Consider the following 57671-nt stretch of genomic DNA (forward strand, 5'->3'; position numbering starts at 1 on the left):
TCATCAATATTTACGTACCAACCTAAAACAGTTTCAAACCATTTTGCAGTTTTATCCATGTTCTGTGTGTAATAGACAGGACCGTTTTCTTTAACGGAATACCCTCTTTGTTTCAAATCTTGCATAGTTTGTTTTCCTCCTAAAATAGATTGAACAGATATTTTGGCGAATAAATTGATATTCTCGATATGACTGCGCGCTATCATAGGAGAAACCCCATGGAAACGGGTAAAAGCACGTGAAAAACTTTCTGGTGACTCATATCCATATTTCAAAGCAATGTCAATTATCTTTGCCTTGGATGATGATACCTCGATTCCTGCCAGTGCTAATCTTCGATTGCGAATATAATCACCAAGTGAAATACCACACACGATAGAAAAAACACGTTGAAATTGAAAACTTGACATATATGCCTGACTTGCAATGACTTCTGCTTTTAAAGCATCAAGGATATTATCCTCGATAAAGTCAATTGCTCTTTGAATGCAACTTACCGTATCCACTTACTCACCCCCTCTGTCTGTTTTATAGTATAAAGAAATTTTCCATAGACTTCATGATATTTTTTGCTTGTTTCGGCTAATATAAATACTCTTCACTTCGCAATATTTTACCAGCGTAACGTACTTTAAGAATATTGTGCAAGAAACTTACTGTAGATTATGCTTATTAGCGGAGGTTAATCCAATATATTTGTTGTTCTTTACCTTCATGGAAATTTTCGCCTGTTAATATACCACCGCAACTCATCGCAGTCTGACTTGAAGCAATATTATCTTTATCACAGATAATCATTACTTTTGGAATTTTCATATCTTGTGCAATTTCTAAAACAAGTAATAATTGTTGCTTACCATAACCTTTTTTTCGCTCAGTTGGACGAATGCCATAGCCTATTTGTCCTCCATGTTTTTCTAATTCATCAGTTAAAAAGTGACGGAGTTGAATAGTACCTATAATTCTATTATCAGATTTTCTTACAGAAAAGAATGTGCTGGAATGAACATTATTGCGAAGTTTATCTTTCTCAATTGAAAGAACAATTTCAAGCCATTCATCCAAATCATTATAACGGGCTAGGCCACAACTGCCATTGATATTAGTTTCCTCAAAGTCTAAATACTCTTGTTTGTATTCCAGAATTTTTTCTTCTAAAACCTTTGATGGGTTTACTAAAATTAATTCACTCAATTTAATACCTCCTAATATAAATAATCTGTAGCACCGCCTTAAAATACCAATCCGACGTAACTCTTAGGAATATTATAAAGTTCTATTTTAATCTCTGAAAGGTGCCATTAGTACATTGCGAATCAGTAGGTTACTTAATCACCTACCAAAATTAAATAAATAATCATTGCAGTGGTCGGGTATGTAAGCCTTACACTACCTTGTTGCTCTTAAAAATTTTCCTATAAATTAAAGTTCCAAATCCAATTGATAAGGCAATAAACGTTCCTATGGATGCAACTACATTACCAACAAATAATGAAGAAAGTGAATCTATTAGTGAATTGTCATTAACAAGATAGGTCCAAGTAGAAGAAGGTGGCTTTATCCGCTCTTTTAAGCTAATGAGTCCCTGCTCTGATATATCTAACGTTTCAAAATCTTGTAAGATTCTCTTTTGTATCTCTTGCTGTAGAACTTGAAATACGCTGGCTGCTTCAATTTGAAATTCTTGCAACGGGTTTTTACGACTTAGTATGCTTAACTTTACTCCATCTTGAAGATATGCTACATGAGCAAGATAATCAGCCCAAACTTCATTAATATTATATAGTGCAACTTGTTTTTCAAGTTCATTTACAGTGTCCTCACTAAAGAAGTTAACTAATTTTGTAAATAACTGTGGATGCTCTAGGCTTAATATATTAAAAGGTAAACTATCATATACTACTTCCATCCTCCTTTGGTGAACAACAATTCGCTGATTTTCTATGAAAGAGGAATACTGCCATAATGCTCTCCGTAAATCTGAATCCTGGCCCTGTATAACTCTCTGCACATGTTCTATTTTACTTGCTATTCTGGGACTCGTCAAAGGTTCCTCTTGCATCTTTGGTCTAATTGACGCGGGTATTAATTTATCGATACCATATCTTTTAATGAGGTCATCTTCAAGGCTTATAAAAAATTTTGACATGCCAACATCACCCTGACGACCAGTTCTTCCTTTAAGTTGCTTATCAATGCGTTTACTCTCGTGCCTATTAGTACCTATAACGTATAATCCTCCAAGGGAAACAATCCTATCTCTATTAGCTCCATCTTGGCCCCCGAGTTTTATATCAGCACCTCTACCAGCCATATTAGTTGAAACGGTAACTGCATAAAGAGTACCTGCTTGTTCAATAACATGGGCTTCAAGTTCATCATTTTTTGCGTTTAAAATTTTATATTTAACGCCTACCTTATTTAATTCCTCAGCCAAATATTCTGACTCTGCTACACTACAGGTGCCGACTAAAATAGGCTGTCCTGTGTCATGTACTCTTTTGATTTCTGAGCTCACAGCCTTGTATTTGGCTTTTTTGTGTGTGAATATTACGTCTGGATAATCTATTCGCTTGCAAGGAATATGTGGTGGAATTACTAGCACATCCATATCATAAAGCTCGGTAATTTCATTCAAGGAGTCCATTGCTGTACCAGTCATCCCAGCAATTTTTTTATAAAGCAAAATGAAATTCTGCAAAGTTATCTGATTCACAATACGTCCTTTTGATTGGATGCTAATACACTCCTTAGCTTCAAGGGCTGCTTGAATTCCGTCAGGCCAACGTCTATTTTCAGCGGTGCGTCCGGTAAACTTATCTACCATTTCAATTTTACCATCTCTAACAATGTAGTCTATGTCTTTCGTAAGTAAGGCAATTACATGAAGAATATTATGTACCTCACTAAGTAATTTAAAGTTTTCTTTTGCATATAAATTTTCACAGCAAAGCATATTTTCTACTCGTATTAGTCCTGTTTGTGTCAAAAACACATTACTTTTAACTTCATCCTTGTCATAGTCTACTTCAGGTTCCAGTCCTCTTATAACTTCCATTGTTTTTAAAAGTGTATCATCTTCGGGGTCGCCTCCTGTCGCAATAACTAATGGTATCCTGGCTTCATCAATTATTATGGAATCTGCCTCGTCTACTATGGCAAAATTAAATGGACGTAGCATAATTTCACTTTTTTTATAAGAAAGTGAATCCATTAAATAATCAAATCCAGCTACCTTCGCAGTTACATATGTAATATCGCAATCATAAGCCCTTTGCTTTTCATGCCTTTCCATAGTTTCCTGTACAAAACTCACAGTTAATCCAAGCATTTCATATACAGGACCCATCCAAGTTGCATCCCTACGAGCTAAATAATCATTAAAAGTAAGTATATGGCACCCACGACCTGTAATTGCATTTAAAAATGCAGGGAACACAGCGGCTAAAGTTTTGCCTTCCCCGGTCTGCATCTCTATTAATCTTCCCTTATGCATAGCTATTCCAGCAATCAGTTGTTCATCGTATGGAGTGAGCCCTAGTACTCTTTTAACCGCCTGTTTCGCAAGTGCAAAGGCTTCTATAATTATATCATCCATAGATTTCTCTTCTAAAATCTTACTCCTGAGCTCATGTGATTTATCTAGAATACCTTTATTATCCAATGAATCAAATTTAAGACGATTTATTTGTTCTACTATTTTTTTGTATCTACAGTATTCTGACTTATTTACTAAATCATGAAATTTTTTTCTAATACTAATAGACATATTAATCACCACTCTTTCAGTATAAATAATTTAATTAATTATCTTCTTTATTTTCTAATTTGTTTAGAATAACATCTATCTTTTCGCCATCTCTTTATTTCTATTAACAAAACTTATAAAGCCTTGTATTGCTTTATATACCACTACTATGGGGATTCAATCTTCCCCATCTTTCTGAAATTAGCTTTTAAATTAAGGTCATTAACTGTAATTTCCACAAATGTATCTATAATCCTTCTAAACTCTGATTATTTATAAAAAATGGACGTATTTCCCCCCTCCCCTAAATAAACACTTTATGCTATTCTGTTATTTATCCTGGTGGAGAATAGTTTTGGCGATTTAACTTGTCTTTTGTCAGCATTTTGCCCTTACCACAACAAGTACAAATATTTATATCTATTCCTGTCAGCTTAAGAAGAAGCTCTGATGCATTTAATTTAACCTCTGAGTCTTGTTTTTTACTTTGCACTGCACCAGTTAGGACAGTGCCTATTCCTGCAAGAATTATAAGAAACCCTCGTATGACCACATTCATCTATATGACCTCCAAGCTCCGCTGTTCTCCAAGCTTCAATAGAAATCATAGTTTTTTGAATATGTAGCGGCAACTTATGATTTCTCCTATATTCACCACCATATTGATTAAATATATCTTGAATCTCAATCAGCTTGTTTATCTTTTTCATCTAAAAGTATATCAAATGGACTCTTTATATTAAATGTTCCATTAATATGAAAAAGTAAGAAATTAATGAAAAAGAAATTTTAGTGATATAATAAAAGCATATTTTATGGGCGTAGATGTAAAACATTATAAATAGTAGATTAATAGTATATTATTAGGGGGGAGTTCATGTATAGTAAGTTTTTTGATTGTGATCGACAAGAAATAATGCGAGATTATTTTTTGAACACCCTCAGTAATCTTGGACAAATAGAAAAATACAACATTACCAATGCAATTTTTAACGATGCAAGAGGTCAACTTGCAGACGCTCTATTAAGGTTATTGTATACAGCGGAGCCAGATAGTGAAGGACTTGTTACGTTAAATAGGGTATACACCCATGAGGAATTAGCAAATAACATAGGCTGTTCAAGAATAACAATTACGAGATGTTTAAATGAATTCTTGAAAGATGGAGTTATCTGTTATGATGCTAAAAAAATTATAATTAATAAACCAGAAGTGTTAAAGACACATATTGATCTTGTTGTGGAAGAGTGAAGGCAGAAGCAGATGTAGAATTAAATATAATATATTTAAGCTGATGGAGGGGATACAGTGTTAAAAAATATAATTTTAGACTTTATGAAAGATAAAAATTTAAAATATTCTATTCTTATTAAGGATTTAAATTCTGATAAAAGCTGTTGCATAAATGAAGAGGAGGTAGTACCTTCAGCCTCCATAATAAAATTATTTATTATGGCAAAGACTTTTCAACTTGTGAGCAATGGAGAACTGAATTTAAGTGATAGAATTTCTATTAATAAGGAGGAGAGGGTACCGTACAGTATCATATATGTTCTTGATGATAGAAATACTTATACCATTAGGGATCTTATTACATTAATGATAATACAAAGTGACAATACTGCAACCAATCAACTCATACATATGCTAGGAATAGAAAATATAAATAAATTCATTGGTGAACTAGGATTTAAGAACACCATTTTAAAAAGAAAAATGATGGATTTTGATGCTAGGGTATTAGGAATGGACAATTATACTACGGCACATGATGTGGCCAAACTTTTAGAACTTATGGACAAGGGACAGCTAATTAGTAAAACTTACAGTGACATGATGATTAAGATAACGCAAATGCAACTGGACAATTCTATGATGAGAATTAACCTTGATGAGGAGCTTATTGTAGCACACAAAACCGGAGATCTACCTAATATAAAACACGATGTAGGAATAGTATACGCGAGGCATAAGCATTATATTTTTAATATGCTGACATGGGATGCCACTTGTGATAATTATGCAAGAGATATAATAGGAAAAGTTTCTAAAATTTCTTATGAATATTTAATTTTGGGAAGTGAACAAAATGAAGATTGTAACAGGAATTGTTTGTAATGACTATTAAACATATTAGGGAGGTAAGAGGCCTAGTTAATGTATCTGATATGGATAATAGCTTTATATTTGATTTGAAGTATGCAACAAAGGATAATTTTACTAAAACAGTAATATATCCAGTAAATGTATGTGTTCTCCAGAAAGAAACAGCCATAAAATTAATAAATGCCAAAGAGGAATTTAAAAAGCTAGGATATAGAATAAAGATATGGGACGCCTACAGACCAATGTATGTGCAAAAAATATTTTGGGGCATTGTTGGCGATGAAAGATTTGTTGCAAATCCTAATAAGAAGGGGTCAAGACATAGTTGTGGTACTGCAGTAGATATAACACTTGTTGATGAATATGACAGAGAACTTAAAATGCCTTCGGATTTTGATGATTTTTCTGAAAAATCTTGCAGAAACTATAAAGGTATGAATGAAGAAGAAAGAAAAAATATTAATTTTCTAACAGATGTTATGAAGCGTCATGGTTTTATTACAATAGATACTGAATGGTGGCATTTTGATGACAGTAACTACAGTAAATATGAAATTATTGATGTAAAGCTTGAATACTTTATCCTATAGTAAGCATCTAAAATGATTTGCAGATTCTATTTTTTTTCTTATAGTTTTATATTTAGAATTTAACAAAAATTGAATGATTATTTAAGGAAATTATCAATTTTGAAAAAGCAACATTGATTTAAATTTAAATATTGCTTATAATGTTATAAAGAGTATTATTTGTAATTAAAGACAAATATAATTTATAATTACAAAATTATAATTCTAAAGATTCAAATTTGTATCCTATTTAAAACAAATAAAGGGGGAACAAAATGAAAAAAGCTATTTCCTTAGTGCTTACTGCTATGTTAAGTATTTCAATCCTTTCAGGATGCACAAAAGCAGATCCAACCACAAGCGATTCAAAGGTTAAGCAAGAGTATTCTACTGTATACTCTGGGGAACTTACTACGCTAAATTATTTAGTTACGGCTAGCGAAAATGAGTTTGCAGCAGCAGCAAATTTAGTAGATTGTTTAGTAGATTATGATAAATATGGTGTAGTTAAACCTTCTTTAGCAAAAGACTGGAGTGTCTCTAGTGATGGATTAGTTTGGACATTTAATTTGCGTGAAGGGGTTAAATGGGTAACTAATGATGGAAAAGAATATGCGCAGGTAGAGGCTCAAGATTTTGTAGATGCTATGAAATATGTACTTGATAAAAAGAATAACTCAGAAACATCCAATATAGCTTACAGTGTTCTAAAAAATGGAGAAAAATTTTATAAAGGTGAAATAACTGATTTTTCGCAGGTAGGTATTAAGGCGAAGAGTAAATATCAATTAGAGTATACATTAGGGGCAGTTACTCCTTATTTTTTATCAATGCTTACTTATGTTTGTTTCATGCCCGTTAATGGCAAGTTCTTAAGTGAAACTGGAGCTAAGTTTGGTACAGATAATAAGAATTTACTATATAATGGTGCTTATCTTTTGCAAACATTTGAACCACAAAATTCTAGAGTGCTTATTGCAAATGATAATTACTGGGATAAGGCAAATGTATTTATTAAAAAGTTAACTTATAGCTATAACAAAGAAGCAGCTACACTATCCCCAGAATTATTTACAAGAGGACAAATTACTGACGCTACAATTCCTACAGCATCCATTGATGAATGGATGAAGGATACTACTAAGAAAGAAACGGTACGACCTCTTGCAACTACTTTTTATTCCTATTTTTATGCTCTCAATTTTGATCCCAAATTTGATGCTAAATATGAGCCTGGAAATTGGAAATTGGCTGTTAATAATTTAAACTTCCGTAAGTCACTATTTAGTGCCTTAGATAAAAAGGCAGCCATGATGACTGCAGAGCCTTATGAACCAGAAAGAAGATTAAGTAATACCATTACACCAAAAAATTTCATTGATATAAAAGGTGTAGATTATACACAGATAGGTTCACTGGCGAAGACATCCTCCCAAAGTAACTTTGATAGTGCTAAGGCAAAGGACTTTAAAACTAAAGCAATGGAAGAACTAAAGGGAAAAGTTACTTTCCCAGTAAAGATAGTTATGCCTTATAGCACTGCTTCTTCTGACTGGACTAATCGAGCACAGGTAATAGAACAGCAAATGGAAAACCTACTTGGAAAAGATTACATTGATATAATTATATTACCATATCCACCTACAGGGTTCTTAAATGCTACAAGACGTGCTGGTAATTATTCCTTTATGGAATGTAACTGGGGACCAGATTATGCGGATCCACAAACTTATACAGATCCATTCTCAACAGAAGGTAACTATAACAAGATAAATTTAGCTACTGAGTATAAAGAGGCTAATGGCAAGGGTAAATATGAGAACATGGTAAATGCTGCCAAGGCAGAAGTGCAGGATACTGAGAAACGTTATAAGTTATTTGCAGAGGCAGAACAGTTTTTAATTGATGAAGCTTTTGTTATACCTTATAGTTTAGGCGGTGGAGGTTTTATAGCTTCGAAATTAGAACCATTTACAGCTCCGTATTCACCATTTGGAGTTTCTGCAAATAAATTTAAAGGTCAAAAAATCATGGATAAAGCAATGAATACAGAGACATATAAAAAGGGTTTTGAAGCTTGGCAAGTAGAACGTGCTGCAGCACTTAAGGTAGCTTCAACTGTAAAATAATAAAAAATATTAGCAAGGATGGTTATTTTAACATTCTTGCTAATTGCTTATTTCTAACGATATGTTAAAAGGATAAATTGGAGGTGCTAGCAGTTGTTAAAGTATTCATTAAAAAGATTAGGAAAATCTATAATTACACTTTTTATTGTAATCTCAATTGTGTTTTTATTCATGCGTTTGATGCCGGAAGAGGGATATTTTGGACAAGGCTATGAAAAATTGGACTTAATACAAAGAGAAACTATCTTGACCAATTTAGGCTTAAATGATCCATGGTATGTCCAACTTGGACATTTTTATAAGGATTTGCTTAAAGGGGATTTAGGCACTTCCATTACATATAGGCCAAAGGTTGCAGTTTCTGAAATTATTAGTTCTAAAATATTATACTCCTTATATTTTGGGCTGGGTGCTTTGGCAATTGCTCTTGTAGCAGGAATCAGCTCTGGGATATTAATGGCTAGGAATAAAAATAAATTTTGGGACAAGTTAGGTAATGGATATATTGTAATTATAAATGCAGTTCCAGCTGCGGTTTATTATATATTTTTGCAGCTATATGTGACGGATATATTTAAATTGCCCATACTATTTGATAAAAGTAACCCCTTAAGCTTTATACTTCCGGTTTTATCTATGTCTCTTGGACCCACCGCTAGTTATGCAATGTGGATGAGACGTTATATGGTAGATGAATTAAATAAGGATTACATAAAACTTGCAAGAGCTAAGGGGCTTAGCAATAGAGTTATAATGACAAAACATGTTTTGAGAAACGCCTTTGTTCCTATGGCTCAGTATCTACCAGCATCTATTTTATATACTCTAGTAGGCTCCATATACATTGAATCTCTATATTCAATACCTGGTACTGGTGGGTTACTCGTTGATACTATTCAAAGACAGGATAATCCTATAGTGCAAGCATTAGTTTTAATATACGCTTCAGTGGGTATTATTAGTCTTTTTCTAGGGGACATGCTTATGGCGGGCTTTGATCCACGTATCAATCTAGAAAAGCAAGGAGGTACTAGATGAGTAATACAAAATTTGATAAAACTTTAGATAACATTGATCCTTCCTTGTTTGATTTTGCTAGCTATGATGCCAGCGAGGCGGAAAGAACTGGCTATTCTGATTATTCCTATTGGCAATCTACTTTTCATGTATTTCTAAAAAATAAGGTAGCAGCAGCCTTGCTAATTTTAATAACAGGTTTAGTTGCCTATACAGTGCTACAGCCATATTTGCCGGGTCAGAAATCGCCAACTACGATTTATAACAACGTGGAGACAGGTATTCAACTCAGAAATCATGCTCCTGATAAAGAGTTTTTGTTTGGTACTAATTCTATAGGACAGGACCTTTGGTCTCGAATATGGAGTGGAACAAGAACTTCACTGCAAATAGGAATGCTAGTTGGGGTATGGCAAGGAATTATTGGAATTACTGTTGGATGCTTATGGGGTTATGTGCGGAAATTAGATGGAATTATAACAGAGATTTATAATGTATTGGATAATATACCTAATACAATTATTATGGTATTACTAGCCTATATTCTGCGTCCTAGTATTTTCACTTTGGTGGTTGCTATGTGTATTACAAATTGGTTAAGTATGGCTAGATTTGTACGCAATCAAATAATTATAATTCGCGATAGAGAATATAATTTAGCTTCAAGGTGTCTCGGAACTCCTATAAGTAGAATTATTACTAAAAACTTACTTCCCTATCTAGTCTCAGTAATTATGCTTCAATTAGCTTTGGCTATTCCAATGGCCATAGGATCTGAAGTGTTTCTAACCTATATAGGCCTGGGCCTGCCTTTAAACACCCCATCACTTGGCAATCTTATTAACGAAGGCAGAATAATAATGATGGTTCCATCTTTAAGATATCAGTTGATTTTTCCAGCAGTAGTACTTTCAGTTATCACGATATCCTTCTATGTAATTGGTAATACTTTTGCAGATGCTTCTGATCCTAGAAATCACGTTTAGGGACATAATTCATGGAAAATACCATATTCACTATTAAGATATGAGGAGGTTCAAAATGGAGGTCATGTTAAATCATGTTGATGATAATATAGTAGGAAACTATCCTTTAGGAGCAAGTTATAAAGATAAAAAAATAGTTTTATCAGTTGTAGAGCTGGTTATTAAATTCAATTTAAGGGGGCGTATTCTCACTGCCATTAGAGAGGCCTCTTTAGACTTATATGAAGGTGAAAGCTTGGCTATTGTTGGTGAGTCTGGTTCTGGAAAATCAGTTTTTGCAAAGTCATTTATAGGCCTTTTAGATGCCAATGGATGGGTTGATTCCGGTAGTATTATTTATGAGGGCACAGATATAGGCAAATATAAAAAAGAAAAGCCCTGGCTCAAAATTCGTGGAAAAGAGATTGCAATGGTATTCCAAGATCCTATGACTGCACTTAATCCGCTTAAAACTATTGGAAAACAAATTGTAGAAGCTGTAGAACTTCATCAAGGACTGAAAGGTCAAATTGCTAAAAAAGTTGTTCTAGAAATATTAAAGGATGTGGGTATATCTAGCCCAGAGGTTAGGTATGATCAATATCCACATGAGTTCTCAGGCGGAATGAGACAAAGGGTAGTTATTGCTATTGCTGTAGCTTGCAGCCCTAAGATACTTATCTGCGATGAGCCAACTACTGCACTAGATGTAACAATTCAAGCTCAGATACTTCAACTGTTAAAAAATTTACAAAATAAATATAAATTATCGATTATTTATATAACACATGATTTAGGTGTGGTGGCGAAAGTTGCAGATAGAATAGCTGTTATGTATGCTGGCGATATAGTAGAAATTGGCACCTCAGAAGAAATTTTTTATAATGCAAAACATCCATATACTTGGGCATTACTGTCCTCACTTCCACAGCTTGGAATAAAGGGTGAGCCATTATATTCAATTTTGGGTACACCACCAAATTTATTTAATGAAATAAAAGGAGATGCCTTCGCACCACGTAATCCTAAAGCGTTAAAAATAGATTTTGTTTTGAGGCCACCTTATTTTTCAATAAGTCCTACTCATAAAGCTAAAACTTGGCTGCTAGATCCTAGGTCTCCAAAGGTAGAACCACCTGAAGCGCTTAAAGAGCTATTACAGCAATGGGGGGAGTGAAAAATATGAGTGATAAATCAAAGGAAATTTTATTAGAAGTAAAAAATATCCGCGTTGTGTTTGGAAAAAACAAAAATAAAGCTTTTACTGCTGTTGATGATGTTAGTTTTAATATATATAAAGGTGAAACTTTTGGTTTGGTAGGAGAATCCGGTTCTGGTAAAACTACTATTGGTAGAGCAATAGCCAGGATTAGTGAAACAGCCGCGGGTGAAATATTTTTTAAAGGAAGAAAAATCAATGGGAAAATTAGTAAGGAGTTAGATAAAGAGGTAACTAGAAAAATTCAAATGATATTCCAGGACCCAATGGCATCATTGAATGAAAGAGCCAAGGTAGATTATATAGTATCAGAAGGTTTATATAACTTAAAAAATTTTAAAAATGAAGCAGAGAGAAAATCTAAAGTTGAAAGTGCTTTACTAGATGTGGGACTGCTTCCTGAATTTTCAAGCAGGTTTCCTCATGAATTTTCTGGAGGACAACGTCAGCGTATAGGAATTTCTAGAGCTTTAATTATGGAGCCAGAGCTTATTATTGCAGATGAGCCTATTTCTGCTCTCGATGTATCTATTCGTGCTCAGGTTTTAAATCTATTATCTCAGTTGCAAAAGGAAAAAGGATTAACCTATTTGCTTATTTCTCATGATTTATCAGTAGTACGTTTCACTACAGATAGAGTAGCTATAATTCACAAAGGTAAAATCGTGGAACTGGCAGAAACAGAAAAGTTATTTAAAAATCCAGTTCACCCTTATACTCGTGCATTACTCTCTGCAATTCCAATACCTGACCCTCGCATAGAGCGAAAAAGAGTTATAGAAGTTTACGATCCAAGTTTTGATGAAATTAATAATTATACGACTACTTGGGTTGAGGTGGAAGCTGAACATTTTGTACTTGTTAGTGAACCTAGGAGAGAAGGGATTTGTAATGAATAAACCAAAAGCATTAAAAATGGGAGATACAATAGTTTATGAGTGGGTAGTTTTGTTTCTGTTTGCCATTAGTTGTGCAAAAGACAAATGTCTTAAAAAAGACTAAATTAATTGAAAAATATTTTTAAATAACAGAATATTGAGACATAAGTCCTTTATGAAAACGTTACAAATTGATACTATGATAGTGAGGTCAATCTTAAATGAGTGTGTATAAAATAATTGAAATTATTGAAGCTGAACATGAAATATATGAAATATTAAAATATTGTCCCTACGAGATATTAAAACAATTTTCTATTAAAGAATATAAAAAAGGAAAATTTATTTTAAAGCAAGATGAAATTTATGATAGCTTTTATATAATAGTTGAAGGATTTGTTGATATATATGTAATGTCAGAGAACGGTAAAAAATATTCACTAACTACTTATAAAAAAGGAAATTATATAGGAGAACATGAGATATTTGATCAAAAGCCCTTTAGTTGTTCTGCTGAAGCGATATCTGATATAAAGCTTTTGGAGCTAAATAGAAGTCATTTTTTAAAGTGGTTTAGTATTGATAGAAATTTAAATGAATATATTACAAAAACCTTATGTAGCCAATTTTATAGCCTTTCAAAGAAAGCAGGGAAAGATGCCTTATATACTTTAAAACAAAGAATATGCAAATATCTAATTGATAATTTAATTAAGAGCAACAATAAAGAGATGTTAAAAATAAATATTGAAAAAGAAAAGCTAAGTGAACAAATGGCTGTAACCCAACGAAGTGTAAATAGAGTGCTAAAGAATTTAAAAGAACAAGATATTATTGATATACATAATAACTATATTATAATAAAGGATTTAAATTTATTAAAATCTGAAGCTGATATAGTTGACTAATAAAATATGAAAATGAGAGGTGAAATATGTTAAATGACATTCAACCACATATAAGATGTTGCAGTAAGGAGGCTGCAAAATATGCAATATTGCCTGGTGACCCAGAAAGGGTGGATAGAGTTAAATTTTTTTTGGAAAATTCAGTAGATATAGCATTTAACAGAGAATTTAAAAGTTGTACTGGTTTTTATAAGGGTGTTAAAGTTATGGTAATTTCTACAGGTATTGGTGGGGCATCCACAGGTATTGTAGTGGAAGAATTAAAAAATATAGGGGTACAAACCTTAATAAGGATTGGGAGCTGTGGTGCACTTCAACCAAACATTAAGCTTGGAGATCTTATTATAGCAAATGGTGCTGTTAGAGATGACGGTACTTCAAAAGCCTATGTGGAAGAATCATACCCTGCTGTACCAGATACAGATGTTCTGATAAGTTTAATTGAAAGTGCAAAAGAGCTATGCTTTAAATATTACTGTGGTAAAATTCGAAGCCATGATAGCTTTTATACAGATGCAGAACAAAAAATAGATGAATATTGGAGTGAAAAAGGCATACTTGGAGCAGATATGGAGAGTTCGGCTTTGTTTGTAATAGGCGGTCTTAGAAACTTAAAAACTGCATCCATACTTAATGTAGTAGTTGAAAATGACGGTAATTTAGCTGGTATCAATAGTTATGTTAATGGGGAAAGCGTTACTGCTTTAGGTGAAAAGAATGAAATCCTTACTGTTCTTGAAGCTATAGTGAAATTAGAAAAAACAAAATAAGTTTTTGGGGGGATTAATTATGAAAAAAAGTAGTATATGGAGTTTTAAATTATCCACAGCAGCAATAGTACTTATTCCAGCAGCAGTTGGTATTAATTATATTGGCAAGTTATTTGCAGGAGCTCTAAAGTTACCTCTTTGGCTTGATGCCATAGGTACAGTACTTGCTAGTATGCTTGCAGGTCCTATTGTAGGTGCTATCGTAGGGGCAACTAATAACATTATATATGGACTAACAATGGATCCGATATCATTTATTTATGCATTAACAAGTATTGCGATTGGGCTTACTGTTGGTATTATGGCATACCGTGGATGGATTAAAAGTATTGGCAAGGCTATAGTAGTTGGCCTGGTTGCTGCGTGCGTTTCTGCAATAGTATCTACACCAATAAACATAATATTTTGGGGCGGTCAAACTGGGAATATTTGGGGAGATGCTGCCTTCGCATCTTTAATTGCGAATCATTTTCCAGTATGGATTGCTTCATTTTTAGATGAATTGCTAGTGGATGTACCTGATAAGATAGCAACTGTAGTAGTGGCTTATGGTGTATTTAAAGTATTACCAAAGAAACTTACCATATTATATAGTAATGATAATGAACTAGAGCAATTATAAAATTATAAGAACTAATATAATTAGGAATTGACAACAAATAATGTTTATGACGATTGGTGTTAATTCCTAATTTAATTTTACTCCTACTATAAGGATGGTGATAAATCTTGAAAGCATTAAGTTTATATCAAGAAAAAGATACTGTAGTACATAAAGTAGACCCTATAAGTAAGATATTATATATAATTATATCTATAGCAATTCCTATAATTTTACCATATAAAACAATAGGACTATTATGCATGGGTGCTAGTATTATTTTGCTATTAATAGCTAAGGTATTTAAAAAAGTAATACCACTTATAAGTTTTAGTATGATAATCCTGCTTTCAATTATTATTATACAAGGGCTGTTTAAAGCTGGAAACAAGACACCTGCTTTTCATATAGGAAATGCTATTTTCTATAAGGAAGGTCTTTTATTTGCTTTAGAAATATGCATTAGGGTAATAAATATTTTATGTGCTTTTGCAATTTTAGTATTAACTACTAAACCTTCTGATTTAATTGAGTGCTTAGTGAGAAGAGGATTATCTCCTAAAATAGGTTATGTTTTATCTTCGGTGCTTCAAATAATACCTCAAATGACTGCAACTATGGAAACTATTACAGATGCTCAAAGGTCTCGTGGCATGGAAACCGAGGGAAAATTAAGTGTTAGAATAAAAGCATTTCTGCCATTAATAGGCCCTGTAGTTATGAATTCATTAATTAATACTAGAGAGAGAGCTATGGCACTAGAAGTTCGAGCATTTAATTCTAAAGCAAGCAAAACTTTTTTAAACGAAGAACAAAATGGTAGTTATAACAAAATAATAAAAATAGGTTTAATATTTATATTTTTATTAGCTGTAGTTTGGAGGGTTTTGATATGAAGAAAATAATTGTGGAAAACTTGAAATACAGATACCCATTAACAAATGAACTGGCCTTAAAGGGAATATCCTTCGAAGTGGATAAAGGTGAATTTATAGGTATAGTGGGTAAGAACTTATCTGGTAAATCAACATTATGTCAAGCACTAGTAGGTCTTGTACCTCATTTCTATAAAGGTGCTTATGGTGGCAGCGTTATTGTAGATGGACTTGAGGTTTCACAAAGCGAAATAAGTGAATTATCCCAAAAGGTTGGAATAGTATTTCAAAATCCATTTACTCAAGTTACAGGTTCTAAACTAACAGTTTATGAAGAAATAGCCTTTGGACTTGAAAATATGGGCATTTCAAGAGAAGAAATGAGAGAAAGAATAGATCATTCTCTTAAACTTTTAGATATATATAAATTTAAGGATAGAAATCCATTTGATTTATCAGGAGGCCAAATGCAGAGAATGGCTATAGCAAGTATTATAGCTATGAAACCAGAAATTATTGTACTAGATGAGCCAACTTCACAACTTGATCCGCAGGGCTCAGAAGAAGTATTTAAAGCCATTCAAAATTTAAGCAAAGAGGGAATGACTGTAATAATGGTAGAACATAAGATGGAGAAAATAGCTAAATATTCTGATAGGGTTATGCTGCTTAATCATGGAGAAATAGTAGATTTTGATATACCAGAAAAAATATTTTCAAGAGGAGACTTAGGAGATTACGGAGTAACTGCCCCTGCCTTTACTAAAATATGTAAGGGCCTTGGAATAAAGAATAAAATAACAGGGCTGTACCCAATTACCATAGATGAAGCTTATGATTTGGTGGTGAGCTATAATGAATAAAATAGAAGTGATAAACTTACATTTTTCTTATGAAAAAAGTGAAGAAATATTAAAAGGAATAAATCTAAACTTTGATAGTAGGTCTACTGCTATCATTGGACAAAATGGAGCAGGAAAAACTACATTTGTAAAGTTATTAAAGGGCTTGCTTAAACCTGACTCTGGTGATGTAGTGATTAATGGTATAAATACTAAGAAGTCTACTGTAGCAGAACTTGCAAAATACATAGGATTAGTGTTTCAAAATCCTAATGATCAGATATTTAAAAATAAAGTTATGGACGAAGTTATATTTGGACCATTAAATATAGGTCAAACTCCTGAAAAAGCTAAAGAAAATTCTATAAAGGCTCTTAAAACAGTTGGATTATATGAAAAAAAAGGTGAAAATCCCTATGATCTTAGTTTATCTGAAAGAAAATTAATAAGTATAGCGTCTATTGTGGCTATGGATACAGAGATAATAATTTTTGATGAACCAACTATTGCACAAGATTATTATGGAAAAGAAAAGATTAAAAGTATAATCAGAGATTTAAGTGCTAGAGGCACGCTGGTACTTACCATAACACATGATATGGACTTTGTCTCCGAAACATTCGAAAGAACATTAGTCTTTGCTAAAGGAAATGTTTTGTTAGATGGAACTACAAGAGAGGTATACTCCCATAAAGAAGAGCTTGAACATGCTTACCTGGAAGCACCAAATGCGACTCAATTGTGTCAAATGTTAGGGGTGAAAGAAACTTTTTTAACTGTTGAAGAATTCATAGATTATAAGAAAAACAATAAAGATAAACTTTAAGCCAGTTGATTTTATTCAGGTAGTGAGGCTTTTTATGGCATTGAGTTATTTTAAGATAGTTGAAAAAACCAGTATGATTGTACTGGTTTTTTATTTTCATAACTACTCTTAATTTATTATTTTAACATTTTAAAACCTTCCATTTATATTATTTTTACTTTCGCACGGAATCTACGATGTTCTTTATTAAACAAGTTAATAACGAAAGCTTGTTATAATAATAACAATAATATAGTCCTAAATTATAAAATTAAGTATAATCAAATTTATGAAACTGTACGAAAAACAGACATAATGGCTAAAGTGTATGTTTTTTAAGAAAGATTTAATTTAGATAAGTAATAATTTGTCGTTTTAAGACAAGCCAATAAACTTTTCCCTAATTATTATGAAATATAATATTTTATGATTGCTAAAATATTGTAAATATACTTATACATTTCTAAAAAATGTTGTAAATACAGAAACAAAGATTATGAATAATCCACTTAAGAATAAAAAAGTTGCTTTTCCTTTTTTATTCTTAATATATGAGGAATATCCATCTAATATACTCATGATACCTAATAATACAAATGCAATTGACATTGCAATTCCACTATTAATGATATTAAATATGCCTAAAAATGACAATATAATAACAATTGCTGAAATTAATGTCTTACTAACTTTTAAATTTTTCAACTTATTACCTCCCAATAAAATAATCTTCTAAACTAAAAACAATTGTTTACTAAATTATAGTTTGTTTATATACTAATTATAGCATTAATTTCAAGCATATGGAATTAAGCCTCATTATCTATATGACCACCGTAAAGCCTTTCAAGGTCTTTATAACCAACTCTTACCTTACATACCATTTCAAGAATAATATTATTGTTTCTATCTATTGCAGTGGTTACGCTGATTTCCCTTGAATGATTAAGCCACAAAGGTTTCATCCATTTCTACAACGCCATCAACATCTTCCGTACCCATAAATGTTCCGATACAGTCAAGTATTTTATGCCTCATATAAAATGAGGTTTTAACGCATACTTATATGATTTCAGCACTTTTTCTTATACTATCACCGGAGAACGCATATGTTGACATATGATTTTGAACATGTTATATTAGGTAACAACTAATAATGTTAGGCGTTGCCTAAAAGTGATGGATGCTATATGAAAAATAATTTTTATTTTGCAGTAGTAAACAATACAATTAATAAGACAAACGAAACTTATGAAGGAGACAGGAGGAATTAAAAATGATATAGGAAGTGGAACTTGCGGAATTGACATAGGTACGCAAACAGTTGCTTTTATTTCTGATTATGATGTTAAGCTATACGAATTGGCTCCACATGTACAAAATATTGAAAATGAAAAACGTAGAATTCTAAGATTTATACTAAATCAACAATATAATAAAAAGAAGTTATCTCAAAGGTGGAATTATTTTGAGTATAATGGACAACAACTTAAAGTCCAGAGGGATATATATTCGGCATAATTAATTAAAAATGTAAATGATGACTTATGTAGTATACATCTTGATAATTGTAGTAAGGGTTTTAATAAGTTTTTAGAACTTCATAATAAAGAAATTGAAAGATTGCAAGGATTAGATAATTTGAGTAGTATAGGGATTTAGATTTAAAAAAAACGTCTTGAAACGGGCACTATACTACCTTTAATGTGGTTAATGAACTGCTTGGTAGTGAAATTCTTAGGGAAAATAATTAGTGTTAATATCATTTGTGATATCAAAGAAAGTTATTTAGTACCTAAGAACCCCATGCCTTTAGGCTTGGGAGTTTCAGATATTCAACACCTGGTTCTGATTTTATGGAAAAGAAAATTAGAATGTCACAAGAAAAATGGAAACAGCAACTATTAGCCGATGAATCGGATGAAAAGAAAGGAAAATGATTATGGCTTTGGAATGGAGATTAAGAAATGTTATGGCTGACAAAGAGATATGGTCAGGTTCAGAATTAGCTCGATTAATGAAAGAAAAATCAGGGTATAGCTTATCAGCACCATCAATCAGCGCTTTACTGAATGGTAACCCTAAGCAAGTAAAAGCTAATACTATGGATGCGTTATGTACTGCATTAGACTGTTCTCCTGCGGATTTATGGAAACATACTCCTACTTATACTCAAAATGTAGATAGTAATATGCAGCCAAAGTTAGCGTAAGCATCTAATGATAACAGACTTGAACCCATTTAATGGTAAGATAAAATGATTGATATGAGAAAATGTATAATTTGTGGTAGTTTGATGAAATAAAATTCAAAAGCAACTTTTAGTTGACAAAAATGTTATGTTTAAGTGGTAGCAATATGGTTGTATTATCAGTAGAATTATTTAGGGGTGATTAAAAATGAGTTTTCCGGAACAATTGCAGATTCTTAGAAAAGGAAAAGGATTATCGCAAGAGAAATTAGCTGAAATGCTTGGTATATCAAGGCAGGCAGTTGCAAAGTGGGAAGTTGGACATTCATACCCTGACATTGCAAGACTAATTGCATTAAGTGATTTCTTTAAAGTAAGTATTGATAAATTAGTTAATGATTATGAAGAAAATTGTCGTTTATGTATAGAAGAGAAAAAAGTTGATTCTATACATAAAAAAACAGTAGAATTTTTACGTAATGCCAAAAGAGCCACATATGCAGGTGAGGGTGTTGAAATTGAATCTTCAAGACCTAATTCCCATGATTTTGAGTATACAGAAGGAAATTTAAAGTATATTGATACCTATTTAGGAAGAGAGCAATTTGGAGGAGAAGAAGCTTTATGGGAAGATGACATTCCATTTTGGTCAATGAATTATACAGGCAGAATTATCGGGGAAGGTTTCTCAGTAAAATTTTTAAAAGAAGCATTAAGTTTAGTATCAGAAGAAAATCCATATCGTGGACCTATGGTATATCAAGATGGACAATATAAATATCATTGCATTGTTAATGGAGAATTTAAGTGGTTTCAAGGATATGAGGAAATTTATTTTGATGATAGGGCGGTATATGAGTGTTTTTTTCATGGTGGAATTATTAAATAATAGATTAATTGGATGTTATTTTTAGTTAAATTAATCTTAATATAGGAGAATGTATAATGAGTTTATATAGAAATGATAAATGCTGGTGTGGAAGTGGAATAAAATATAAGAATTGCCATTTGAACTTTGATAAAAAGTTAGAAACCTTGAAGAATCAAGGCTACATAGTTCCAACAAGAAATCTTATTAAAAACAAAGATCAAATTGAAGGAATCAGAAAAAGTGCTAAAATTAATAATGGCCTTTTAGATTTAATTAGTGAAAATATTAAAGAAGGAATGAATACAGAAGAAATTAATAAACTAGCTCATGAATATACAATATATCATGGTGGAATTCCGGCCACTCTTAATTATGATGGATTTCCCAAAAGTATTTGTACATCAATTAATGATGAAGTGTGTCATGGAATACCAAGCGAAGATATAGTACTTAAAAATGGTGATATTATAAATGTTGATGCAACTACCATACTTAATGGATATTATTCAGATGCGTCAAGAATGTTTATGATTGGAGAAGTAAGTGATGAAGCTAGAAAAATAGTAGAAATAGCTAAGGAATGTTTAAATAAAGGAATAGAAGCAGTGAAACCTTGGAGCTTTTTAGGTGACATAGGCGCTGCTATACAAGAATATGCAGAAAGTAATGGCTACTCGGTAGTTAGGGATTTTGGAGGACATGGGGTTGGACTAGATATTCATGAGGATCCATTTGTTTTTCATATCGGAACTAAAGGAACAGATATGATTTTAGCACCAGGAATGGTATTTACGATTGAACCAATGATAAATGGTGGAAGTCATGAAATATTTATAGATGAGGATAATGGATGGACGGCATTTACTGCTGATGGATCACTTTCAGCACAGTGGGAGCATACAATTCTTGTAACCGAAGATGGAATTGAAATAATATCGAAATGACAACGATTCATCAAAATCTAACGAATGTACCGCTTGTTACATTGAATATATCATATTAATTGTTTTAGAAATTTACTAAAAGTGTACTATTATATTAAAGAGTTGTAAATAAAGTAAAAAATTGTTAAACTTATTAAGCGAGTTGTTACAATTCATTGAACAGCCCATAAATATTAAAATCTAATTTAGGAGGTAATCATTTTGGAGAATAATAACGCATGTAGTAAATGTGGTTCAATAGAAAGAAAAAAGGGTAAAATATTTGGAATAGCAAGTTTACAGTCCTTAGATTCAAATACTGGATTTGGTGGTTCCGAACTTATCGTTGAGTTTTGTAAAGGTTGTGGTGAAGTAACAAGCATAAAAGTAAAAAATCCATCTGCAATTAAATAATTTAATAGGTTGTTGATACATGATAAAAAAGGTTCTATTTTGAACCTTTTTTATTTTTACTTAATTTTATTTAAAGTATAGAATATCATAAACATTATAAATCTTATTTGCAATTCCAAGTCTTTGAGCAGGTGTCTCATGTTCTCCATTAAGTGTTTTAATCTCTTGACAGAAATTATAGTATGTTCTTAATATTGTAACAGCGAACTGTGCATACTTTGGATTAATATTAGCATATATATAGCTTTTTTCAGTACCTCTTGCAGTTGACAAAGGTATCTCCAATATAGATAGACTTCTCCTTATTTGTTGAATGAAAGCATTAGTACAACGACTATCAACATTCATTAATAGATTTGAAATATGGTTATTATCATAGTTTGTTAAATTCGTAGTGCAATCTACCATCCTTACTCCTTCGTCAACGTGAGGTAATGGGTGATAAATAGGATTCTTTGCCCATACAGGATACTCTTTATTATTACTTTTTATATAATCATAGAAGCTATGCGTATTCAATTGTTCAGTAAGCATTAAACTTGCGAGATGTGATAATGACAGGTTTTCATATCCATTACTCCTTCTCCACAAAGTTAAATTTTTTCTTGATTCACAATAATCTTTGTAAGCTTCTTTTCTTTTACGATTCCTTTCAACTTTACATAAGAAATGATGTGCCTCATTATACTTAATTTCATTAGCGAATATCCTATATATCGAAGTTATAATTGAATTGTCTTCATCAGTGACAAATCTCCATTTATTTACCTTTAAACTCCGTTTTAGAAGCCAATAATGAGCCATAGTCGTATATGTTGAGTTTAGATGTACACCTTCGATATATTTCTTCCTTCTTTCAAATACGTGTAAGGATGTTTCATATTCCTCGTAAGTTTCCTTATCATATAAATTGGGAGGCTGTGGACAGTAAGGAAATCTATAAGCTCCATTTTTACGCTGATGTTCATATAAATGGTCTTCTTTATATTTTAAGGTGTCTTCTTCTATATTCTCTATACTAACATTGAATTAATTATCTTTAGCCTCTTAATTTCATAAGGTACCAAAGGGGATTAAAAAAGATGACTCCCAATATAGGAATCATCTTTTATCTGCTCAACTCTTTCTTTCAATGGGGATCAGTGTAACCTCTCCCTCACTTTATTGTTGTCTATTTACATATTGCCAAGAGATTTATATAAAATCAGTCTGTTTTTTTCATCATACTTTTCTTTCTCAATTTTAATTTCAAGTCCCAATTTTAAAAGATTATTCAAGCTGAATTTATTAGTAGGTGAAACAGTCGAGCATAAATACTTATAACCTTTTTCAATTGATATTTTTTCCAATAAAGAAAATAATATATATTGGAGCTTATTGCCCCTGTAGTCTGGATGAACTGCAACCGAATCAAGGTGGGCTACTTTTAATAATTCATCTTTGCTAAGATTAAAATCATATCCTAAGTTGTCGTTATCAAATCCAGGAAAAATCAATACTCCGTATGCAACTAATGTATCATTAACATAGCAACCTAATATTTTACCTCCCTTATCAAGATGATGTTTATAAAAATCATAATCATCAAAATAAAAATCATTGATACTCTCAAGAGACTCTTTTATTATTGGATGCAGCATTATTATGTGATTTATATTTTCTTGCTCAATATCACTTATTGTCGCCAAATAAGGAGCTTGTTTTTCTCCATTTAAATAATTTAACTCTATTTTAAAATTCATATTTACCCCCCCTTTGAATATTTTAAATAATTAGGATCTCTTTTATCAAGGGATATCTCTTCACTCGGAATATCTAAAATATTTTTCTTTATATATTCTATAAAAGTTTCAAATTTCCTCTTTAATAAATAATAACATAAATAGAGTAATTAACTCAGTTTAGTTGGCACTGATAAGTTAGTTTCTCCTTTATATTGCCTATATTATTATTCAAGTAATCATGTCAAGCATTTTTGAAAATGTCCCGAAATATGTTAAACATTAGCACCAACTAATTGTTGAGCTCTGCTTTTTCAAAATCATGTTTTGGGGTAAATTTAATAGACCTACTGCATGCTATACTTTTTTGAAAAGATACATGCGTTAGATTTTATCAATATATTTAAATTGATTTAATATTAACAAGTCTTGCTTGACCTATGTGTTTGCTTGTCCAAATATGCTTGAAATGAGGCTTCTTTCCAAGGATGACTCATTGGTGGCAAGTAACATTTGCATTTTTCTGGATTATCTTTTGGAAAATCAAAATTCTTTGAAGTAGGTTTATGATTTGGTATTTCTTCTAAACCATACACTTTATTTTTTATACTAACGTAAAATTTACCATCAAAAGCTTTGATAACCAAAGCTGCTGTACCTTTGATAAAATAAGTAGGATTACTATCGGTATCAACAGGCTTATAGTATTTGGATTCAAAGCGTACACAATGTCCACAATCGACCTTTCGGTCGGCTAAAACAGCAAGAGTTAAATTAATTTTTTCAACCGTAGGTTGTGTTTCAAATACAGATTTGGTATTATTGATGTCAAGAGCAAACTTAGCATTGAATTTTTTTACGTAGTGGTTTAAGAATACATTTGCTTGCTCTATGGTTGTTACGCCTGCTATTCTAAGTTCTAGGGGCAGGCGTGATTGTAATGTCTGAAAAAGACGCTCTACACGACCTTTTGCTTGAGGAACACTACTACTTCTAATTTCAACACCTAACTGTTTACAGGCGTAGCCAAATTGTGTGAAGGTATCCTCCTCTGTGGTTGGAGCTTTTTTTTGTTTATACTCAAATACAGTTCGTCTATCTGTAAAAAACATATATGGAATACCATATTCTAAAAGAATCTGATGAAATATATTATAGTATCCTTTTAAAGTTTCTTGTTGATCAAAGTAGCCGCCGACAATAGCTCCGGTTGAATCATCAATAGCTATGTGTAGTTGGGATTTTGTATCTCCAAACCATAGATGTAGTGAGGCACCCATCTGAATCATTTCGCCGAAATAAGCACAACGGGACCTTCTTGGATGAGCATCTTCAATTGCTATAATACTTTTTTCAATATATTCTTTTTTATAATTTGATAGAGACAAAGTTTTGAGCTGCTCTAACAATTCTTTTTTCACCCTTTTTTTTGTAACACGACAGGCTTTAGGAGATAAGATGTTTTCAGCCATAAGAATTGTGTTAACGGTACTAGGAGAGACGGAAATGCCCTCATGAGTATCGAGAAGTTCAGCATAATGGGTAAAGTTTGCTTCATGATATTTAGTTTTATATAGATCTATAATCATACGCCTAATATCTTCTGAAATGGTATGAGTAGGTTTGATACCTTTATTCCCATGGATAAAGAATTCTTTACCATTAGAACAGTATCCCCTAATCATACGATTTAGATGTCTAACAGTGCACCCAATACGAAGGGCAGCAGCTTTTTTATTTCCATTAACTTCTACTAATTTTTTGATAATTTGATATTTAAAATCTTCTTTCATATTTAAATCTACCTTTCTAATTATGAACACCTCACCTATACATTCTTATGAGGTATATTCTACACTATATTTTTGTCTGTTTGGGACATAATCAAAAACGGTATACTAAGACATTATCATAAACGAATCATATGCCTATATTATTATTCAAGTAATCATTGACAACACCTTCCAGTGTGATTATAATACCCCTAGCCTAAGGGAAATGGTGATTTGATTAGCTAAATAGTTAATCAAAATCCATTAGTAAGGCTAGGGTTTTATAATATCAACTATACAAGGGGGTTATTAAATGAATTTAAAAACTTTACGTGCTACCTTTAAGCGAAATTTCATAGTTCAGATGAGAGCATATCCTAAGGATTTTTTTATTGGGAATACGCTTACTGGGATTTATACGGTGCTGTCTGCTTACTTCATGTATCATCTTTTGTTTAAGGGCAATTTAAACAGTTCATTTAAGGAATATGCAGGCACAGGAGATTATATGAGCTATGTAATTATTGGTTCTGCAATGTACTTGTTTGTGGTAAGGACATGCTTAAATGTTAGCAGAAGCCTTATAACAGAATTGAGAGAGGGAACTCTAGAAAGTTTAATGATTGCTCCTTTTAATAGGGTGCAGTACTTCTGTGGTAACATGCTTCAGCAAAGTATTACTACAAGTATTGAAATAATGGTTACAATTCTTATAGGAATTCCTTTTGGACTTAAGTTTTCTGGTATGAATATTAGTTCATTTCTGTTAGCATTTGTAGTTTCATTATTTGCATATTTTTCACTGTCTATGGTACTTGCAGTAGTAATGCTTTATTTTAGAGATACCTATATATCGCAAAACACCTTGTTTTTGATAATCTTTCTTTTATGCGGGGTTACTTTCCCCATTAAGTACCTTCCTGTATTCGTTCAAAATATTTCAAAGCTCATTCCTGTAACCACTTCCATTGAGCTTATAAGAAATAGTGCAATTTCTGGTATGGGCATTATGCAGCAGTTAAATTCATTTATATATTTAATTATACTTAGCACAGTATACTGTATTTCAGGTTTTGCCATGCTTAAAAGAATTGAAAAAATAGCACTAGAAAAAGTATACATATAGTAGGGGGGAATTAATATGCTAATAGCTGAAAATTTGAAAAAAGTTTATGTGTCAAATATTAAAAAAGGCTTTTTCAAAACAGAGAAGACTTATGTGGAGGCAGTGAAGGGAATAAATTTTAAAATTGGTGAGGGGCAGATAGTTGGGCTTCTTGGCATAAATGGAGCAGGAAAGACAACCACCATTAAGATGCTTTCAACACTATTAACTCCAACTGGAGGTATCATAACCATTGATGGTATGGATGCTGTAAAAAATTCTGCTGCGGTTAAGAAAAAGATTAACATGGTGGCTGGTGGAGAGAGAATGCTTTACTGGAGGCTTACTGGAAGAGAGAACCTTTGGTATTATGGACAGCTTTACAATATTGAAGATAATAAACTTAAGAAGGCGATTGATTATTTATTGGAGCTTGTGGGCTTAAAAGAAAGTGAAAACATACCTGTAGAAAGGTATTCAAAGGGGATGAAGCAAAGACTTCAAATAGCAAGAGGCTTGATTAATAATCCAAGCTATATTTTCATGGATGAACCTACTTTGGGCCTGGATGCTGCCATTGCAAAAGAATTAAGAGAGCATGTGAAAAGAATTGCCCATGAGGAAGGCAAGTCCATTCTTCTTACCTCCCATTACATGCCAGAGGTTGAAGAACTTTGCGAGTATATATATATTATGGATAAGGGGAGTATAATCGCTCAAGGTACACCAAAGGAGTTGGCTCTTATAGGTATAGAACAAAAGGTGCTTTGTGTAGAGTTATACAGCGTGAATAATAAGCTTCACCAGGATATTCTTAAGGTGTGTGAAAACGCAGAGAACTGTAGTGTTGAGCTAGATGAAGACAATAAGGTATACACTTTAAAATCAAAGAAGGACTTGAGTAATGAAATAGCTAGTGTTTTACTTGCTCATAAAATGCCAATTAAGACTTTCTATACAAAAGAGCCTAAGCTTGAGGATGCAATAATTAAGCTTTCGAAGGGAGTATAACCATGGGATATTTTTTAAAAGTAGTAAAGGCTGAAATGATAAAGCAACATAAGAATTATTTTTACAATAAAACTATATATATAAGCTTATTTTTATGGCCAATGCTTGTATTTATATCCACTTATTATGGCTATAAACCCTTTAATATTATGGGTATTAGCCAGTACGTACCATATTTAAACACAAATAACATAATCTTATTTGTAATTATAGGCTATATGTGTATGAGCTTTTTTAGAAGTCTTGTACAGTCTGCATGGAGATTCTCAACTGAAAGAGTCTACGGTACCCTAGAGCTTATTTATTTAACTCCTGCAAATAGGCTTGCTATTGTTATGGGCAATGCTGTGTCTTCAGTATTTGAAAGTGTATGGCTATTTGTAATATTCTCAGGAGCAATTATTTTTATAAAGGGAAAGTATTTTAGCATAAACCTATCAGCAGCCTTTTTAGGAATTACCCTTGTTATAGTGTTATCACTGATTTGGGGAATGTTTCTAAATTCACTATTTTTGTATTCAAGGGATACAGGTTTTTTGTTCACCATATTAGAGGAACCCATGGAGCTTTTTAGTGGAGTAAAAGTACCTTCAGCCATATTTCCATTATGGGCAAAAACAATAAGCTATATATTTCCGCTAACCTACACTGCGGACATACTCCGAAGAGCACTTCTAAATTCGGAGAGCATATATGAACTGAGAAGTTATATATTTATAAGCATATTAAGTGGGATTTTAATGCTTCTATTTTCTATAGCTTGCTTAAAATCCGGAGAAAAACATGCAAAGAGAACTGGAAATATGTCTTTGTTCTAATGCAGATATAATCTATAATAATTATAGGGACATATAAAAATAATAAGTGCAGTAAAATTCGTAGTCATATGGGGAGGAGGCTAGCCGTGAAAATATATGAATATAGTGATTGTGGATGGGAAATTGAATTTATATATTCACCATATTTTGAGATGCTATGCAGCCTTCATGTCATTACAAAACCTGATCATCATTTAAACAGACTTAATTGGTATAGAGATATAAAAGAAAATATGGATCAGGAACTTTACAAGGAAATAATGTACTTTGGAACGCATTATTTTGAGTGGTGTTCAGCCATAGATTTTTACAAGTATTTTCATGGAATAAATGACTTGAATATCATTGCTTCCTTAGATTATGTTAGTGAAATGAATATTGTAGATTTTGTATATATTATGCTTGGAGAAGTGCTTAATAAGAAAGCCGTTGAATATCATATTTCAAAAGGCTGCTATAACCTGCAGGCACAAGAAATTACAGAGCAGCAGGCAGAAATGTTTAAGGATCCTCAAGGCTTTAGAAGAAGGCTTGTAGGTTGCTTGAAAAAATATTACTATTTACATTTTGAAAAAGAGCTGAGATTTTTTGAACCACTGCTTGTGAGAAAACTTAAAAAAGAAGCAGCAGTGTGTGATGAAACAGGTATAAAAGAATTTGTAAAAACAATTCATACCAGAATTGAGGTTACTGATAAGGCATTCCTTTTTCATAAATACAAGCTGTTTACAGTTCCTTTTGATTCAGTTGATAAAATAATAATAGCCATAAGCAGCTTTATAGATCCACATCTTCTAATAGGTATAGATAATGAAAGAACTTTGCAGTTCACTATTAGAGTTAACCTTGAAAGGGCCTGCGAGGAAGTCCCCTTTGATCTATTTATGAATATGAAGGCTCTTGGTGATGAAACAAGACTAAGGATTTTAAGATGTATTTATAAAAAAGTAAGTTCTACTAAGGCTATAGCTAAAGAGTTAGGCATCACTGAAGCTGGAGTATCTAAGCACCTTAAAATTATGTATGAAGCGGGGGTGCTTCGTAAAAGGAGAGAAGGTAATTTTATAAATTATATTATTGAGAGAGAAGTCATTGATAGGATTCCAATGGATATGTATCAGTATTTGGATAACTAACATTTTATATTAATCGACCCTAAATTAAATGAAAGATTAGACAATGTGTTTCAAAAGTATACAGAAAAACACACACAGTTAACTACTTACTTTTATAATGCCACGAGAACCTCATATGCGTGGGGTTAAGGGTAGTAGAAGTAGTAAAGATGAAAAGAGAAAAAGAGGTATATCAAACGAACAGTTCTGCGTATTAAACGTATATAAGGGGGATATAACCTCTAATAATAAAGCCTAAATCTTAAATTACATAGTAATGTTAGATATAGGCTTTATTATTTGGCTATATTTTAAGAAATTGTTGATTTTATACATAAATAAAAGGTGGCTTTATAAGACCACCTTTTATTTTAATAGTAATAGCAATTTATTCCAGATGTTATCATAAATGAACCTTTAGGCATTTCTTTTATCACTTGGCTCAAGTTATATAAATCGTTTGTAGTTCCTCCTAAATTTCCAATACTAAGAATGAAAATTATTGAATTCAATGTTGTATTTGCAAAAGGAATAAAAGTCCATATCAGCAAAGGAATTAATCCAATTATTATTGCAGGAACTACAAGAGTTATTGCATAACGTAATTTTGAAATTGGAACGCAAGGGATTATACTTACTCCAACGGGAGAATAAAACATTTCCGCAGTACAATCCTTTGTAAAGCATACTGCATGTAAAAATTCATGTATTATTAAAAATGGTATAGTTAATATTAACCCTATTACTATTCCTTTAATATCTAAGTTAAATTGTCCAATAAAATTTCTTTTAAGATAAACAGCAATAAATACTAATATAAGTATAGGTATTACTGGAGTGTATGGTTTTATTTTAGATTTAGAATTTAAAAATTGTGTAGCGTTTTTAGGCACATTGTTTTGAGGAAAATGATTTGTTTCACTCAATAATCCTTTCCACTTTAATGTCATATAAACTCCCCCTTATTATATATTTTATTGTATTATATATATAATTATAACATAAATTTCAAGTTTAAATGGTTAGAGTTTGTTTAATTCAGAGAAGGATACTGTAAAAAGTAAACATTTATTAGCTCAGTCACATACGTCTCTTTCTGATACAAAGTTAAATAATTTTAAAATCAGAGAAGCAATTTATATATAGTTATGTTAAATATTTAAATATTATATCAATACATATAATTGAATAAAGACACAGTTATAAAATATTTTGGTGAAGGGGAGATTAATTATGATTATTATTGGAATAGTAGAAGTACTTATTTTTTCAATTATGGGTATTTGTCTTATCCGCGGAAAAGGTAGTTGGATGATTGCAGGTTACAACACTATGAGTAAAGAAGAAAAAGCGAATTGTGATATAAAGAAAGTTTCTCGTGCTGTAGGGATTTTCTTATTGATTATTGCGGTTCTTATAGGCATTATGTACTTTGTTATCCAATATGCTATCAAAAATGATGTTAAAAATATCATTGGTTATGCAATAGGTGGGGTTGCTTTTGTAGTTGCTGTGGGTAGCATTATTTTGGTTATATATTGCCAGAAGTATGATAAAAATAAAAAGTAGAAATACATTTTTAAAATTGTTATATTAAGCATAATCCATAGTAGTTATTTAATTATATATCTTAAAAATGTGAACTAAGGGAAGCAGTTTCGGCTCCCCTTAAAAAATGTTCATATTATCAACAAAATCCCTATATTTGGCTATTTATCCAAAGGATTATTAACTACACCAATAAAGAGTATCATGTCATTAGCAGATTTAATTACAAAAACAAATGGTCTGTCTAAAATCATTTCTGCTATATTTTCATTTGGTGCTGCAGACCCAGTATAATCAATTTTCGTAAATGCAGTAGCTTCCACTCCTTTTTCATCAATAGCGATGTGTGTTTGCTGTTTAATTTTTGAGATAAAGGCTGCACCTTCAGTAATACCTGAAAAATCAGCCTCAGGCTGAAATGCTGATTTTATACCCATAGTCTTAAGCGTGTCATTTAGATCAAGACTGTTGCCAAATGAGAACTTAGGTATTTGAAATATTACCTTCCCACTTTTATTCGCCTGCTCATTGAAAAGCAAGGCTGTTTTTTCCGGTGTAGAAAGCAGATCATCAACACTCATACCTTTATCTGGAAGAATAAACATCATGCTGCTGGAATTCTTTAGACCAAGAGAGGCACTTGTGAAACCATCTCCCTTTACATATCCATGAACTGCATATGTTCTGTTCATAAAATCACCTTTTATCTCACTACCATCTGATAAATAAAAGGTATCAGGCTTTGTATTATTTTCATCGAAGAGGTCAACCCATTCGTCCTTAAAATATATGGTGTTGATAATAGACATGATTTGGTTTTTATCAATACTCATCTTTGGTGACAGTATACCGTTTGTATTTTCAGATACCCATTTACTCATAAGCTTCGCTGAGTTATCATCAGAAAAATCAACATTGTAGATAAATGCATAAAAGTTTCGAACCGCATTGTCTATAAAAGCATTTTTAAAGCTATTGTTTTTTTCAAGCCATAATGAATTTGCAATTTTAAGCTTTGATATCTTATTATCAGAATACATAAGTCTGAAAAGCTTGCTGTTTTGTTCGGACAAATAATTTATTCCTTTTCCACTTGCGCCAAGAGCAGAAAATATTTCATCTTGTGTTGCGCCATTTGCTCCTATGCTTGCAAGTGATAATGTCATATAAAGACTTGTAGGTGAGTAGCTAATATTTTTAGACTGGCCACTTAGAATTTTTGAAGCAGAGCTAAAGGAAAATTTATTTAGTGCCTTTTTATAGCTTTCATCTAATGAATTTTTCTCCCAGACTGCACTGCGACTATCATAGTCATCAAATGAAATATTTTTAGGATAGATAGGGGTTTTTACAGCAGGAGCTTTGGCATTGCTACTGCAAGCTACAAGATTTGCTATTACTACAATGCATACAGCAAAAGAAAGTATTTTTTTCATGAAATTCACTCCTTAATATTGTATCTATTTATAAGCTTATACGTAATTAAATACTGTTTTGTCCGTATTTAATTATACTAAACAATCAATTTTTAATATTTAAAATTAACCATACATTTAAATTTAAATCAAATAGATGTGATGTTTAAAAACAAAAAAAATCTAAAGGAAATAACATTCTAAATAATTTAATATATAAGATGTACTATATCATGATTATATGTTTGTGGTAAAATAAGGGTGAGACAATTATCATTTATTAAAAAAAATAAAATCAAAATATTAGGGGGAATCATATGAGGGGCAAAAATTTTTTTTGGGGAATAATTTTAATTTTTATAGGAGTAGGGGCAATTCTAAATAATATTTTTAACATTCATTTATTTACAATTAGCCAATTGTGGCCTGTTTTTGTTCTTATTCCTGGGCTTAGCTTTGAAGAAGGTTATTTTTCAAGAAGAAAAGACCCGGGATTACTAGTACCAGGAGGAATTCTTACAACAATAGGAATATTATTTTTCTTTGAAACCTTTACTAACTGGCATTTTGCGGAATATACCTGGCCTGTATACCTATTAGCTGTTGCTATAGGATTATTTCAGCTATATTTGTTTGGTGGAAGAAAGCGTGGACTACTTGTTCCAGTATTTATTTTAACTACTATATCGGTAATAGCATTTGCCACTATGTTAGTTGGTAATGTTTTCTATTGGGTAAATACAAGTTTATTAATACCTATTATCTTAATCGCTCTTGGAGTTTATATGGTAAGTAAAAATTTTAGAAAATAAAAATAGAGAATTTTTTGTTTTTTTAAGTAGATATATCAATAAAGACAAACAGCCTGTTCACATAATGAGCAGGCTGTTTGTCTTTTAACCTTCTTCAACACTTAATTCGGTTTCATTAGCGACCATTTCTATATCTTCTAATTCATAATGTGGCATTTTAATTATTGAATGGCCTCCAGTTATTGTTTGCTAATTTCATAAATCTACAGTTGAATAATGTCTAAATCATCAGGAACAATAATATTCCCTGAAAAAAATTCCTTGCCTTCATCAATATATAGTTTTTTTCTGCTTAATATATTTTTATCTTCAGTATGAAACATAACTAGGGTTTTTACATTTAATTTAGATGCGGTTTCACATGCGTCCCTTACTGTAGAATGATGTTTTTCATAAGGTTTAAAGATATCCTTTTCTGAATACAAACAAAAGGCTTCATGAAAGAGGTAATCTACATTATTAGCATATTCAAATAAAGCTTCCGTATAAGGCTCGTCTCCTAAAAAAGCTAATTTTCTTCCGTTTTTAAGAATTGTGGTAAAGCCAAACTGAAGTTGTTTAGTGCTTTTAATATCAAAAAACTTTACATTCCAATCTAATATAGTAAACGTACAGTTATTATGAATCTCTTTAAATAGTATTCTAGTTCCAATGCACTTTGTAAATTTTTCATCTAAGAGTATGTTGGTTAATGTATTTATTGTCTCAATATTATCCTTATGACAATAAATTATAAGATTACCTTCATAATTTCCGTTAATAATTTGCTGAGCCACAGCCCTAATAATCCAAACAATACCAGAAATATGATCGTTATGTCTATGAGATATAAATACATGATGGATTCCATTGATACCTATATCTAATTTTTCTAGATTTGAAAGTATAGTATTTCCACCACCAGTATCCACCAATAAATGTTCTTTACCGTTTGAAATCGTAAAACATGTGTTATAACATTTTGTAACCATAGCATTTCCAGTACCTAAAATATTAACTAATTCCATATATATGCATTCCCCTCTATATTAGGTTGACTTTCTGACCTAATCTATTATTATAATATCACTTGTGCTTATTATTACAGGAAAAAACATCTTTTTCAATAGCTAATGAAATTTGTTCACGTCCCCTGGGGATTTTTTAAGTGAAGCGAATTCGTTTCTAGTAACCTCCTAACACTTCGGGGAATTTACGTAAATCAGGAATTAAATGGACAACTTATCTTTGTAAATGCAAGATGTTATCTTTTGAAAATCATATAAATCATGCAAGTGAAATGTTTACAGCTTGTATTTATGATATTTTCAAATAAATGCGCCCTCAATCATAGCATTACCAATAAAATTTAAAAACTTGACTTTTGTAACGAACTTAAGTAGGTCAGTAGCATATAAAGCTATCAATATTATCTAAAATCATTATATAATACGTCCATTTAACTTTGTTCCAAATCCATACATGGATATAATTATTCATTACTAATATAGGTACTGACCAGAATTCTGAACCGTTATTCAACCAAATATACATATATTTTTTCATGCAGTGGTCTATTGTTGATTGGCTAAGAATATTTGTACCAGGTGTTTTTGTGCAACCAAGAGCTTTTGCTTTATATATACTAGGAATAAAACTAGGTGGTTTCCAATATAAAGGTCCTTTTTCTGAAGGTTCACTGACCTTTGGACTGCAACCTCATCGATAACCATAACTGAAATTGGGTAACCCTTCACTAATCTTATATTTATTTATATACATAGCTATTTCCTCCATAAAATATAGTATTATAGATTAATATATGAATAGGTTTTTCAATGTTTACACTATACAAGTTATTGTATATATTTATTATTTATGGAAAATACGATTTTGTTTAAGAGATTTTGGAAACAAATTTTCAATCACTGGAAAAATATTCTTAATTGTGTGACTATTTAAATTCTAAATGGATAGATTAAAAGATAAGAGAATAAAATATTTAAAATAGAAGATGAGGGTTCAGAGGAAATATAATAACATTGATAGAGAATATCAGTCCATATATTAATTGCTTAGTGATTCAAAGGAATACCAGGAGATGAGAAATGAGCTTACTAAAGGATATTAAGAGCGAGTCAAAAGATTATTACCAGTATTTATCAAAATACAAAATATTGATTTTACTAGTATATTTAGTTTGTCAAACAAGTATTTATATTATTATAGGTAAAACCAACCTTTTTATATTTGCAGCTAGTTTTTTTACAACATTATTTATAATTAGTTCATTAGTCTTAATGCTAAAGGATTCAAAAACAGCGGTACTCATATATAATAGTTCACTCCCAATACTACCGATGTTGCTATACCTATTAAATAGGTTAGACTTAAATATCATTGGTGTTACAATGTATTTTGTATATTTTATATTTTTAGTGATTGGCATAAGAAAAGAAAAACTAAACTTTAAAAAGATTAATATAAAAAGCAAATATGGTATTGTTACCATGGTATATATTGTACTATGTGCTATTGCCATAATTTCATCGACGCTAAGTATGTATAAATTTGAAGCATTCAGATTAACATTTATTGGACTTATATTTATGCTCCTTTATAGTTTAATATTAATATGTTTAGATATAAAGGAACTTGATTTTTATAAAAAAATTATTTTATTTTTATGTATAGGTGTTACAATATCAGGAATACCAGATACTTTTATAGCTTTATATAGTCTAATATTAAGTGGGGAAAATATTCACCTGTATGGAGTCTTAGGCAGTAATTTTATGCTTGGATATACTCTAATGGTACTCCCATTTATACTATTATATGCTATTAATAAAGAAGTTTCGGGCAGGTATAATTCTATATATAAATTACTGTTATTGATTGAGATTATTAATCTATGCACTCAAAGATCAAGAGGTATATTGGGCGCATTAATTATAACCTTTGTAACTATTATTATTATTGATCATAAAAATTACAAAAAATATTTAATAGTATCCATATTAATACTAGGGTTTATCACTTTTAGTGTATTGCAAAGAGGTGAAATGGTAGAAATAACTGAATCCATTGTAAATGTTGGAGTTCCTAAAGTTCAAGGAGCCAAAGCAAGTGATAAAGGATTCTTTTATCAATTAGGTGAGCAAGCTCGTAATAGAAGTCCTATTTGGTCAGCAGCATTTAGAATGATAGAAGATCATACTTATATTGGAGTAGGTCCAGCTAATTTCAAGTATTATTTTCCAGAATATGCACCGGAACTAAAAAAAACATATATTGATGCTCATAATATATTTTTAAATGTAGCTACTGAATTTGGAGTTCCTTTTGCACTTGTATTTTTCTTTTCATGGTGGATTACCGTATTTAAATCTGTAATATATGGATATAATAAAAAGGAAGAATATAGCAAGAGGTTCATACTTCCTACATTTATAGGAATGTCTTCACTTATGGCATATGGTAATGTTACAGGTCAGGCATTTATAACATCAAGGCATCCTATAAGTGTGGTTCCAGCTTTTATATTAATTAGTTTACTTACTATCTTATTAATAATAATGAAAGATCAACCTATTTAAAATAACTAAAAGATTAATAGAGGTGTTAAATTGAGTAAAAATGTGTTGTCAATACTGTATTTTTTCCCTCCTATGGGTGGGAGTGGAGTTCAGAGAACTTTAAAATTTGTTAGATATATGCCGGAATTTGGATATAATCCTATAGTAGAAACTGTAAAGAAAGGCCATAATTTTGCATATGATGAAACACTACTTAAGGAGGTTCCGCAAAGTGTTGTGGTATATAGATCAAATTCTGGAGAAACCTTATGGATTAGAAATATAATTGAAAAATTATGCGCTATGAGAAAACCTAAACCTACATCTAATGATGATACCCAAAATAGTAATAATGCAAGTACTTCTAAGCAGAATTCTCAAGGACTCAAGGAAAGAGTATTTAAATTCATTGAATTAAATTTTTTTGTACCTGATAGCAAAATAAGATGGTATAAACATGCAGTAAAGGATGTTTATAATATTTTAAAGAAAGAAGATATTCATTATATTTTTTCATCTTCATATCCTTATACTGTACATTTGATTGCGCTAAAAGCAAAGAAAAAAACAAATCTTCCATGGGTAGCTGACTTTAGAGATCCATGGATAGGAAATTCACCAATGACTGAGGGCCATTCAGAAAAAAGAAAGAAAAAAGAGGGAAAACTTGAGGCAGAAGTTATAAAGTATGCTGATAAAATAATTATGGTTACAGAACCTATAAGTGAAAATTATAAAAAAAGATACCCTCAATATAAAGGCAAATTTGTAACTATTACTAATGGGTTTGATGTTAATGACTTTAAAAAAGTGGAAGTTGTTAAAGAAGACAAGTTTACTATATGTTACAGTGGTATTGTGGCAAAAGGACAAACGCCAGAAACATTATTAAAAGCAATAGAGCGATTGTTTAATGAAAATGAAGAATATAAAAGTAACATAGTGGTAAAGTTTATTGGATTTATATTAGATGAATACGTAAAACTAATTCAATCTTCTAAAATTAGTGAAAATTTTCAAAGAATTGATTATTTACCTCACTCTCAGTGTATTTCACACATGAAGGGTGCAGATGTTAATCTAATAATATTTCCAGATGAAGATGAAAGTAAAAGTATGTTTAGCGGTAAAATTTTTGACTATATAGGCTCCCAAAGGCCTATTCTAGGAATTATGCCTTCAAATGGTGTAGCTTCAAACTTAATAATAGATAAAGAAATTGGTTATTCATATGAGCATGGAGATGTGGAAGGTATTTATAATTTTATAAAAAGTAATTATGAAAAGTGGAAAAATAATGAGGATACTAATACTAACGCTGCAACAAAATGTGCAGAATTTGAAAGAAGAAATTTGACAAAACAATTAGTAAATTTGTTTGAGTGAGTTATTAAGTTTTAATTCATACCCAGTAGGTCATGAGATTTCAATAGAAGAAAAAAATGTTTTTATTGTATGGTTACAACTTGAAAAGGTAAAGTAGGTTGACAAATTCAATATATTGTTATACACTAAATAATATAATTTAATAAGACCTCACTTTTATATGTGGGGTAGAGGCGCGACATTTAACAGTCTTTAGTGGAGTTTGAGAAGCATTGATACTAAGGAGAAGGAAAGGTCGCCGAAGCAAATATAATCTCAATATTATTTGCTGGGTCTGCAGTTAAGAGCTGCAGGACTGTCTCAATAAACTTCCCAGTTTATTGAGTTGCGCTATCTCATTTGGGAAAAGAAGAGGTTTAGGGACAACTATGCATGTTGAGACCTGAGTTTATCTCAGGTCTTTTTTTGTTTGGGAAAATTCCTAAGAGGATTAAATAGTGCCACCTACATGTAGGGTGGCATTTTTAATTTAAACATATTATATAAATTCAGCACAAAAGAAGGAGAGAAGTATTCATGAAAAAGAAATTATCATTATTAATAGCAGTATCTCTATCAGTAGTTATGCTTTTAACAGGATGTGGGTCAAGCAGTAGTTCAAAAGAGGCGAAAAAAGCAGAGGCGGGTGGAACATTTAAAGTAGGTCTTGAAGCTGGATATGCGCCATTTAATTGGACTCAAATGGACGCTTCTAATGGTGCTGTTAAAATTGAAGGCGGCTCAGAATATGCGGGCGGATATGATGTAGAAATCGCTAAAAAGATTGCTAAAGATTTAGGGAAAGAATTGGTTATTACTAAAACTGAATGGGATGGTCTTGTACCAGCATTAGCTTCAGGCAAAGTCGATGCAATTATTGCAGGTATGTCACCCACAGCAAAACGTAAAGAGGTGATTGATTTCTCGAACAACTACTATAAATCAGATTTAGTTATGGTTGTTAAAAAGGGTGGGAAATATGATGCAGCTACTTCTATTGTGGATTTTAAGGGAGCAAAAATAACTGCCCAATTAAATACATTCCACTATTCAGTAATAGATCAAATTCAAGGCGTAAACAAGGAACCAGCTATGGACAACTTTCCTGCCATGAGAGTTGCGCTTGAATCAGGAATGATTGACGGGTACGTATCGGAACGTCCTGAAGGCGTTAGTTCTCAATCTGCAAATAATAACTTTAAAATGGTAGAATTTAAAAGTGGATTTACTACAACAGATGCGGATACGTCAATTGCTGTAGGTGTTGCAAAAGGTAGTGATTTAACTGCGAAAATCAATAAAACATTAGCTGGTATCTCGCAGGCGGATCGTAAAAACATTATGGATACTGCAATAAAGAACCAACCATCAGCTAAATAGTATTTATTTATGATATAAGGAGGAGAAAGATGAGTTTTGAATGGATAGTAAAAATAATTTCAAATGACTGGCCAATGTTCCTACGTGGAGCAGGTATGACACTCTTAATTTCCATGGTTGGTACTATTATAGGTTCCATAATCGGTTTAATAATAGGGGTTATACGTACTATTCCAATGCCTGAACGAGGAATAAAAAGAGTCATGCTTAAAACTGTTAATGCTATTCTTTTTGTTTATATAGAGATATTCCGTGGAACGCCTATGATTGTACAAGCAATGGTAATTTATTACGGATCTGCTTTAGCGTTTGGTATAAATATGAATAGGTTATATGCAGCAATCTTTATCGTTTCAATTAATACAGGGGCTTACATGTCAGAAATTATCCGTGGTGGTATTGTTTCTATCGATAAAGGACAATTTGAAGCAGCTCATGCTATAGGTATGAATCATATTCAAACTATGATTAATGTAGTAATACCGCAAGTAATTCGTAATATCTTGCCGGCAACGGGTAATGAATTTGTAATCAATATAAAGGATACATCAGTACTTAATGTAATTTCGGTAACAGAATTATATTTCCAAGCAAAATCAATTTCAGGAAATAATTTCAGATATTTTGAAACATTTTTTGTTGCATGTATTTTGTATTTTATAATGACCTTCACAGTAACAAGAATTTTGCGCTATATTGAAAAAAAATTGGATGGCCCAGACGATTACATTATGAATGCTAATCAAATGCAGGTATAAACTCCCCAAGATATGTGTCGTAGAGCAAAAATAGTGACGGGAATAAATATTAGGCGAAGGAGTAGAAAATATGGAAAAAGTAATTAATATACAGCATTTAAGCAAATCCTTTGGAACTCATGAAGTGTTAAAAGACATTGATTTTTCAGTAAATAAAGGAGAAGTAGTCTGCGTCATAGGTTCTTCAGGATCTGGCAAATCAACTCTTCTTCGGTGCGTTAACCTTTTAGAAAAACCAAGTGGTGGTGAAATCATCTATAAAGGAGAAAATATTTTAGATGATAAACATGATATCTACGCGTACCGTACAAAGCTTGGTATGGTGTTTCAACAATTCAACTTATTTAATAATCATAATGTTTTAAGCAACTGCGTGGTTGGGCAAATGAAAGTGTTAAACCGTTCCAAAGAGGAAGCAGAAAAAGTAGCTATGAAATATTTGAAAGTTGTTGGAATGGAGCAATATGTTAACGCAAAACCAAAACAATTATCAGGTGGCCAAAAACAACGTGTGGCTATTGCAAGAGCACTTTCTATGGAACCGGATGTTATGTTGTTTGATGAACCAACATCAGCCCTGGATCCTGAGATGGTAGGAGAAGTTCTTAAAGTTATGAAGGAACTTGCTGAAACTGGTCTTACTATGTTAATAGTAACTCATGAAATGGCATTTGCAAAAGAAGTATCTGACCGTGTAGTATTTATGGACAAAGGGGTCATAGCAGAAGAAGGAAGTCCAGAGCAAATTTTCAATAATCCAACAGAGGAACGTACCAAGGAGTTCTTAAAGCGCACATTAAAGCAGATGTAATATAATTTGTGAAGGATGATAACATTACCTTCTATGGGGTCGTCTCAGCCGGCTCAGTACACTCATTGATTTGGGTGTACTATTTTTTTTAACACGAGGTGAAGATTTACAATTGAATGGGAAACCATTTGTTAAACCTATAAGAAATTGTCCGCTCCATCACCAATCTTTTAGCAACAAAGAATGGAAGTGAAACGAACAATCTATGTTGACATTGTTATGAGAGCCAAAGTGGATTTTTTAAACGACATTAGAAATTCAAAAAAACAGACTAAATTAAACTTATGAAAATGGTGAAAAAACATCTAACACATAACAATAATTTTATATGGTGTGGTCTGAGCTGGTATACTCTTTGTGGTAGCACCATAGATAACAATTAGATTTCGGTTTGCGGGGTTATTGCTAAATGCTTGCCCATTTTCCAGTACTATCTGAGTACGTGGGGCAATGTTTAATCTTAAATTATTATCGCTACTCACCAACTGACTGTTAAAATAGTCTACTTTCACGTTTTGATATTGTGTATCTCTTGCCATAACAATTGCTCTAAATTGTGGCGGGAAAATGAGAGGAACAGCTGCATTTGCATCATAAAAACCCGTTACCATATTTCCGAGTGCCACCATTACATGATCTACAAAGTAAGTATCTGGTGCCACCACGAAATTAACTAAAGCTCCATGTCCATTTTCTACAGACATTAATTTATAACATCCTGTACTTTCTCCACTTGAATCTATCAGAAAATCATTAATCATGGTAATCATACCATGGAAAGGTAGAAATTTTTTCATTTTATTCCCCTATTCATTCATTATTTTTTTAAAAACATTCAAAACTTCTAATATCTCTCAGATCCATTCCGAATAATATCCAACTATTTCCAGTCCAACGGAAACCTGATATAGATCTAGGTCCCACAAATGTAAGCCATGCCCAGAAACCTCTTCCTCTTCTTGGCCATATATATACAAATCTATGGAGGCAAGGTCTAATTGCACCTTGGTCTATAGCTAGAGGGGTAGCGCCAAATTGTTGTGATTGAGGCTGAGATGGTGTAAAGTTTGGAGGTGAAGAAGGCGGTCCACCCTGAGGCCCTTGTGCGAAGAGTGTAGGAGGATCCATCTGCCTGTATGGACACCCTAAAGGAAGAGCTTGAGTTTCTAATTTATAGTTATACATTGAATTATAAAATCTAATAGTATCCTCATCAATATACATTAAACTAACTCCTTAAAGTATTTACTATACAGTATATGATGCCTTATATGTTTTTGTTATTTAAAAGTTGGAGATTCGTCTCCTATATTTTAAAGATGCTAGGCACCTTATATACAATATGCATCTTCTATAAAAGATGGATTTTTTTTAACATAGAAAAAGACAAAACAGTTTCTGCTTTTGTTTTAGGCCAAGGCATTGAGAAAGTGGAGAATTATTTTATTGAAACTGGTAAATTTGTAGTTTCAAATGTATTTGAGGATTTGCTAATACCTGTTATAAATAGAGAATAAATGAAGCGATGGCACTACTAATTTACCAACAATATATGGAAAAGCAGCAATAGAATTTGAAGGAAAATATAAACTTAACAAATATTGACCTTTCTAGTCTTAAAGGGAACGAGAGCATTGGAACTTTGAAATTAACTGAAAAAGTGAAAGTCAAAACTTACAAGCTTTATTCAAAGCTTCCCAAAGCAACTTTAGTAAAAAATAGCATACTCATATATATCTCATGGCTGCTGGAATCTTTATTTTATTTTTAATAGGAATATCGGTTATAATCAGAACAATTAATTTAAATAAGAGAAAAAGAAGAAGAAGAAGAAGAAGTAAATAAACTGGTGCCTAAATAAAAAAAAGTAGTATCTTAAATAATTAAGATACTACTTTTTAGAATAAACACTTCCCTTAGTAAGAAGGTAATTTCCCGTTGTCTCCTAGCGGGTAACTTACATAAGTTGGGAATAAAATGAACAACTTATGTTTGCTATCTGAATGTGCCTTAAGAGGTTAATAAAGTGAATTAAACAAACTTTAAAATTATGATACTAACAATAGGTACTTTTTACTTTACTCGTCTACCTGTTATAAAATCTGTTCTTGACATAGGTGATACTTTAATCACATCTCCTGTATGTGGAGCATGTATATAATTATTATCCCCAATGTAAATACCGACGTGATGAGGATTTGCAGAGGTTCCAAAGAACACCAAATCTCCAGCTTGAAGGTTCTCTTTAGATACTTGTACACCATCATTTATCTGATTAAAGGTTGCTCTTCCTATTGATATTCCAAAATGAGCGTATACGTATTGCGTAAATCCCGAGCAATCAAAGCCAGAAGGTGTTGTACCACCCCATAAATATGGTGTGCCAAGAAAGTTAGAAGCGTAGGCTATAATAGCATTATCTGATATAGTAGCTGAACCTCTTGAAGGTGTAGTTTCAGATGCTGATTTTCTTATTTCATTTATTTTTGTTATGCTCTTATTTACTGATAGTTGAGAAGTACGTCCTCCAAGAAGGCCTTCCTTACTATTTAGCGACCTCAACAACTTAGCTTGTGATTCTTTAGTGACAATCAGCTTGTCCAACTTTTGCTTATTTTCTGCATTTAAACTTAGTAATACATCTTTTGTCTTATTTAAAGTTTGCTGCTTTTCATCTAATTCTTTTTTTGTGGCTTCAAACTCATCCGCTACTTTCGTATCAAACTCTATAACGGTTTTTATGTTTTCTACTCTTGATATAAAGTCTCCAAAATTCTCTGAATCAAGAATTATACTGGTATAACTATCAAATCCACTTATGTACATAACTCTCATCCTACTATTAAATAATTCTTGCTGCTTTTGAGCCTCTTTTTCAACCTGTTTAACCTCCGCTGAACCTTTTTCTATTGCCTTTTCGGTTTCAGATATTTTGATTTTATTCTCTTCTGTTTTAGCCATGGCTTCTTGAATTTGGTTATCGAATTCTTCTATTTTCATTTCGATTTCTTCTCTTTGTTCTTGAAGTGTAATTAGTGAATCTTTCTGTAGTTTTAGATTCTCATTCGTTGGAGCCGCTAAGGCAGTTCCATTTAAAGTAATAATTAAAATTATTACAATTGCGATACTTCTTAGGGAATTCTTCATCCGTATATCTCCTTCATTTGTTTAGAATTTATAACTTACATATTAAATGTATCAAAACTTTATGAAGTTTTTGTGAAGAATATCTATATTGGGATATATTACATGATGGAAATTTAGTGAAACGATATCTAACGTGGATAGATGCTGATACAAGTGCTTTTCATCTACTACAGCCTTTCCGTTATTCAAGTTCAAGTTCAGGTAATACTTGGCTCACAATTTATCTATCTAATTGTTTATTTTGAGTTAATCAAAATATTAGAGCATAATAGTAAAACATATAAGAATAACAGGGAGTAAAAATACCTTACTTGAAGTAATTTAATATAAAAAGCCTAGAAATTATTACAGTATGGAGAAAGAAGCCACAGACAACGCTAACAAGAAGATAAAAGAGCTTCCGAGCAGAAAAGACAAGATCAACTTAGAAATTTTTACAGTATGAAGAATCGAAATTGATGTAACAAATGCAGCAAAAGGAAACCAAGAGTCGTTAAAAGATTAAGGAAATACTACCTACTTTATCTTTCAATCTAACTATTAAATCTATACCCTGTTCCCCAGATTGTTTCAATATAGTCTGGGTTACTTGGATTCTTTTCGATCTTCTTTCTTATTTTTTGTATATGGACAGCTACCGTTGCTGTGTCACCAAAATCTTCTTCTCCCCAAATGGAGTTAAAAAGTTGATCTTTTGTGAAAACTAAATTGGGATTAGATGCTAGAAAAACAAGAACCTCATACTCTGTAGTTGTTAACTGCACTTGCTTACCATTTACAAAGACTTTATGGGAATCCGTATGAATCTCTAAACCTTTGTGACTTATAATATCAGCGGGAATTTTCACTCCAGCAAGGCGCTCATATCTCATAATGTGTGATTTTATCCTTGCCGTTAATTCAGATGGACTAAAAGGCTTAGTTATATAATCATCTGCGCCCAAACCTAGACCTCTTATTTTGTCTATATCTTCGTTTTTAGCTGAAACAATAATTATGGGAATTTCAAATTTACCTCTTAGCTCTCTTACTATTTCAAAGCCGTTTTTTTTAGGAAGCATTAAATCTACTATTATTAAATCATAAATCCCGAGGAGTGCTTTTTTAAAACCAACCTCTCCATCTTGAGCAATTTCAACCGTGTACCCGTTTAATTGTAAATAATCTTTTTCGAGTTCTGCAATATTTATATCATCTTCTATTATTAATATTTGTTTCATAATATATTCTCCTCATTTACAATAGGAAGTATAACAGTGAAACAACTTCCTTCATTTATAACACTTGAAACAAAAATATTGCCTCCATGTGCCTCGACTAACTCTTTCGCAATAGCCAGGCCTAAACCTGTACTTGCCAAATCCTTCGTTCTTTCTACATCAATTCTATAGAACCTATCAAAAATATTATTAATCTTTTCTTCTTCAATTCCAGGGCCATTGTCCTTTATATTTATCTTAACAAACTCTTCTTCCGTAAAAATCTCAGTTACAATATTTAATCCCACTTCAGGGCCATATTTTACCGCATTATCAATTATATTTCTAATAACCTGATAAATTCTTTTTCCATCCATATTAACTTTAATTCCTTCTGGAACCCTATCGATGTAATCACATGCAACTCCACTTTCTCCTAAGGTAAATTTAAATTCGCCCATAACATCACTCATATAAGACTTTATTTTGACCTTTTCAAAATGAAAGTCTATCCTTTGCATATCAAGCTTTGAAAATAAAAATAAATCATCAATTAAATTATTAATATAGGATATATTACTATGAATTGTCTGCAAATATTTATTTATTTTATCTGGTGAATCCACTGCTCCTTCAAGAATAGCTTCTACATATCCAGTTATTGAAGTAATAGGTGTTTTCAAATCATGTGATATATTAACGATTAAATCTTTTCTGTTTTCTTCATACTGAATTTTAGTTCTTTCACTATCTTCAAGTTTTTGAGCCATGGAGTTAAAATCATCTATCAGTGCTCCAATCTCATTTGGAATATTATCTTCAATCCTTACTTCATAATTTCCACTTGAAATCTGAGCCACCCCTACTTTTAATTTTTCAATAGGCCTCAGTATTTTCTTTTCAATTCTAGATAACATATAAATTTGAACTATATCCTTAATTATAAAAATTCCTATAAAAAATATACCTATGCTCTTTGCACCTATCCAGGTAAAAAGCAAATAAACTATGGCTAAATTTAATATAATAGCTACAGGGCGAAAAAATCTAATATATCTATGGACAAGTTTAAATTCTTTATGAAAATTTTCATGATTATGCTGATGTCTTTTACGCCAGCTGCTGATTCTATTACTACGATCATCCATGCCTTTCTCCTTTATATGACTATTTTAGTATTATTATAACACGGTTTATTCATCAAAATATAATAACTAATCAAAGATGTGCAAATATCATATTAGTAATCTACTGACTATATTATTTTGAAGGTTTTTTAATATTTCAAAAGAAAATATGGGTGTAAATATTTACACCCATATTTTTATTATAAGGCTAACTTTAATAATAATTTAAAGCTTGCACTACACTGATTTTCCACCGTAACATTCTTATTTCCATTAGCTAATATCTCAACTTTTTCTACTTCATTAGACTTATTTATCCATACCTTTAAAGTTGCATCATTAGCCTCCATCTCCATAAGCTTTTTAACAATGGCATGATGAGGACTCTTGTTTTCTTTCATTTCTTCACAGGATCTATCATGAAGAGCTGGGTGCATTTCTTTTGCTTCATGTATTATTTCTTTCAAATCTAGAGACAATAAAGTCTTGTCACCATCCTCCTCTTGTTTAATATTATTTAGAACTCCAAGTGCAAAAGTGACATGTGATAATTTATTCTTTAGATTTCCACCATTAGCGCACCCATGATGGTTACCATGCATCCACATTCCATGTCCACCATGCTGATGGACATGATCCTTCAAATTAAATTCAGTTGTACTTTCATGTTTTAACCTATTATCTTCATAATCTACCTCAGTTGAAACCTTTGCTTTTGTAAGTCCAGTCTCTTTATTAGTAGAAAATTCATTAGATAGGTCAAAAACTTTTTTGTCATTCATTATGGCCTCTATTTTAACATCTCCGTTAAATGACTCTTTGTCCTTTAACGTTTTAAAAACATCATATAATATTTTAATTTTACTCATTTATAATGACCTCCTTCTTTACTATAAGTTCATTATAAAGATAGAGTTTAAAATTCCTTTAAAGCAATTATAAAAAAAATATAAAAGTTTTTAAAAGTTTTATAAAACTTTATATATCCTTTTACATCCACACTTTAAAAATGTATAATAACATCATTAATTGCACAAACAGTGAGAATAAAAATAAGTTATATTGTTAAGTAAGAAAAAATATGCAGCGAAAGGAGTAAATTAATGAATATTCAAAGCATTAGCCAAAATGCTACAGTATATATTTATGACAGTATTGAAAGTTATTTAACAAATGTTTTTTTTATTGAACATGAATCTAAGATTTTTATTATTGATACTTTCTGTGGTTCTGAGAGCATGGAGCCCATTCTAAATAGAGTAAACAGCAGTCTTAATAATAAAGAAGTAGTGGTAATTAATACACACTTTCATTGGGATCATGTTTGGGGGAATTGTAGTTTTAAAGACAGAAATATTATAAGTCATGAAATGTGTAGGGAATTATTGAATGAATCATGGGAAATGCAAATAAATGAAAACAAAAAATATATTATGGGTATAGCTGAAAAGCATTTACCAAATATAACTTTTAAAGAAAAAATTAGTTTCTATAATGAAGGTATCGAATTATTTCATAGCCCTGGTCACACAGCAGATAGCATTTCAATATTTGACCATAATGATAAGATATTATATGTAGGTGATAATTTGGAAAAGCCAATCATTTATGTTGAAAATGCTGATATCTCCACATATATAAATACTCTTGAGAATTATTTAAATTATAGACCGAGGAAAATTGTTGCAGGTCATACTTTAGATTTAACGGAGCAAGATATATTAAATACAATTGAATATCTGAAAGGGTTATCAACTGGAAAAGAGATGTATTTTGAATCTGAGTATATGAGGGAAATACATGAGAAGAATTTATCTGTTGTGAATAAAGGGTGAATTAAGGCCAAACTCCGTATTCTATTAGTATCATTTTTGAAACTATGGATAAAAAAAGTGCGTACTTACATTAAGTTCATATTACACTTAAAATAATACTGTTGGCCAACAACAAATATTGAACCCTTTGAGTTAATTCCATTAGGATATTCAGATGGTCTGAAAAATGAGTTATTAGATAGATCTGATAAACAAGAGTTCATTATGGAAGTTGGAAAAAATAATAAATTATAATTAGGCTTAATAAATGGAGATATGACATTTGTAAAAATTTAAGAGTAAATGAAATAGTGAAATAGGGGTGTGGAAATTTGAACAAATTATTTACAGAGTTTAGTATTAAAAATGTAAAAATGAAGAATCGTATTTGTGTTCCTCCCATGGTTATTGGATTTAGAGATGATGGATATGTAGCATTTGAAAATGTAGAACGTTATAAAGAATTGGCTAAAGGTGGAGCAGGACTCATAATTCAAGAAGCTACCTGTGTTAATGGTGATGGTAAACTACTAGAAAAGCAGCTTGGAATATGGAAAGATGATCAAATTGAAGGACTAAAGAGTATAGTTGATGCAGTTCACGAAGAAAGCTGTCCAATATTTATTCAAATTCATCATGCAGGAGTTGTTGGAATATCAGAAGACCCAATATGTCCAAGTCCCTATGAATATAAAAATTATGCTGGAAGTGTTGTTGGACATGAAATGACTAGGGAAGATATAAAATCTATACAAAATGATTATATTGAAGCTACAAGAAGAGCTTATGAAGCAGGCTATGATGGGGTTGAACTTCATGGATGCCACGCATATTTAATAAGTCAGTTTTTAAACAAAAAAGTAAATAAGAGAACTGATGAATATGGCAAATATCCTGAAAAATTTGTTATAGAAATAATAGATGGGATTAGAAAAGTAACACCAAAAGAATTCATTGTTGGAATCCGTTTGGGAGGATTTGAACCAACGATAGAAGACGGAATACATTATGCTAAAGTATTAGAAAAAAACGGAATAGATTTCCTTGATATTTCTTATGGATTTATGAGTGAACAGGAAATGCATGTAAATGAGGAGTATAAATACTCTAATGCTGTTTATGTAGCTGAGAAAATTAAAGAAGAAGTTTCGATTCCAGTATTTGCAGTTAATGGGATTAATTCAGCGGAGATGGCAGAAGAAATATTAAATGAAACAAATGTAGATATTGTAGATATTGCTAAAGGATTTCTTATAAATCCTAATTGGGCAAATGATGCCAAAGAAGGCAAAGATACTGGAAAATGCTTGAATTGTGCAAAATGTATGTGGTTTGGTCAGACTAAGGTTTGTGCAGGGAAAGTTATATTTGAGAGAGATAATAAACAAAAATAATATTAATAAGTATAAAAATTTAATTACTAAAATGGTTCATATTCAAATAATTTCTAGTAAGGCGATGACATCCAGTCATCGCCTTACTCATTTTGGGAAGAGCAAATTTTTACTTAACCCTTGTATATTTATTACAGAATTTGTGCGGAAAGCCCACTCTCTTTAGGTGTGGGATGGATAGCACTACTAAAATATACCATTAGACATGGATATTTTAGTACGATATAATATACTTAGGTTTTGAAATGAGCCATATACTATCGTTAATGTGTCAATTGTGATGCTTGATAGTGAAATTCTTGGGGAAAATAATCAGTGATATTAACTTTCGAGTTAATATAGAAGTTATTTAGTACGCAAGAACCCCATTCCTTTAAGTGTGGGAGTTTCAGCACCACTCAGCAGTTAGCAGAGTAAATTACTTGTAATTTACTCATGTCCAGCGGCAGACTGGGTGAAAAATTAAATAGATGTGAAATAAAAAAAAGCAGAAATCCACTGCTTTTTTTTTGCTAATGATGTTTCAAAAGTTCAGATTTCAGGACACCGTTATATTTTAAACTAAGCTACTAAAGACTCATTTTCTTTATTTTCATCTTCAACTTGATTTTTAACAATAGCATTTACGAACTTTTCTCCATATGGAAGGCAAAATTGTATGCATGGACCTGTTAACAAAGCAGATATTATTGTACCTATACCAAATATTCCGCCGAGTGTAAAGCCTATTATTAAAAACATAACATCTAATGCCATACGAATCCAACGATATTCTAATTTAGTTTTATCTTTTATAATAAATGCAATAATATCATTTGGCGCAACACCTAGATTACTTGCTGAGAGTATAGAAAATCCAATTGCAATTAGAACACAGCCGAATACAACTAAAAGTACTTTTATAACAATACTTGAAGATGCAATTGGGAAAAATGAAACAGCCTTTACTCCAAGGTCAATAATGGGTCCTACTCCAACCACACATATAATTGTTCCTATATTTATACGAGTTTTTTCAACTAAAAGTATTATGCAAAACAAAACAAATAAAATAATCATATTAGCATTCCCAGGTGTTTTCTTTAATAAAAATGCTAATCCTTGAGTGAATAAAGTAAACGGATCAGAACCAATATTAGTTTTTAAAAACAAAGCTACTCCAATCTGTATTATACTCATTCCTATAAAAAATAAAATAAGTCTTTTAATTAAATTTAGTTTTTTAGTCATATTTTACATCCTTTTCTTTATATTTTATAGTCGTTCTCTATAATGTCTTCAAGGTTTTTATTATAAACTAACCAAAACAACAATTTAAAGTATACAATGATACAAATTTTTATACAAGTATATATTTAGGCGATTGACACGACCCCGTTACGAAATTGGTAATGTAGTGGACAAATTATGTTTAAACTAACAAACAAAAATGCCACAATAGATAATAAAGATTGAGGCTAGGAAAGGTGAAAATGGAGAGTGTTATATTGATTATTTAATAGCAATGCTATGTGTGCGAATATACTTCACTTGCTTTTGTAGATAATTATAGTATAAGAAAATATATTATAAAACTGTTTATCAAAAGTTATTTTAATTATTAATAAACATTAGTCTGTAATAGTTGTAGACTTTAAATAAACAATAGGTTTTAAATAAAACAAGATTTCTTTATATCCAATTTAAGGCGGAAATAGTATAATTAAATAATAAAAGAAAGGTTAATGAGGTGTAAAATTAAATGTCAGTTAAATATAGGTTAAAAAAGAAATATACATATAGTACAGAGATGGTATTTAGGGTATGGATAAAGGCGGCATATGGGGAATCTCAAATCATGGGTACATACAATGAGTACACCAGGGATGAATTTGAGAATAACATAATAAATGAGTTGCAAGAATTAGTAAGTGATGAAAAATACAAGTGTGGATATTTGGAAGAACTGAAACATAAATACTTAAACATACCGGAATGTAAAGAAGGGCACTGTCATTCTTTACTAACTTTAGATGTTGTAGCTGTAGGAAGAACCGGTATTTTGTATGACGTAATAATAAAAAAATAGACTAAAACATAAGAGATCAAGGCTAAAATTATTAAATGGGGACGGCTGTCAATGTTCGCTTTTTAGCAGATAATTGATAGCTGTCCCCAATTTTCATCTAGGCATTTTGCAGTTATGCAACTTGTTGTTCGGTATCATTTTTTATAATATCACTGTTTTGCTTTTTATCATTTAAGAAGAATGATATAACTAAACATAGTACAGCTATCCCTGTAACTACCATAAAGGTTGTATTCATACCTTTCAATGCAGCATCCAACATTACTGACTTATAAAGTTCCATGTTTGTTTTAGCCAGAGCTTTAACTGGAGCATTAGAAGCAGATACATTAGACATTACAGTTATAAGCATTGCAGTGCCAAGAGCCCCTGCTACTTGTTTTGCTGTATTAACAACTGCAGATCCATGTGCCAACAGTTTATCTGGCAGCGCATTCATTGCGGCTGTTTGTAATGGCATTATAGCAAGTGCGATTCCAATATATCGAATTGCATATAGCAGAGTAATTGACATAATGGATGTATTCCTATTCAAATTTACAAAAGGTAAAGTTCCAATAACCAATAGAATAATGCCAGGTATAGCTAACTTTTTTACACCATGCTTATCAAATAGACGGCCAGATATAAGCATCATAACTGCCATTATTAATGCACCTGGCAAAAGTACTAAGCCACTAGTAAAAGCTGATTTTCCAAGAATAGATTGAAGGAAAATCGGTACCATAATACCTGCTCCAATGGAAACTATACTTAAAATACTACCTATTATAGTTGTCATTGTGAAGGTTCTTGATTTAAAAACACGCATTTCAAGCATTGGGGTTTCCATTGCAAGCTGGCGCCATACAAATAAAGCAATTACAACTATTCCTATAATTATAGTTCCAATAACGCTAATATCAGACCAACCTTTATTTCCAGCACTACTAAAGCCAAACAACATTGCTCCAAATCCTACTGTTGATAGAATAATGGATAGGAAGTCTATTTTAGGATTTCTTAATGGTATAACATCCTTCATAAAGAAAGCTGTAAAAATTATATCTAATACTATAATAGGAATTAACATATAGAATAAGTAATGCCAGTTCCATTTATCAATAATCAATCCTGCTAAAGTAGGTCCTATAGCAGGGGCAAAGCATACAACCAAACCGTAAAGACCCATTGCTGAACCCCTCTTTTCAGGTGGGAAAATTAAGAGAAGTACAGTACTTATTAAAGGCGCCGTTATTCCTGCTCCAACAGCTTGAATTATTCTTCCGATAAGAAGGACTTCAAAACTTGAAGAGAAGGCACATATAATAGTTCCAATTCCAAACATAAACATAGAAAACATAAATAATTTTTTAGTTGAGATTTTCTCAAGTAACAACACTGTTAGAGGAATCATTATTGCATTAACAAGCATAAATGCCGTTGTTAACCACTGTCCTGTACTTGCGGTTATATTAAAAAATTCCATTATCTGCGGTAATGCAGTAGACAGTACTGTCTGGTTTAAGATTGAAACAAATGATCCAATCATCATTGCAATTATAAGCAGCATTCTGCTGTACTCTTTTCCATGAATATCTTTATTAACAAACTTTTCTTCTAAAACTCTTTCTTTCATTAATTATCTTCCTTCATCTTTAAAATTTTGATCTAAAAAATTGCAATAATTGTTTTTATATACATCTCTAATCCAGTCACACCATTTAAGGTCTAATATAGCCTCATTCAAAATCCTTTGAGTCAATACATAAGCACCAAATGGGGGTACACCTCTGGAATTCTCACTGAATTTGAGTCTGATTTTTTCTATAGAGTTTTTATATACTTCAATTTTTTTCTTATATCTTGTCTCAAGTTCATTAAGAAGTTTTTCTACTGCTTCAGTATCCATATATTGAATGCAATATAATTTTAACGTCATTTCATCTCTAACAACGGCGTCACTTGTTTCAGAAATGAACCATTTGCGTAAAAACTCCTTCCCCTGAACTGTTAAGTTATATATCTTTTTATCAGGCTTACCATCTTGCTTTTTCAATATAAATTCAACGTACTTGTTTTCTTCTAATTCTGAAAGCAAAGGATAGATAGCACTGTGAGTAGAGCGCCAGAATTTATTAATCTTCGACGTTAAATCATAACCTGTCATTGGTTCAGTTGATAATAGACTTAGAAGGCCATAAGATAATTTGTTCATAAATATCATCCCCATATACAATATTACTTTTTTTTCACACCGTTGTATGTCATTAGTGACATATGATTACATTTAATATAATACACTAATTTTATTTATATGTCAACAATGACATATTGATTATCTTGAAAAAATGAAAGACCGATAAGCATTAACACCTCTCAAGATTCATATTTATTTTCCATGCTATATTTCTTTATTTACTTATATTGACAATTTGAAGATATAAGAATATACTATGCATAGATGCACAACAATGCACGGTATATAGTAAGGGGTGATTGTATTGAATATAAAGATTGGGTATTATCCTGTATTGGATATGGCATTGGCTTTTAGACAGCTCTATTGTGGGGAACGATTTAAACCTTATATAGGTAGCTTGGATAACATTTATCATAAAATGACTGAAGAGGAAAAGGAATTTATTTATAGCTTTGGAGAAGCTACTACCGGATGGCTTGAGGTGCTAGAAAAGCTTATTGATGTTACTTTACATAGTACAGCAAGTATAGAGGAAATAATTCTTAATATTACTAAATCACCTGAATTGTTAATAAAAAATCAAAAATCAAATGTAAACATTAAGGAAGCCTCCGAAAGTTTTAAAAAACTTTATCAAAATCATTTTAACAGTGAAATAGCTAAAAATAATAAGAATATATTTGACAAGGTTATAGAAATATCAAATAAAATTGATGAGCAGCAAGCGGTTAATTATTTATTAAGTATCTCTGACAGAATAAAAAAAGAGGATGAAAATACATTGAAATTTTTCATTAAGCCTGATCATAAGGTAAATATTAATGAAATTACTAATATTATTATTATGCCTTCCATTTTTGCAAGTAGAAATCTTACCTTTTGGTACAATGGTACAGATTATTTATTCTATATATCTATAAACTCTTTTGAGTATCAGCCTATAGAGCCATCAGATATGCTTCTTTTAAAAACCCTTGCTTTTAATGATAGAACAAGACTTAAAATGCTGAAGATACTTTCAACAGGAAACTATAGTACAGCTGAAATTGCAGAAAAGCTAAATATTAATTCATCTACAATATCCAGGCACTTCAAATTATTTAAGGATGCTGGCTTAGTGGACATATTTTCTCAAGAGGGAAATTCCATATATTACTCACTAAATATAAAGGAAATAGATCAGTCCTTTAAAATGATTTTTAATTACATAAAAGAGGAGGAGATTTAAATGATACGAGATATTGAAGAGATGTCACTTAATGCATTCCCAGCATTACAAAACATGGTATATGATGGCTGGGTGTTAAGATTTGCAGATGGTTATGCCAGAAGGGCAAATTCAATTAACCCATTGTATTTTTCAAATGAAAACATAAATCAAAAGATAAAAAAATGTGAGAAGATTTACAGTTCAAGAAATTTAGATGTAATTTATAAAATAACACCTAATGTTTATCCAAGCAATCTAGATTCAGTATTGGAGGGTTTACAGTATAGAATAGATGCTACTACTAGTTTGCAGGTATTAGAGATAGATGATATATCTGAGTCTACAAATGAAAATATAATATGCAGTAGTGATATTAATGAGGAGTGGCTAAATTATTTCTGTTCAATAGACAATATTTCAGATAAGAACAAAGCTATATTGCAAAGTATGCTTGAAAATATTATACCCCAAAAATATTTTATTTTATTGCAGGTAGAGGGTAAGAGTATTGGCTGTGGATTAGGTGTATTGGATAAGGAGTTTATTGGAATATATGATATTGTTGTGGATAAAGATTATAGAAACAAAGGATATGGTAGAGAGCTTGTGTTAAATCTATTGAAGCTAGGGGATGAGGCTGGAGCTAAGAAGGCATATCTTCAGGTGATGCTGAATAATCCACCAGCTTTAAAGCTTTATTCAAATATAGGCTTTAAAGAAGCATATAAATATTGGTATAGGGTTAAGGAAAAACAAGTTTAATGTTTTTTAAAGGATAATAACAGTTAGGAGTTGTGAGAGAAATATGAAAAATATAACAAGTATTAACAAGCTATCAAGGGATGAAATAATAGATTTAATAGATTTTACTGATGAACTAAAGATAAAAAATAAAAATGGTATAGAGTATAAACCGTTATCAGGAAAAACAATTATAACTTCATTTCCTCCAACAAGCTTAATTACAAAATTGTCCTTTGAAACAGGTATATTTCAATTAGGCGCACAGGCAATTAATTTTCCTCTGAATTTTGAGGGTAAATATTTGCTAGAGGATATAGTGGGATACCTTAACTGCTGGATAGATTGTTTAGTAATTAGACATCCAGAGCAGAAAGTAATTGAAAGGATAACAGAATTAGCAGAATTCCCAGTGATAAATGCTATGTCTAAAAAATTTCACCCCTGCGAGATATTAGGAGATTTGCACAGGATAAGAGAGCTAAGAAAGGATTTATCAAGCTTGAAATTTGTTTTCATTGGTGAGGGAGCTAATATTTCAAATACCTGGTTTGAAGTAGCAGGTAGATTAGATTTAAATATTACTCAAATATGCCCAGTTGGTTACGAAGTAAGTAGGGATATTTTTGATTTTGCAGCTGAAAATTCTAAGGGAACAGTGGAAGTAACTAATGACATTGAAATGGGAATAAAAAATGCAGACATTATTCTTACGGATGGTTGGCCTTCTGGAGAAGAGGTTCAGGAAAAATTTATGCCTTACCAAATAAATTTAGAGGTACTAAAGCTAGCTAATAAAAATTGTATAGTAAACCCTTGCCCTCCATTTACTAGAGGTAATGAGGTAACAGAGGAGGTTATTAATTCAGAGCATTTTATTGGGTATAAAATAAAGGAAAATTTGTTTCATATGCAGAAGGCTATATTGGTAAAAACAATGAGATAGAATATTGAACAAGATATAATAAACATTGTGCAGCTTCGAAGATGATGAACAGTTGCGCAGGTGATGATTTAAGGGGTAATAAAAAATTAATAAATAGGGTGGGGAGCTTTATGGAAAAAATAAACTATAATGAAACATGTAAAATTTACGACTTAGTTAGAGAAGAAGATATGGTTACAATTAGAAGGATCATAGAGGAAGGGAAAATAAATTGTAATTCAACAGTTCTAGAAATAGGTTGTGGCACGGGCAATTATGCGGTTACCATCTCTAAGTGTACAGAAGCGCAGGTATATGGAATGGATCAATCTGAAGGTATGCTTGAGAAGGCAGAAGCAAAGGGTTCTAAGATTAATTTTATTAAAGGAGATGCAGGTACCTTAGAGGGTTTTGAAGATAATTATTTTGACGTCATTTATATGGTGGATGTTTTACATCATATTAAAGACATAAATACCATGCTTAAGAATATATATAGGATATTAAAAAAAGAGGGAAAAATTTTTATTTTTACGGATAGCTATGAAAACATAAAAAACAGACTTACTACAAAGTATTTTCCAGAGACCTTAGAGGTGGAGCTTGAAAGGTATCAATCCACAGAAGAGATATTTGAAGCTATGAAGGATAACGGATTTCATAGCATTAAGGCGGATAATCTTGATATAGGCTATGAAGAAGAAGCTGGTGAAAAATTAATTAAAATTGCAGAAACGCAGGGGTATTCAATGTTTAACCTGATATCGCAGGAAGCTATTAATAGAGGAATAGAGAGGCTAAATGAAGATTTAAAGAAGGCGAATATCAGCTACCAAGCAAAAGC

General features: G+C 31.5%; 60 protein-coding genes, 1 pseudogene and 1 riboswitch (2 of these 62 cut by a window edge). Of the genes and pseudogenes, 39 read left to right on the forward strand and 22 right to left on the reverse strand.

Annotated features, from left to right (window positions below; translation table 11 throughout):
- The 5 genes from G9F72_RS04115 to G9F72_RS04135 all read right to left on the reverse strand — a co-directional run.
- Positions 1-506, reverse strand: partial view of a helix-turn-helix domain-containing protein gene (locus G9F72_RS04115; RefSeq protein ID WP_164958504.1) — the 5' portion only. The gene continues 286 nt to the left of window position 1, outside the view; 506 of the gene's 792 nt are visible here — the first part of the coding sequence; its start codon is at positions 504-506; the stop codon falls past the left edge of the window.
- Positions 507-672: 166 nt separating this feature from the next.
- Positions 673-1194 carry a GNAT family N-acetyltransferase gene (locus G9F72_RS04120; RefSeq protein WP_164958503.1) on the reverse strand — a complete coding sequence of 174 codons (522 nt, stop codon included), beginning with the start codon at positions 1192-1194 and terminating at the stop codon, positions 673-675.
- A 190-nt stretch (positions 1195-1384) separates the two neighbouring features.
- Positions 1385-3769 carry an accessory Sec system translocase SecA2 gene (gene secA2 / locus G9F72_RS04125; RefSeq protein WP_164958502.1) on the reverse strand — a complete coding sequence of 795 codons (2385 nt, stop codon included), beginning with the start codon at positions 3767-3769 and terminating at the stop codon, positions 1385-1387.
- Positions 3770-4082: 313 nt separating this feature from the next.
- On the reverse strand, positions 4083-4307 hold the full coding sequence (locus tag G9F72_RS04130) for a hypothetical protein (protein ID WP_164958479.1): 225 nt from the start codon (positions 4305-4307) through the stop codon (positions 4083-4085).
- The gene (locus G9F72_RS04135) at positions 4231-4458 is read right to left on the reverse strand and encodes a transposase zinc-binding domain-containing protein (RefSeq protein ID WP_164958501.1); all 228 of its coding nucleotides are present in this window, start codon (positions 4456-4458) and stop codon (positions 4231-4233) included. The genes G9F72_RS04130 and G9F72_RS04135 overlap by 77 nt, the downstream gene beginning before the upstream one ends.
- Positions 4459-4625: 167 nt before the next feature.
- Between G9F72_RS04135 and G9F72_RS04140 the strand changes: the two genes are divergently transcribed.
- From G9F72_RS04140 to G9F72_RS04205, 14 genes are all read left to right on the forward strand, one after another.
- Entirely contained in the window at positions 4626-5000 is a 375-nt protein-coding gene (locus G9F72_RS04140; protein ID WP_164958500.1) for a Crp/Fnr family transcriptional regulator, read from the forward strand.
- A gap of 84 nt (positions 5001-5084) precedes the next feature.
- The gene (locus G9F72_RS04145; RefSeq protein ID WP_224675952.1) at positions 5085-5867 is read left to right on the forward strand and encodes a serine hydrolase; all 783 of its coding nucleotides are present in this window, start codon (positions 5085-5087) and stop codon (positions 5865-5867) included.
- Complete coding sequence (locus tag G9F72_RS04150) at positions 5867-6445, forward strand: M15 family metallopeptidase (RefSeq protein WP_164958498.1); 579 nt, start codon at positions 5867-5869, stop codon at positions 6443-6445. Before G9F72_RS04145 ends, G9F72_RS04150 begins: the two co-directional genes overlap by 1 nt.
- A 254-nt stretch (positions 6446-6699) precedes the next feature.
- Positions 6700-8553 carry a peptide ABC transporter substrate-binding protein gene (locus G9F72_RS04155; RefSeq protein WP_164958497.1) on the forward strand — a complete coding sequence of 618 codons (1854 nt, stop codon included), beginning with the start codon at positions 6700-6702 and terminating at the stop codon, positions 8551-8553.
- A gap of 93 nt (positions 8554-8646) precedes the next feature.
- Positions 8647-9591, forward strand: a complete 945-nt coding sequence (locus G9F72_RS04160; protein ID WP_164958496.1) for an ABC transporter permease — start codon at positions 8647-8649, stop codon at positions 9589-9591.
- Positions 9588-10556 (forward strand): ABC transporter permease, encoded by a 969-nt coding sequence (locus tag G9F72_RS04165; RefSeq protein WP_164958495.1) that lies wholly within the window; start codon positions 9588-9590, stop codon positions 10554-10556. The genes G9F72_RS04160 and G9F72_RS04165 overlap by 4 nt, the downstream gene beginning before the upstream one ends.
- Positions 10557-10620: 64 nt before the next feature.
- Positions 10621-11712 (forward strand): ABC transporter ATP-binding protein, encoded by a 1092-nt coding sequence (locus tag G9F72_RS04170; protein WP_164958621.1) that lies wholly within the window; start codon positions 10621-10623, stop codon positions 11710-11712.
- Positions 11713-11717: 5 nt separating this feature from the next.
- Positions 11718-12653: an ATP-binding cassette domain-containing protein gene (locus G9F72_RS04175; protein ID WP_164958494.1), complete on the forward strand. Its 936-nt coding sequence runs from the start codon at positions 11718-11720 to the stop codon at positions 12651-12653.
- Positions 12654-12853: 200 nt separating this feature from the next.
- Positions 12854-13540 (forward strand): Crp/Fnr family transcriptional regulator, encoded by a 687-nt coding sequence (locus G9F72_RS04180; protein WP_164958493.1) that lies wholly within the window; start codon positions 12854-12856, stop codon positions 13538-13540.
- A 26-nt stretch (positions 13541-13566) separates the two neighbouring features.
- Positions 13567-14310, forward strand: coding sequence for a nucleoside phosphorylase (locus G9F72_RS04185; protein ID WP_164958492.1), 744 nt, complete (start codon positions 13567-13569; stop codon positions 14308-14310).
- 19 nt (positions 14311-14329) lie between these two features.
- Positions 14330-14932, forward strand: coding sequence for an ECF transporter S component (locus tag G9F72_RS04190; protein ID WP_164958491.1), 603 nt, complete (start codon positions 14330-14332; stop codon positions 14930-14932).
- 107 nt (positions 14933-15039) lie between these two features.
- Complete coding sequence (locus G9F72_RS04195) at positions 15040-15807, forward strand: energy-coupling factor transporter transmembrane component T family protein (RefSeq protein WP_164958490.1); 768 nt, start codon at positions 15040-15042, stop codon at positions 15805-15807.
- A complete protein-coding gene (locus tag G9F72_RS04200; protein ID WP_164958489.1) occupies positions 15804-16649 on the forward strand; it encodes an energy-coupling factor ABC transporter ATP-binding protein in 846 nt (281 codons plus the stop codon). The genes G9F72_RS04195 and G9F72_RS04200 overlap by 4 nt, the downstream gene beginning before the upstream one ends.
- Entirely contained in the window at positions 16642-17454 is an 813-nt protein-coding gene (locus tag G9F72_RS04205) for an energy-coupling factor ABC transporter ATP-binding protein (RefSeq protein WP_164958488.1), read from the forward strand. The genes G9F72_RS04200 and G9F72_RS04205 overlap by 8 nt, the downstream gene beginning before the upstream one ends.
- A gap of 432 nt (positions 17455-17886) precedes the next feature.
- On the opposite strand, the gene G9F72_RS04210 is transcribed toward G9F72_RS04205, so the two are convergent.
- Together G9F72_RS04210 and G9F72_RS04215 are read right to left on the reverse strand one after the other, a co-directional pair.
- Complete coding sequence (locus G9F72_RS04210; protein ID WP_164958487.1) at positions 17887-18138, reverse strand: hypothetical protein; 252 nt, start codon at positions 18136-18138, stop codon at positions 17887-17889.
- A gap of 113 nt (positions 18139-18251) precedes the next feature.
- Positions 18252-18531, reverse strand: a pseudogene (locus G9F72_RS04215) (IS1595 family transposase); the annotation flags it as partial.
- Between the two features lie 153 nt (positions 18532-18684).
- Between G9F72_RS04215 and G9F72_RS04220 the strand changes: the two are divergent.
- The 5 genes from G9F72_RS04220 to G9F72_RS04240 all read left to right on the forward strand — a co-directional run bounded on the left by G9F72_RS04220 (position 18685) and on the right by G9F72_RS04240 (position 21832).
- Positions 18685-18954, forward strand: coding sequence for a hypothetical protein (locus tag G9F72_RS04220; protein WP_164958486.1), 270 nt, complete (start codon positions 18685-18687; stop codon positions 18952-18954).
- Between the two features lie 415 nt (positions 18955-19369).
- The gene (locus G9F72_RS04225) at positions 19370-19645 is read left to right on the forward strand and encodes a helix-turn-helix domain-containing protein (protein ID WP_164958485.1); all 276 of its coding nucleotides are present in this window, start codon (positions 19370-19372) and stop codon (positions 19643-19645) included.
- Positions 19646-19832: 187 nt separating this feature from the next.
- Positions 19833-20513 carry a DUF5680 domain-containing protein gene (locus tag G9F72_RS04230; protein ID WP_164958484.1) on the forward strand — a complete coding sequence of 227 codons (681 nt, stop codon included), beginning with the start codon at positions 19833-19835 and terminating at the stop codon, positions 20511-20513.
- 56 nt (positions 20514-20569) lie between these two features.
- On the forward strand, positions 20570-21439 hold the full coding sequence (locus G9F72_RS04235; RefSeq protein WP_164958483.1) for a methionyl aminopeptidase: 870 nt from the start codon (positions 20570-20572) through the stop codon (positions 21437-21439).
- 201 nt (positions 21440-21640) lie between these two features.
- A complete protein-coding gene (locus G9F72_RS04240) occupies positions 21641-21832 on the forward strand; it encodes a hypothetical protein (RefSeq protein WP_164958482.1) in 192 nt (63 codons plus the stop codon).
- A gap of 66 nt (positions 21833-21898) precedes the next feature.
- On the opposite strand, the gene G9F72_RS04245 is transcribed toward G9F72_RS04240, so the two are convergent.
- From G9F72_RS04245 to G9F72_RS04255, 3 genes are all read right to left on the reverse strand, one after another.
- Positions 21899-22636 carry a hypothetical protein gene (locus tag G9F72_RS04245; protein ID WP_164958481.1) on the reverse strand — a complete coding sequence of 246 codons (738 nt, stop codon included), beginning with the start codon at positions 22634-22636 and terminating at the stop codon, positions 21899-21901.
- A gap of 371 nt (positions 22637-23007) precedes the next feature.
- Positions 23008-23574 (reverse strand): GNAT family N-acetyltransferase, encoded by a 567-nt coding sequence (locus G9F72_RS04250; protein ID WP_164958480.1) that lies wholly within the window; start codon positions 23572-23574, stop codon positions 23008-23010.
- A gap of 398 nt (positions 23575-23972) precedes the next feature.
- Entirely contained in the window at positions 23973-25346 is a 1374-nt protein-coding gene (locus tag G9F72_RS04255) for an ISNCY family transposase (protein WP_224675953.1), read from the reverse strand.
- 292 nt (positions 25347-25638) lie between these two features.
- On the opposite strand from G9F72_RS04255, the gene G9F72_RS04260 reads away from it, so the two are divergent.
- From G9F72_RS04260 to G9F72_RS26895, 5 genes are all read left to right on the forward strand, one after another.
- A complete protein-coding gene (locus tag G9F72_RS04260) occupies positions 25639-26451 on the forward strand; it encodes an ABC transporter permease (protein ID WP_164959299.1) in 813 nt (270 codons plus the stop codon).
- Between the two features lie 15 nt (positions 26452-26466).
- Positions 26467-27441 carry an ABC transporter ATP-binding protein gene (locus G9F72_RS04265; RefSeq protein WP_164959300.1) on the forward strand — a complete coding sequence of 325 codons (975 nt, stop codon included), beginning with the start codon at positions 26467-26469 and terminating at the stop codon, positions 27439-27441.
- Positions 27442-27443: 2 nt separating this feature from the next.
- Positions 27444-28259 (forward strand): ABC transporter permease, encoded by an 816-nt coding sequence (locus G9F72_RS04270; protein WP_164959301.1) that lies wholly within the window; start codon positions 27444-27446, stop codon positions 28257-28259.
- Positions 28260-28345: 86 nt separating this feature from the next.
- Positions 28346-29395, forward strand: coding sequence for an ArsR/SmtB family transcription factor (locus G9F72_RS04275; RefSeq protein WP_164959302.1), 1050 nt, complete (start codon positions 28346-28348; stop codon positions 29393-29395).
- Between the two features lie 115 nt (positions 29396-29510).
- Positions 29511-29633, forward strand: a complete 123-nt coding sequence (locus G9F72_RS26895; RefSeq protein WP_263486730.1) for a hypothetical protein — start codon at positions 29511-29513, stop codon at positions 29631-29633.
- A gap of 112 nt (positions 29634-29745) precedes the next feature.
- Here G9F72_RS26895 and G9F72_RS04280 read toward each other — a convergent pair whose 3' ends face one another.
- Positions 29746-30324: a metalloprotease family protein gene (locus G9F72_RS04280; protein ID WP_164959303.1), complete on the reverse strand. Its 579-nt coding sequence runs from the start codon at positions 30322-30324 to the stop codon at positions 29746-29748.
- Positions 30325-30607: 283 nt separating this feature from the next.
- Between G9F72_RS04280 and G9F72_RS04285 the strand changes: the two genes are divergently transcribed.
- Positions 30608-30943, forward strand: a complete 336-nt coding sequence (locus tag G9F72_RS04285) for a DUF3784 domain-containing protein (protein ID WP_164959304.1) — start codon at positions 30608-30610, stop codon at positions 30941-30943.
- Between the two features lie 140 nt (positions 30944-31083).
- Here G9F72_RS04285 and G9F72_RS04290 read toward each other — a convergent pair whose 3' ends face one another.
- Entirely contained in the window at positions 31084-32358 is a 1275-nt protein-coding gene (locus G9F72_RS04290) for a serpin family protein (RefSeq protein ID WP_164959305.1), read from the reverse strand.
- A gap of 296 nt (positions 32359-32654) precedes the next feature.
- Between G9F72_RS04290 and G9F72_RS04295 the strand changes: the two genes are divergently transcribed.
- A complete protein-coding gene (locus G9F72_RS04295; RefSeq protein WP_164959306.1) occupies positions 32655-33149 on the forward strand; it encodes a LiaI-LiaF-like domain-containing protein in 495 nt (164 codons plus the stop codon).
- 203 nt (positions 33150-33352) lie between these two features.
- Here the strand turns inward: G9F72_RS04295 and G9F72_RS04300 are convergent, their stop codons facing one another.
- Positions 33353-34156, reverse strand: a complete 804-nt coding sequence (locus G9F72_RS04300; RefSeq protein WP_164959307.1) for an MBL fold metallo-hydrolase — start codon at positions 34154-34156, stop codon at positions 33353-33355.
- 1080 nt (positions 34157-35236) lie between these two features.
- Here G9F72_RS04300 and G9F72_RS04305 point away from each other — a divergent pair.
- The 5 genes from G9F72_RS04305 to G9F72_RS04325 all read left to right on the forward strand — a co-directional run bounded on the left by G9F72_RS04305 (position 35237) and on the right by G9F72_RS04325 (position 41020).
- Positions 35237-36727 (forward strand): O-antigen ligase family protein, encoded by a 1491-nt coding sequence (locus G9F72_RS04305; RefSeq protein ID WP_164959308.1) that lies wholly within the window; start codon positions 35237-35239, stop codon positions 36725-36727.
- A gap of 30 nt (positions 36728-36757) precedes the next feature.
- Positions 36758-38092, forward strand: a complete 1335-nt coding sequence (locus G9F72_RS04310; protein WP_164959309.1) for a glycosyltransferase — start codon at positions 36758-36760, stop codon at positions 38090-38092.
- Positions 38093-38252: 160 nt separating this feature from the next.
- Positions 38253-38433, forward strand: a riboswitch (Lysine riboswitch).
- A gap of 175 nt (positions 38434-38608) precedes the next feature.
- Positions 38609-39451 carry a transporter substrate-binding domain-containing protein gene (locus G9F72_RS04315; protein WP_164959310.1) on the forward strand — a complete coding sequence of 281 codons (843 nt, stop codon included), beginning with the start codon at positions 38609-38611 and terminating at the stop codon, positions 39449-39451.
- Between the two features lie 29 nt (positions 39452-39480).
- On the forward strand, positions 39481-40209 hold the full coding sequence (locus tag G9F72_RS04320) for an amino acid ABC transporter permease (protein ID WP_164959311.1): 729 nt from the start codon (positions 39481-39483) through the stop codon (positions 40207-40209).
- A 70-nt stretch (positions 40210-40279) separates the two neighbouring features.
- Positions 40280-41020 carry an amino acid ABC transporter ATP-binding protein gene (locus G9F72_RS04325; protein WP_164959312.1) on the forward strand — a complete coding sequence of 247 codons (741 nt, stop codon included), beginning with the start codon at positions 40280-40282 and terminating at the stop codon, positions 41018-41020.
- Between the two features lie 305 nt (positions 41021-41325).
- Here G9F72_RS04325 and G9F72_RS04330 read toward each other — a convergent pair whose 3' ends face one another.
- Both G9F72_RS04330 and G9F72_RS04335 read right to left on the reverse strand, forming a co-directional pair.
- Positions 41326-41817: a hypothetical protein gene (locus G9F72_RS04330; RefSeq protein ID WP_164959313.1), complete on the reverse strand. Its 492-nt coding sequence runs from the start codon at positions 41815-41817 to the stop codon at positions 41326-41328.
- Positions 41818-41845: 28 nt separating this feature from the next.
- Positions 41846-42244 (reverse strand): hypothetical protein, encoded by a 399-nt coding sequence (locus G9F72_RS04335; protein ID WP_224675954.1) that lies wholly within the window; start codon positions 42242-42244, stop codon positions 41846-41848.
- A gap of 47 nt (positions 42245-42291) precedes the next feature.
- On the opposite strand from G9F72_RS04335, the gene G9F72_RS04340 reads away from it, so the two are divergent.
- Positions 42292-42537, forward strand: a complete 246-nt coding sequence (locus G9F72_RS04340; protein WP_164959314.1) for a hypothetical protein — start codon at positions 42292-42294, stop codon at positions 42535-42537.
- A gap of 556 nt (positions 42538-43093) precedes the next feature.
- Here the strand turns inward: G9F72_RS04340 and G9F72_RS04345 are convergent.
- From G9F72_RS04345 to G9F72_RS04360, 4 genes are all read right to left on the reverse strand, one after another.
- On the reverse strand, positions 43094-44167 hold the full coding sequence (locus G9F72_RS04345; RefSeq protein WP_164959315.1) for a C40 family peptidase: 1074 nt from the start codon (positions 44165-44167) through the stop codon (positions 43094-43096).
- A 533-nt stretch (positions 44168-44700) separates the two neighbouring features.
- Positions 44701-45387, reverse strand: a complete 687-nt coding sequence (locus G9F72_RS04350) for a response regulator transcription factor (RefSeq protein WP_164959316.1) — start codon at positions 45385-45387, stop codon at positions 44701-44703.
- Positions 45384-46514, reverse strand: coding sequence for a sensor histidine kinase (locus G9F72_RS04355; protein ID WP_164959317.1), 1131 nt, complete (start codon positions 46512-46514; stop codon positions 45384-45386). Before G9F72_RS04355 ends, G9F72_RS04350 begins: the two co-directional genes overlap by 4 nt.
- A 179-nt stretch (positions 46515-46693) precedes the next feature.
- The gene (locus G9F72_RS04360; protein ID WP_187356104.1) at positions 46694-47362 is read right to left on the reverse strand and encodes a hypothetical protein; all 669 of its coding nucleotides are present in this window, start codon (positions 47360-47362) and stop codon (positions 46694-46696) included.
- 234 nt (positions 47363-47596) lie between these two features.
- On the opposite strand from G9F72_RS04360, the gene G9F72_RS04365 reads away from it, so the two are divergent.
- Both G9F72_RS04365 and G9F72_RS04370 read left to right on the forward strand, forming a co-directional pair.
- The gene (locus tag G9F72_RS04365; protein ID WP_164959318.1) at positions 47597-48328 is read left to right on the forward strand and encodes an MBL fold metallo-hydrolase; all 732 of its coding nucleotides are present in this window, start codon (positions 47597-47599) and stop codon (positions 48326-48328) included.
- A gap of 311 nt (positions 48329-48639) precedes the next feature.
- The gene (locus tag G9F72_RS04370; RefSeq protein WP_164959319.1) at positions 48640-49701 is read left to right on the forward strand and encodes an NADH:flavin oxidoreductase; all 1062 of its coding nucleotides are present in this window, start codon (positions 48640-48642) and stop codon (positions 49699-49701) included.
- 561 nt (positions 49702-50262) lie between these two features.
- Here the strand turns inward: G9F72_RS04370 and G9F72_RS04375 are convergent.
- On the reverse strand, positions 50263-50931 hold the full coding sequence (locus G9F72_RS04375) for a YczE/YyaS/YitT family protein (RefSeq protein WP_164959320.1): 669 nt from the start codon (positions 50929-50931) through the stop codon (positions 50263-50265).
- 511 nt (positions 50932-51442) lie between these two features.
- Between G9F72_RS04375 and G9F72_RS04380 the strand changes: the two genes are divergently transcribed.
- Positions 51443-51769 carry a hypothetical protein gene (locus G9F72_RS04380; RefSeq protein ID WP_164959321.1) on the forward strand — a complete coding sequence of 109 codons (327 nt, stop codon included), beginning with the start codon at positions 51443-51445 and terminating at the stop codon, positions 51767-51769.
- Positions 51770-51881: 112 nt separating this feature from the next.
- Here the strand turns inward: G9F72_RS04380 and G9F72_RS04385 are convergent, their stop codons facing one another.
- The gene (locus G9F72_RS04385) at positions 51882-53387 is read right to left on the reverse strand and encodes an MDR family MFS transporter (protein ID WP_164959322.1); all 1506 of its coding nucleotides are present in this window, start codon (positions 53385-53387) and stop codon (positions 51882-51884) included.
- 3 nt (positions 53388-53390) lie between these two features.
- The gene (locus tag G9F72_RS04390; RefSeq protein ID WP_164959323.1) at positions 53391-53966 is read right to left on the reverse strand and encodes a PadR family transcriptional regulator; all 576 of its coding nucleotides are present in this window, start codon (positions 53964-53966) and stop codon (positions 53391-53393) included.
- A 286-nt stretch (positions 53967-54252) separates the two neighbouring features.
- Between G9F72_RS04390 and G9F72_RS04395 the strand changes: the two genes are divergently transcribed.
- From G9F72_RS04395 to G9F72_RS04410, 4 genes are all read left to right on the forward strand, one after another.
- On the forward strand, positions 54253-55179 hold the full coding sequence (locus G9F72_RS04395; protein WP_164959324.1) for an ArsR/SmtB family transcription factor: 927 nt from the start codon (positions 54253-54255) through the stop codon (positions 55177-55179).
- Positions 55180-55923: a GNAT family N-acetyltransferase gene (locus G9F72_RS04400; protein ID WP_164959325.1), complete on the forward strand. Its 744-nt coding sequence runs from the start codon at positions 55180-55182 to the stop codon at positions 55921-55923.
- A gap of 43 nt (positions 55924-55966) precedes the next feature.
- Positions 55967-56848: an ornithine carbamoyltransferase gene (locus tag G9F72_RS04405; protein WP_164959326.1), complete on the forward strand. Its 882-nt coding sequence runs from the start codon at positions 55967-55969 to the stop codon at positions 56846-56848.
- 110 nt (positions 56849-56958) lie between these two features.
- A protein-coding gene (locus G9F72_RS04410; protein WP_164959327.1) for a class I SAM-dependent methyltransferase crosses the window boundary here: on the forward strand, positions 56959-57671 show its 5' portion. The gene runs 25 nt beyond the window's last position; 713 of the gene's 738 nt are visible here — the first part of the coding sequence; the start codon lies at positions 56959-56961; the stop codon falls past the right edge of the window.

The organism is Clostridium estertheticum (genome assembly GCF_011065935.2).
Taxonomy (GTDB): Bacteria; Bacillota; Clostridia; order Clostridiales; family Clostridiaceae; genus Clostridium_AD; species Clostridium_AD estertheticum_A.

Excerpts from the sequence above, each read along its gene's own strand:
- secA2 (WP_164958502.1), bottom strand. The coding sequence starts at position 3,769 with ATGTCTATTAGTATTAGAAAAAAATTTCATGATTTAGTAAATAAGTCA.
- G9F72_RS04130 (WP_164958479.1), bottom strand. The coding sequence starts at position 4,307 with ATGAATGTGGTCATACGAGGGTTTCTTATAATTCTTGCAGGAATAGGC.
- G9F72_RS04135 (WP_164958501.1), bottom strand. The coding sequence starts at position 4,458 with ATGAAAAAGATAAACAAGCTGATTGAGATTCAAGATATATTTAATCAA.
- G9F72_RS04140 (WP_164958500.1), top strand. The coding sequence starts at position 4,626 with ATGTATAGTAAGTTTTTTGATTGTGATCGACAAGAAATAATGCGAGAT.
- G9F72_RS04145 (WP_224675952.1), top strand. The coding sequence starts at position 5,085 with ATGAAAGATAAAAATTTAAAATATTCTATTCTTATTAAGGATTTAAAT.
- G9F72_RS04150 (WP_164958498.1), top strand. The coding sequence starts at position 5,867 with ATGACTATTAAACATATTAGGGAGGTAAGAGGCCTAGTTAATGTATCT.
- G9F72_RS04155 (WP_164958497.1), top strand. The coding sequence starts at position 6,700 with ATGAAAAAAGCTATTTCCTTAGTGCTTACTGCTATGTTAAGTATTTCA.
- G9F72_RS04165 (WP_164958495.1), top strand. The coding sequence starts at position 9,588 with ATGAGTAATACAAAATTTGATAAAACTTTAGATAACATTGATCCTTCC.
- G9F72_RS04170 (WP_164958621.1), top strand. The coding sequence starts at position 10,621 with ATGTTAAATCATGTTGATGATAATATAGTAGGAAACTATCCTTTAGGA.
- G9F72_RS04175 (WP_164958494.1), top strand. The coding sequence starts at position 11,718 with ATGAGTGATAAATCAAAGGAAATTTTATTAGAAGTAAAAAATATCCGC.
- G9F72_RS04180 (WP_164958493.1), top strand. The coding sequence starts at position 12,854 with ATGAGTGTGTATAAAATAATTGAAATTATTGAAGCTGAACATGAAATA.
- G9F72_RS04185 (WP_164958492.1), top strand. The coding sequence starts at position 13,567 with ATGTTAAATGACATTCAACCACATATAAGATGTTGCAGTAAGGAGGCT.
- G9F72_RS04190 (WP_164958491.1), top strand. The coding sequence starts at position 14,330 with ATGAAAAAAAGTAGTATATGGAGTTTTAAATTATCCACAGCAGCAATA.
- G9F72_RS04200 (WP_164958489.1), top strand. The coding sequence starts at position 15,804 with ATGAAGAAAATAATTGTGGAAAACTTGAAATACAGATACCCATTAACA.
- G9F72_RS04205 (WP_164958488.1), top strand. The coding sequence starts at position 16,642 with ATGAATAAAATAGAAGTGATAAACTTACATTTTTCTTATGAAAAAAGT.
- G9F72_RS04220 (WP_164958486.1), top strand. The coding sequence starts at position 18,685 with ATGAAGGAGACAGGAGGAATTAAAAATGATATAGGAAGTGGAACTTGC.
- G9F72_RS04225 (WP_164958485.1), top strand. The coding sequence starts at position 19,370 with ATGATTATGGCTTTGGAATGGAGATTAAGAAATGTTATGGCTGACAAA.
- G9F72_RS04230 (WP_164958484.1), top strand. The coding sequence starts at position 19,833 with ATGAGTTTTCCGGAACAATTGCAGATTCTTAGAAAAGGAAAAGGATTA.
- G9F72_RS04235 (WP_164958483.1), top strand. The coding sequence starts at position 20,570 with ATGAGTTTATATAGAAATGATAAATGCTGGTGTGGAAGTGGAATAAAA.
- G9F72_RS04245 (WP_164958481.1), bottom strand. The coding sequence starts at position 22,636 with ATGGCTCATTATTGGCTTCTAAAACGGAGTTTAAAGGTAAATAAATGG.
- G9F72_RS04250 (WP_164958480.1), bottom strand. The coding sequence starts at position 23,574 with ATGAATTTTAAAATAGAGTTAAATTATTTAAATGGAGAAAAACAAGCT.
- G9F72_RS04255 (WP_224675953.1), bottom strand. The coding sequence starts at position 25,346 with ATGAAAGAAGATTTTAAATATCAAATTATCAAAAAATTAGTAGAAGTT.
- G9F72_RS04260 (WP_164959299.1), top strand. The coding sequence starts at position 25,639 with ATGAATTTAAAAACTTTACGTGCTACCTTTAAGCGAAATTTCATAGTT.
- G9F72_RS04265 (WP_164959300.1), top strand. The coding sequence starts at position 26,467 with ATGCTAATAGCTGAAAATTTGAAAAAAGTTTATGTGTCAAATATTAAA.
- G9F72_RS04270 (WP_164959301.1), top strand. The coding sequence starts at position 27,444 with ATGGGATATTTTTTAAAAGTAGTAAAGGCTGAAATGATAAAGCAACAT.
- G9F72_RS26895 (WP_263486730.1), top strand. The coding sequence starts at position 29,511 with ATGCGTGGGGTTAAGGGTAGTAGAAGTAGTAAAGATGAAAAGAGAAAA.
- G9F72_RS04280 (WP_164959303.1), bottom strand. The coding sequence starts at position 30,324 with ATGACATTAAAGTGGAAAGGATTATTGAGTGAAACAAATCATTTTCCT.
- G9F72_RS04285 (WP_164959304.1), top strand. The coding sequence starts at position 30,608 with ATGATTATTATTGGAATAGTAGAAGTACTTATTTTTTCAATTATGGGT.
- G9F72_RS04290 (WP_164959305.1), bottom strand. The coding sequence starts at position 32,358 with ATGAAAAAAATACTTTCTTTTGCTGTATGCATTGTAGTAATAGCAAAT.
- G9F72_RS04295 (WP_164959306.1), top strand. The coding sequence starts at position 32,655 with ATGAGGGGCAAAAATTTTTTTTGGGGAATAATTTTAATTTTTATAGGA.
- G9F72_RS04300 (WP_164959307.1), bottom strand. The coding sequence starts at position 34,156 with ATGGAATTAGTTAATATTTTAGGTACTGGAAATGCTATGGTTACAAAA.
- G9F72_RS04305 (WP_164959308.1), top strand. The coding sequence starts at position 35,237 with ATGAGCTTACTAAAGGATATTAAGAGCGAGTCAAAAGATTATTACCAG.
- G9F72_RS04315 (WP_164959310.1), top strand. The coding sequence starts at position 38,609 with ATGAAAAAGAAATTATCATTATTAATAGCAGTATCTCTATCAGTAGTT.
- G9F72_RS04320 (WP_164959311.1), top strand. The coding sequence starts at position 39,481 with ATGAGTTTTGAATGGATAGTAAAAATAATTTCAAATGACTGGCCAATG.
- G9F72_RS04325 (WP_164959312.1), top strand. The coding sequence starts at position 40,280 with ATGGAAAAAGTAATTAATATACAGCATTTAAGCAAATCCTTTGGAACT.
- G9F72_RS04330 (WP_164959313.1), bottom strand. The coding sequence starts at position 41,817 with ATGAAAAAATTTCTACCTTTCCATGGTATGATTACCATGATTAATGAT.
- G9F72_RS04335 (WP_224675954.1), bottom strand. The coding sequence starts at position 42,244 with ATGTATATTGATGAGGATACTATTAGATTTTATAATTCAATGTATAAC.
- G9F72_RS04340 (WP_164959314.1), top strand. The coding sequence starts at position 42,292 with ATGTTTTTGTTATTTAAAAGTTGGAGATTCGTCTCCTATATTTTAAAG.
- G9F72_RS04345 (WP_164959315.1), bottom strand. The coding sequence starts at position 44,167 with ATGAAGAATTCCCTAAGAAGTATCGCAATTGTAATAATTTTAATTATT.
- G9F72_RS04350 (WP_164959316.1), bottom strand. The coding sequence starts at position 45,387 with ATGAAACAAATATTAATAATAGAAGATGATATAAATATTGCAGAACTC.
- G9F72_RS04355 (WP_164959317.1), bottom strand. The coding sequence starts at position 46,514 with ATGGATGATCGTAGTAATAGAATCAGCAGCTGGCGTAAAAGACATCAG.
- G9F72_RS04360 (WP_187356104.1), bottom strand. The coding sequence starts at position 47,362 with ATGAGTAAAATTAAAATATTATATGATGTTTTTAAAACGTTAAAGGAC.
- G9F72_RS04365 (WP_164959318.1), top strand. The coding sequence starts at position 47,597 with ATGAATATTCAAAGCATTAGCCAAAATGCTACAGTATATATTTATGAC.
- G9F72_RS04375 (WP_164959320.1), bottom strand. The coding sequence starts at position 50,931 with ATGACTAAAAAACTAAATTTAATTAAAAGACTTATTTTATTTTTTATA.
- G9F72_RS04380 (WP_164959321.1), top strand. The coding sequence starts at position 51,443 with ATGTCAGTTAAATATAGGTTAAAAAAGAAATATACATATAGTACAGAG.
- G9F72_RS04385 (WP_164959322.1), bottom strand. The coding sequence starts at position 53,387 with ATGAAAGAAAGAGTTTTAGAAGAAAAGTTTGTTAATAAAGATATTCAT.
- G9F72_RS04390 (WP_164959323.1), bottom strand. The coding sequence starts at position 53,966 with ATGAACAAATTATCTTATGGCCTTCTAAGTCTATTATCAACTGAACCA.
- G9F72_RS04400 (WP_164959325.1), top strand. The coding sequence starts at position 55,180 with ATGATACGAGATATTGAAGAGATGTCACTTAATGCATTCCCAGCATTA.
- G9F72_RS04405 (WP_164959326.1), top strand. The coding sequence starts at position 55,967 with ATGAAAAATATAACAAGTATTAACAAGCTATCAAGGGATGAAATAATA.